Annotated in this window: 57 protein-coding genes, 1 tRNA gene and 1 pseudogene (2 of these 59 only partly in view); 30 read left to right on the top strand and 29 right to left on the bottom strand. The window is 65.4% G+C overall.

The genetic code is table 11. The features are described from left to right. The 6 genes from bamA to ACOYW5_RS03695 form a co-directional block, all read left to right on the top strand. On the top strand, window positions 1-524 hold the 3' portion of the coding sequence (bamA, locus tag ACOYW5_RS03720; protein ID WP_423067914.1) for an outer membrane protein assembly factor BamA. The gene continues 1639 nt to the left of window position 1, outside the view; 524 of the gene's 2163 nt are visible here — the last part of the coding sequence; its start codon lies beyond the left edge, outside the window; the stop codon is at window positions 522-524. Window positions 525-611: 87 nt separating this feature from the next. After that, complete coding sequence (gene lpxD, locus ACOYW5_RS03715; RefSeq protein ID WP_423067913.1) at window positions 612-1652, top strand: UDP-3-O-(3-hydroxymyristoyl)glucosamine N-acyltransferase; 1041 nt, start codon at window positions 612-614, stop codon at window positions 1650-1652. A gap of 34 nt (window positions 1653-1686) precedes the next feature. Then, window positions 1687-2124: a 3-hydroxyacyl-ACP dehydratase FabZ gene (fabZ, locus tag ACOYW5_RS03710; RefSeq protein WP_423069399.1), complete on the top strand. Its 438-nt coding sequence runs from the start codon at window positions 1687-1689 to the stop codon at window positions 2122-2124. Continuing rightward, complete coding sequence (gene lpxA / locus ACOYW5_RS03705) at window positions 2121-2918, top strand: acyl-ACP--UDP-N-acetylglucosamine O-acyltransferase (RefSeq protein ID WP_423067912.1); 798 nt, start codon at window positions 2121-2123, stop codon at window positions 2916-2918. The genes fabZ and lpxA overlap by 4 nt, the downstream gene beginning before the upstream one ends. Next, window positions 2918-3730 (top strand): UDP-2,3-diacylglucosamine diphosphatase LpxI domain-containing protein, encoded by an 813-nt coding sequence (gene lpxI, locus ACOYW5_RS03700; protein WP_423067911.1) that lies wholly within the window; start codon window positions 2918-2920, stop codon window positions 3728-3730. The genes lpxA and lpxI overlap by 1 nt, the downstream gene beginning before the upstream one ends. Then, window positions 3723-4868, top strand: a complete 1146-nt coding sequence (locus ACOYW5_RS03695; RefSeq protein ID WP_423067910.1) for a lipid-A-disaccharide synthase — start codon at window positions 3723-3725, stop codon at window positions 4866-4868. Before lpxI ends, ACOYW5_RS03695 begins: the two co-directional genes overlap by 8 nt. Here ACOYW5_RS03695 and ACOYW5_RS03690 read toward each other — a convergent pair. Continuing rightward, entirely contained in the window at window positions 4844-6136 is a 1293-nt protein-coding gene (locus ACOYW5_RS03690) for a citrate synthase (RefSeq protein WP_423067909.1), read from the bottom strand. The genes ACOYW5_RS03695 and ACOYW5_RS03690 overlap by 25 nt on opposite strands. 162 nt (window positions 6137-6298) lie before the next feature. After that, window positions 6299-7714, bottom strand: coding sequence for a glutamate--tRNA ligase (gene gltX, locus ACOYW5_RS03685; protein ID WP_423067908.1), 1416 nt, complete (start codon window positions 7712-7714; stop codon window positions 6299-6301). Window positions 7715-7878: 164 nt separating this feature from the next. Here gltX and ACOYW5_RS03680 point away from each other — a divergent pair, with 164 nt between their 5' ends. Both ACOYW5_RS03680 and ACOYW5_RS03675 read left to right on the top strand, forming a co-directional pair. Continuing rightward, window positions 7879-8562: a hypothetical protein gene (locus tag ACOYW5_RS03680; protein WP_423067907.1), complete on the top strand. Its 684-nt coding sequence runs from the start codon at window positions 7879-7881 to the stop codon at window positions 8560-8562. A gap of 46 nt (window positions 8563-8608) precedes the next feature. Next, window positions 8609-10734, top strand: a pseudogene (locus tag ACOYW5_RS03675) (ComEC/Rec2 family competence protein). Here ACOYW5_RS03675 and ACOYW5_RS03670 read toward each other — a convergent pair. From ACOYW5_RS03670 to ACOYW5_RS03615, 12 genes are all read right to left on the bottom strand, one after another. Then, complete coding sequence (locus ACOYW5_RS03670; protein WP_423067906.1) at window positions 10703-12661, bottom strand: beta-galactosidase; 1959 nt, start codon at window positions 12659-12661, stop codon at window positions 10703-10705. The pseudogene ACOYW5_RS03675 and the gene ACOYW5_RS03670 sit on opposite strands and share 32 nt — an antisense overlap. Window positions 12662-12671: 10 nt before the next feature. Continuing rightward, window positions 12672-13544 carry an SMP-30/gluconolactonase/LRE family protein gene (locus ACOYW5_RS03665; protein WP_423067905.1) on the bottom strand — a complete coding sequence of 291 codons (873 nt, stop codon included), beginning with the start codon at window positions 13542-13544 and terminating at the stop codon, window positions 12672-12674. Beyond that, entirely contained in the window at window positions 13541-14152 is a 612-nt protein-coding gene (locus ACOYW5_RS03660; protein ID WP_423067904.1) for a 2-dehydro-3-deoxy-6-phosphogalactonate aldolase, read from the bottom strand. The genes ACOYW5_RS03665 and ACOYW5_RS03660 overlap by 4 nt, the downstream gene beginning before the upstream one ends. Before the next feature lie 4 nt (window positions 14153-14156). Continuing rightward, window positions 14157-15062 carry a 2-dehydro-3-deoxygalactonokinase gene (locus ACOYW5_RS03655; protein WP_423067903.1) on the bottom strand — a complete coding sequence of 302 codons (906 nt, stop codon included), beginning with the start codon at window positions 15060-15062 and terminating at the stop codon, window positions 14157-14159. 292 nt (window positions 15063-15354) lie between these two features. Next, entirely contained in the window at window positions 15355-16074 is a 720-nt protein-coding gene (gene lexA / locus ACOYW5_RS03650) for a transcriptional repressor LexA (protein WP_423067902.1), read from the bottom strand. Window positions 16075-16177: 103 nt separating this feature from the next. Continuing rightward, window positions 16178-17383, bottom strand: a complete 1206-nt coding sequence (glp, locus tag ACOYW5_RS03645) for a gephyrin-like molybdotransferase Glp (protein WP_423067901.1) — start codon at window positions 17381-17383, stop codon at window positions 16178-16180. Next, window positions 17380-17844: a cyclic pyranopterin monophosphate synthase MoaC gene (gene moaC / locus ACOYW5_RS03640; RefSeq protein ID WP_423067900.1), complete on the bottom strand. Its 465-nt coding sequence runs from the start codon at window positions 17842-17844 to the stop codon at window positions 17380-17382. Before moaC ends, glp begins: the two co-directional genes overlap by 4 nt. 1 nt (window position 17845) lies before the next feature. Then, window positions 17846-18637: an indole-3-glycerol phosphate synthase TrpC gene (trpC, locus tag ACOYW5_RS03635; RefSeq protein ID WP_423067899.1), complete on the bottom strand. Its 792-nt coding sequence runs from the start codon at window positions 18635-18637 to the stop codon at window positions 17846-17848. Beyond that, entirely contained in the window at window positions 18637-19656 is a 1020-nt protein-coding gene (trpD, locus tag ACOYW5_RS03630) for an anthranilate phosphoribosyltransferase (protein ID WP_423067898.1), read from the bottom strand. The genes trpC and trpD overlap by 1 nt, the downstream gene beginning before the upstream one ends. After that, window positions 19653-20249 carry an anthranilate synthase component II gene (locus ACOYW5_RS03625; RefSeq protein ID WP_423067897.1) on the bottom strand — a complete coding sequence of 199 codons (597 nt, stop codon included), beginning with the start codon at window positions 20247-20249 and terminating at the stop codon, window positions 19653-19655. The genes trpD and ACOYW5_RS03625 overlap by 4 nt, the downstream gene beginning before the upstream one ends. A 123-nt stretch (window positions 20250-20372) precedes the next feature. Further along, complete coding sequence (gene trpE / locus ACOYW5_RS03620) at window positions 20373-21884, bottom strand: anthranilate synthase component I (RefSeq protein ID WP_423067896.1); 1512 nt, start codon at window positions 21882-21884, stop codon at window positions 20373-20375. Further along, a complete protein-coding gene (locus tag ACOYW5_RS03615; RefSeq protein WP_423067895.1) occupies window positions 21881-23755 on the bottom strand; it encodes a SurA N-terminal domain-containing protein in 1875 nt (624 codons plus the stop codon). Before ACOYW5_RS03615 ends, trpE begins: the two co-directional genes overlap by 4 nt. Window positions 23756-23888: 133 nt before the next feature. Here ACOYW5_RS03615 and tpiA point away from each other — a divergent pair, with 133 nt between their 5' ends. The 6 genes from tpiA (at window position 23889) to ACOYW5_RS03585 (ending at window position 28184) form a co-directional block, all read left to right on the top strand. Further along, window positions 23889-24638, top strand: a complete 750-nt coding sequence (gene tpiA / locus ACOYW5_RS03610) for a triose-phosphate isomerase (RefSeq protein ID WP_423067894.1) — start codon at window positions 23889-23891, stop codon at window positions 24636-24638. A gap of 102 nt (window positions 24639-24740) precedes the next feature. Beyond that, the gene (gene secG / locus ACOYW5_RS03605) at window positions 24741-25229 is read left to right on the top strand and encodes a preprotein translocase subunit SecG (RefSeq protein WP_423067893.1); all 489 of its coding nucleotides are present in this window, start codon (window positions 24741-24743) and stop codon (window positions 25227-25229) included. Window positions 25230-25354: 125 nt separating this feature from the next. Continuing rightward, window positions 25355-26983 (top strand): CTP synthase, encoded by a 1629-nt coding sequence (locus ACOYW5_RS03600; protein ID WP_423067892.1) that lies wholly within the window; start codon window positions 25355-25357, stop codon window positions 26981-26983. Beyond that, entirely contained in the window at window positions 26983-27480 is a 498-nt protein-coding gene (locus ACOYW5_RS03595; RefSeq protein WP_423067891.1) for a GNAT family N-acetyltransferase, read from the top strand. Before ACOYW5_RS03600 ends, ACOYW5_RS03595 begins: the two co-directional genes overlap by 1 nt. A 14-nt stretch (window positions 27481-27494) precedes the next feature. Continuing rightward, window positions 27495-27671: a DUF4169 family protein gene (locus ACOYW5_RS03590; protein ID WP_423067890.1), complete on the top strand. Its 177-nt coding sequence runs from the start codon at window positions 27495-27497 to the stop codon at window positions 27669-27671. A 33-nt stretch (window positions 27672-27704) separates the two neighbouring features. Next, a complete protein-coding gene (locus tag ACOYW5_RS03585) occupies window positions 27705-28184 on the top strand; it encodes a glutathione peroxidase (RefSeq protein ID WP_423067889.1) in 480 nt (159 codons plus the stop codon). A 12-nt stretch (window positions 28185-28196) separates the two neighbouring features. On the opposite strand, the gene ACOYW5_RS03580 is transcribed toward ACOYW5_RS03585, so the two are convergent. The 3 genes from ACOYW5_RS03580 to ACOYW5_RS03570 all read right to left on the bottom strand — a co-directional run bounded on the left by ACOYW5_RS03580 (window position 28197) and on the right by ACOYW5_RS03570 (window position 30581). Then, window positions 28197-28361 (bottom strand): hypothetical protein, encoded by a 165-nt coding sequence (locus ACOYW5_RS03580; RefSeq protein WP_423067888.1) that lies wholly within the window; start codon window positions 28359-28361, stop codon window positions 28197-28199. A 71-nt stretch (window positions 28362-28432) separates the two neighbouring features. Beyond that, the gene (locus ACOYW5_RS03575) at window positions 28433-29236 is read right to left on the bottom strand and encodes a hypothetical protein (protein ID WP_423067887.1); all 804 of its coding nucleotides are present in this window, start codon (window positions 29234-29236) and stop codon (window positions 28433-28435) included. Window positions 29237-29402: 166 nt separating this feature from the next. After that, on the bottom strand, window positions 29403-30581 hold the full coding sequence (locus ACOYW5_RS03570; protein WP_423067886.1) for a hypothetical protein: 1179 nt from the start codon (window positions 30579-30581) through the stop codon (window positions 29403-29405). 198 nt (window positions 30582-30779) lie between these two features. Between ACOYW5_RS03570 and ACOYW5_RS03565 the strand changes: the two genes are divergently transcribed. The 9 genes from ACOYW5_RS03565 (at window position 30780) to ACOYW5_RS03525 (ending at window position 39811) form a co-directional block, all read left to right on the top strand. Further along, window positions 30780-32279: a DegQ family serine endoprotease gene (locus ACOYW5_RS03565; protein WP_423067885.1), complete on the top strand. Its 1500-nt coding sequence runs from the start codon at window positions 30780-30782 to the stop codon at window positions 32277-32279. Beyond that, a complete protein-coding gene (locus ACOYW5_RS03560) occupies window positions 32280-33596 on the top strand; it encodes a replication-associated recombination protein A (RefSeq protein WP_423067884.1) in 1317 nt (438 codons plus the stop codon). 261 nt (window positions 33597-33857) lie between these two features. Further along, window positions 33858-34481: an OB-fold-containig protein gene (locus tag ACOYW5_RS03555; protein ID WP_423067883.1), complete on the top strand. Its 624-nt coding sequence runs from the start codon at window positions 33858-33860 to the stop codon at window positions 34479-34481. A gap of 6 nt (window positions 34482-34487) precedes the next feature. Further along, window positions 34488-36125 (top strand): flotillin family protein, encoded by a 1638-nt coding sequence (locus ACOYW5_RS03550; protein ID WP_423067882.1) that lies wholly within the window; start codon window positions 34488-34490, stop codon window positions 36123-36125. Window positions 36126-36226: 101 nt separating this feature from the next. Continuing rightward, window positions 36227-36604, top strand: a complete 378-nt coding sequence (crcB, locus tag ACOYW5_RS03545) for a fluoride efflux transporter CrcB (protein ID WP_423067881.1) — start codon at window positions 36227-36229, stop codon at window positions 36602-36604. Next, complete coding sequence (locus tag ACOYW5_RS03540) at window positions 36601-37587, top strand: RluA family pseudouridine synthase (RefSeq protein ID WP_423067880.1); 987 nt, start codon at window positions 36601-36603, stop codon at window positions 37585-37587. The genes crcB and ACOYW5_RS03540 overlap by 4 nt, the downstream gene beginning before the upstream one ends. Window positions 37588-37671: 84 nt before the next feature. Further along, window positions 37672-38304 (top strand): hypothetical protein, encoded by a 633-nt coding sequence (locus tag ACOYW5_RS03535; protein WP_423067879.1) that lies wholly within the window; start codon window positions 37672-37674, stop codon window positions 38302-38304. A 71-nt stretch (window positions 38305-38375) separates the two neighbouring features. After that, window positions 38376-39035 carry an HAD family hydrolase gene (locus ACOYW5_RS03530; RefSeq protein WP_423067878.1) on the top strand — a complete coding sequence of 220 codons (660 nt, stop codon included), beginning with the start codon at window positions 38376-38378 and terminating at the stop codon, window positions 39033-39035. Further along, entirely contained in the window at window positions 39035-39811 is a 777-nt protein-coding gene (locus ACOYW5_RS03525) for an ATP12 family chaperone protein (protein ID WP_423067877.1), read from the top strand. The genes ACOYW5_RS03530 and ACOYW5_RS03525 overlap by 1 nt, the downstream gene beginning before the upstream one ends. Window positions 39812-39958: 147 nt before the next feature. Here ACOYW5_RS03525 and rimO read toward each other — a convergent pair whose 3' ends face one another. Further along, on the bottom strand, window positions 39959-41320 hold the full coding sequence (rimO, locus tag ACOYW5_RS03520; protein ID WP_423067876.1) for a 30S ribosomal protein S12 methylthiotransferase RimO: 1362 nt from the start codon (window positions 41318-41320) through the stop codon (window positions 39959-39961). 193 nt (window positions 41321-41513) lie between these two features. Here rimO and ACOYW5_RS03515 point away from each other — a divergent pair, with 193 nt between their 5' ends. Beyond that, on the top strand, window positions 41514-41948 hold the full coding sequence (locus ACOYW5_RS03515; protein ID WP_423067875.1) for a DoxX family protein: 435 nt from the start codon (window positions 41514-41516) through the stop codon (window positions 41946-41948). A 197-nt stretch (window positions 41949-42145) separates the two neighbouring features. Here the strand turns inward: ACOYW5_RS03515 and ACOYW5_RS03510 are convergent, their stop codons facing one another. Next, window positions 42146-42613: a DUF4282 domain-containing protein gene (locus ACOYW5_RS03510; protein ID WP_423067874.1), complete on the bottom strand. Its 468-nt coding sequence runs from the start codon at window positions 42611-42613 to the stop codon at window positions 42146-42148. A gap of 45 nt (window positions 42614-42658) precedes the next feature. Further along, entirely contained in the window at window positions 42659-43351 is a 693-nt protein-coding gene (gene lipB / locus ACOYW5_RS03505) for a lipoyl(octanoyl) transferase LipB (protein WP_423069398.1), read from the bottom strand. 116 nt (window positions 43352-43467) lie between these two features. On the opposite strand from lipB, the gene ACOYW5_RS03500 reads away from it, so the two are divergent. The 3 genes from ACOYW5_RS03500 to ACOYW5_RS03490 all read left to right on the top strand — a co-directional run bounded on the left by ACOYW5_RS03500 (window position 43468) and on the right by ACOYW5_RS03490 (window position 45231). Then, window positions 43468-43701 (top strand): FliM/FliN family flagellar motor switch protein, encoded by a 234-nt coding sequence (locus ACOYW5_RS03500; protein ID WP_423067873.1) that lies wholly within the window; start codon window positions 43468-43470, stop codon window positions 43699-43701. A gap of 125 nt (window positions 43702-43826) precedes the next feature. Continuing rightward, window positions 43827-43911: transfer RNA gene (locus ACOYW5_RS03495), tRNA-Leu, on the top strand. 150 nt (window positions 43912-44061) lie between these two features. Then, the gene (locus ACOYW5_RS03490) at window positions 44062-45231 is read left to right on the top strand and encodes a M20 aminoacylase family protein (RefSeq protein WP_423067872.1); all 1170 of its coding nucleotides are present in this window, start codon (window positions 44062-44064) and stop codon (window positions 45229-45231) included. Here the strand turns inward: ACOYW5_RS03490 and ACOYW5_RS03485 are convergent. The 7 genes from ACOYW5_RS03485 to ACOYW5_RS03455 form a co-directional block, all read right to left on the bottom strand. After that, window positions 45228-46139: a nucleoside hydrolase gene (locus ACOYW5_RS03485; protein ID WP_423067871.1), complete on the bottom strand. Its 912-nt coding sequence runs from the start codon at window positions 46137-46139 to the stop codon at window positions 45228-45230. The genes ACOYW5_RS03490 and ACOYW5_RS03485 overlap by 4 nt on opposite strands. Continuing rightward, on the bottom strand, window positions 46136-47521 hold the full coding sequence (locus ACOYW5_RS03480) for a M20/M25/M40 family metallo-hydrolase (protein ID WP_423067870.1): 1386 nt from the start codon (window positions 47519-47521) through the stop codon (window positions 46136-46138). The genes ACOYW5_RS03485 and ACOYW5_RS03480 overlap by 4 nt, the downstream gene beginning before the upstream one ends. Next, complete coding sequence (locus ACOYW5_RS03475; protein ID WP_423067869.1) at window positions 47518-48846, bottom strand: amidohydrolase family protein; 1329 nt, start codon at window positions 48844-48846, stop codon at window positions 47518-47520. Before ACOYW5_RS03475 ends, ACOYW5_RS03480 begins: the two co-directional genes overlap by 4 nt. After that, window positions 48843-49904, bottom strand: coding sequence for an ABC transporter ATP-binding protein (locus ACOYW5_RS03470; protein WP_423067868.1), 1062 nt, complete (start codon window positions 49902-49904; stop codon window positions 48843-48845). The genes ACOYW5_RS03475 and ACOYW5_RS03470 overlap by 4 nt, the downstream gene beginning before the upstream one ends. Before the next feature lie 9 nt (window positions 49905-49913). Then, a complete protein-coding gene (locus tag ACOYW5_RS03465) occupies window positions 49914-50705 on the bottom strand; it encodes an ABC transporter permease (RefSeq protein WP_423067867.1) in 792 nt (263 codons plus the stop codon). Then, entirely contained in the window at window positions 50702-51526 is an 825-nt protein-coding gene (locus tag ACOYW5_RS03460) for an ABC transporter permease (protein ID WP_423067866.1), read from the bottom strand. Before ACOYW5_RS03460 ends, ACOYW5_RS03465 begins: the two co-directional genes overlap by 4 nt. A gap of 98 nt (window positions 51527-51624) precedes the next feature. Beyond that, the gene (locus tag ACOYW5_RS03455; protein WP_423067865.1) at window positions 51625-52668 is read right to left on the bottom strand and encodes an ABC transporter substrate-binding protein; all 1044 of its coding nucleotides are present in this window, start codon (window positions 52666-52668) and stop codon (window positions 51625-51627) included. Between the two features lie 267 nt (window positions 52669-52935). On the opposite strand from ACOYW5_RS03455, the gene ACOYW5_RS03450 reads away from it, so the two are divergent. The 3 genes from ACOYW5_RS03450 to ACOYW5_RS03440 are packed head-to-tail and all read left to right on the top strand — an operon-like array spanning window position 52936 to window position 55242. Continuing rightward, window positions 52936-53802 carry an alpha/beta fold hydrolase gene (locus ACOYW5_RS03450; protein ID WP_423067864.1) on the top strand — a complete coding sequence of 289 codons (867 nt, stop codon included), beginning with the start codon at window positions 52936-52938 and terminating at the stop codon, window positions 53800-53802. 12 nt (window positions 53803-53814) lie between these two features. Further along, a complete protein-coding gene (locus ACOYW5_RS03445) occupies window positions 53815-54609 on the top strand; it encodes a hypothetical protein (protein WP_423067863.1) in 795 nt (264 codons plus the stop codon). A 3-nt stretch (window positions 54610-54612) separates the two neighbouring features. Next, on the top strand, window positions 54613-55242 hold the full coding sequence (locus ACOYW5_RS03440; RefSeq protein WP_423067862.1) for a TetR/AcrR family transcriptional regulator: 630 nt from the start codon (window positions 54613-54615) through the stop codon (window positions 55240-55242). A gap of 15 nt (window positions 55243-55257) precedes the next feature. On the opposite strand, the gene ACOYW5_RS03435 is transcribed toward ACOYW5_RS03440, so the two are convergent. Together ACOYW5_RS03435 and ACOYW5_RS03430 are read right to left on the bottom strand one after the other, a co-directional pair. Then, entirely contained in the window at window positions 55258-56334 is a 1077-nt protein-coding gene (locus ACOYW5_RS03435; protein WP_423067861.1) for an ABC transporter ATP-binding protein, read from the bottom strand. A gap of 5 nt (window positions 56335-56339) precedes the next feature. Beyond that, window positions 56340-56411 carry the end of a hypothetical protein gene (locus tag ACOYW5_RS03430; protein ID WP_423067860.1) on the bottom strand. The gene runs 921 nt beyond the window's last position, so the window shows 72 of its 993 coding nt (coding positions 922-993); its start codon lies beyond the right edge, outside the window — the gene reads right to left on this strand; it ends in the stop codon at window positions 56340-56342.

Below are 56411 nucleotides of genomic sequence, written 5' to 3'. Positions count from 1 at the left end.
ACTACAACCTGCTGAAGACCGAGGCCAAGGCCCGCTACTTCATGCCACTGATGTCGGACTGGAACGTGATCGGTAGCGTCAAGGCCCAGGCCGGGTACATCATGGCGCTAGATGGTGGCGACGTCTTCCCGCTGGAGTCGTTCCGCAGCTCGTCGATCGTCCGTGGTTTCATGGGCAGCAGCTTCGGGCCGAAGACGACCGACTCGGGTGAGCGGCTTGGCTACACGGCGTACATCGCCGGCTCGGCCGAGATCGAGTTCCCGATCCCGATCCTGCCGGAGACCTATGGTGTCCGTGGCTCGATCTGGGCTGATGCTGCCCTGATCGATGGCAACGGTGCCGCAGCTGGCATGAGCCCCGTGGACCCCAACAGCATCGACGACAACTTCAAGTCGTCGGTGGGTGCCTCGGTCATCTGGGACAGCCCGTTCGGTCCGCTCCGTGGCGATATCGCCTATGTGCTGAACAAGGCGACGGACGACAAGACTCAGGTCTTCACGCTGACGATGCAGCAGCTGCTCTAATCGGATGGCCGGCGGAAACGCCGGCCTCCCTGTCTTCGAGGCCGCGGCGCGGTTGCCCCGCGGCCTCTTTGTTGTGTAATGACGGTCATGGTCGATACGCGTTTCCATTCTTCTGCAGGGCCTCTGGCGCTCGGCGCCGTCCTCTCGGCGATTGGGCGCGAAGTCGTTGTCGACGACCCCCGCGGCGCCGCGCTGATGATCGAGGGCGCCGACGAGCTTGGCCTCGCGGGGCCCCGCCACCTGGCGCTCGCCGCACAGGCCGAGTACGTACCGGCCCTCGTCGAGACCAAGGCGGGTGCGGTCATCGTGCACCCGAAGTTCCGTGCCGAAGTGCCGGCCAGCGCCGTCGCCATTGTTTGCGAGCGCCCCCACGATCTATTCGCCGACCTTCTGGATCGGTTGTATCCCTCGGGCACGCGCGGCATGGCCAAGGCGCTGTTCGAGGCGTCTGGTACTGCCCCGCATCTCGAAGAGGGCGTGCGGCTCGGCGCCAATGTCGTCCTCGGTGCCGGCGTCGAGATCGGACGCAACACCGTGATCGGACCGAACACCGTCATCGGTCGCGGCGTCACTATCGGCCGCAACGCGGTGATCGGGCCGAACGTCTCCGTCGAATGCGCCTATCTCGGCAACAACGTCGTCGTCCACGCCGGCGCACGCATCGGCACCGAAGGATTCGGCTGGCTGGGCCTCGCGCAGACCAACCGCAAGATCCCGCAGCTCGGCCGCGTGATCATCCAGGACTCAGTCGAGATCGGTGCGAACACCACCGTCGATCGCGGAGCGCTCGGCGACACGGTCATCGGCGAAGGCACCAAAATCGACAATCTCGTGCAGATCGGCCACAATTGCCGCATCGGTCGGTACTGCCTGATCGCGGCGCATTGCGGTCTATCCGGTTCGACTGTACTTGAAGATTCGGTTCTGCTGGGCGGTGGGGCCTCGACTGCAGGGCATTTGACGATCGGCCGCGGCACCGTGGTCATGGGTTGGGGCGGCGTCACCAAGTCTATTGCGCCGGGTTCGAAGGTTGGAGGATTCCCAGCCCAGGACACGCGCAAATGGTGGCAGGAACTGGCCACGCTGCGGCGGCTTAGCAAAGGGGTCAAGAGTGGACGTGAAGAGTGATGCGCCAGCGGAGTCGGCTCGCGAGCTGACGACGATGGATATCCAGGAAATCCTGCGGCATCTGCCGCATCGCTACCCGTTCCTGATGATCGACCGGATCATCGAGGTGAACGGCAACGAGTCCGCGATTGGCATCAAGAACGTCACGTTCAACGAGCCGATTTTCCAGGGGCACTTTCCGGGTGAGCCGGTGTTTCCCGGCGTCCTCATTATCGAAGGCATGGCGCAGACCGCCGGCGCGATCGCGATCGCCGCCGGGACTGGCGCCGGCCAGGATCACATCGTCTACCTGCTGACGGTCGACAAATGCAAATTCCGCAAGCCGGCACGCCCCGGCGACCGGATCGAGTACCACATCAGGAAGATCCGTCACCGCATGACCATGGGCTGGTTCGAAGCCAAGGCGATCGTCGATGGTGTCGTCATCGCCGAGGCCGAGGTCGGCGCAATGGTCAGCGTCACCGGGAAATGACCATCCATCCCACGGCCATAGTCGAGGACGGCGCTCGCCTGGGCGCCGGCGTCAAGATCGGTCCCTATAGCCTTGTCGGCAAGGATGTCGTCCTTGGTGACGGGGTCGAGATCATCTCGCACGCCGTCGTGACTGGCCGCACCACCATCGGCCCGCGCACGCGCATCTATCCCTTCGCCTCGATCGGCCACCAGCCGCAGGACCTCAAATACGCCGGTGAGCTGTCGACCCTGCGCATCGGCGCCGACTGCAACATCCGCGAGCACGCGACGATCAATCCGGGCACTGCCGGCGGCGGCATGGAAACCGTGGTGGGCGACCGCTGCCTGATCATGATCGGCTCGCATATCGGCCACGATTGCCACGTCGGCGACAACGTCATCCTGTCCAACAATGCCGGCCTCGCCGGCCACTGCCGGGTCGACGACTACGCCATCCTGAGCGGCCACGCCGGCACCGTGCAGTTCGTGCATGTGGGTGCCCACGCCTTTGTCGGCGGCATGACCAAGGTCGAGAAGGACGTCATCCCCTACGGCATGGTCAACGGCAACCCGGGCGTGCTCTCCGGCATCAACCTCGTCGGCCTCAAGCGTCGCGGCTTCGATCGCGAGGCGATCCACCAGCTACGCGCCGCCTACCGTATGATCTTTGCCAGCGAAGGCACCCTGCGCGAGCGCGTCATCGATGCCTCCCAGCTCTTCGCCGACGAGCCGCTCGTCCAGGATCTCGTCCGCTTCATCAGTTCGGCCCAGGGCGGCCTGACCTTGCCGGACAACGTCGGAACCGAAGAGTAATGCCACGGCGCCTGAGCATTCTGGCAGGCTCCGGCACCCTCGTTTCGCACGTCATCGCGGCGGCCCAACGGGCCGGCGACGACATCCAGGTAATCGCACTGACCCCACAACCGGAGCGGGCCGGGATCGCTCTGCTGCAGGGCGACACGCGCGACCCGATGTCCATAATCCGGACCATCAAGGCCTTCCGCAGCACGCACGTGACCCTCGCTGGCGGCGTGACGCTGGGCGACCGGGCCCGTGAGGGCCTCACCCAGTTCGCCACCGGCTCCGCCGCTTCTGCCGGCGATGCCGCGCTCTCCAGGATGTCGGGCGTGGTGCGCGCCATGACCGGCGCCAAGGTTGTCGGCGCCCACGAGATCGCGCGAGACCTGCTGGCACCGAAGGGCATCATCGCCGGCCCGGCGCTCAGCGATGCCCAGAGCCGATCGGCCCGCCTGGCGCTGAAGGCCGCTCGCGAGGTCGGTCGCCTCGACCTTGGGCAGGCCGTCGTCGTCGCAGGCATCCGCGTCGTTGCTGCGGAAGATGTCGGCGGCACCGACGAGCTGCTGCAGCGCGTTGCCGAACACCGCCGGCAGGGCCGCATCGGCGACGGCAGCGGTCCGCTGGTCCTCGCCAAGGCGGCGAAACCGAAGCAGCCGCTGTCCATCGATCTGCCCGCCATTGGCCCGGACACGGTCGCCAAGGCCGCTGGGGCCGGGATCACCGTTATAGTCGTAGAGCCGGGCCGGGCGCTTTTGCTCGAGCGCGCGACGCTGGTTGCTGCCGCGGAGCGGCACGGCATCACCATCATTGGTCTCGCCCGTGTCTGATCCGCTGCGCCTCTTCGTCCTCGCCGGCGAGGCCTCAGGCGATCGCCTCGGCAGCGACATGGTGCGCCGCCTGAAGCAGCGCGTGACGCTCGAGGTCAGCGGCGTCGGCGGCCCGGAGCTGGAGGCGGAGGGCCTGAAGAGCCTGTTCCCGATGTCGGATCTCGCCGTCATGGGCTGGAGCGACGTGCTCCGCCGCCTGCCGCTGCTGCTGTGGCGCGTGCGGCAGGTCGCCAACGCCATCATCCGCTCGCGCCCGGACCTCGTCGTTCTCATCGACTCCCAGGTCTTCAGCAAAGCCGTGGCCCAGCGGGTGCGGAAAGCCGGGCTTACTACCCCGATCCTGCTCTATGTTGCGCCAACCGTCTGGGCCTGGCGCCCAGAGCGCGCCCCGGCGCTGCGCGGCTTGTTCGACGAGGTACTCGCCATCCTGCCGTTCGAGCCGCAGGTCATGACGCAACTCGGCGGCCCCCAGACCCATTTTGTAGGCCATCCGGCTGCAACCCGTTTCCCCGGCCGCTCCGAGATGCCCGATAGCGGTCCGTTGCTGCTACTGCCCGGCAGTCGCCGCGGCGAGCTTCGGCGCCACCTGCCGCTGATGCGTTCAGCCGTCGAGCAGTTCCACAATCACCCACGCGTCACCGGCTTCGCAATTCCCACGCTCGAAAGCCTCGTGCCGGTCCTGCGGAAGGAAGTTGCCGATTGGCCCGCGCCGGTGGCGCTCGTCACCGGCGAGGCGCGTCGCGAGGCGTGGAACGCCGCCATCGCCGCCTTCGCGGTCAGCGGCACCGTCACGCTGGAACTGGCGATGAGCCGCATCCAGATGGTCGTAACCTACGTCGCCGATTCCCACCAAGCCCGGAACTACGACAAGCTCGGTCACACCGTGACGCTGGCGCTCCCTAGCATCATCCTCGGCCGCGATGCAGTGCCGGAGCTCCAACTCCGCAGCAGCGAACCACCGCACGATCTGTCGGCCCTGCGTGCCTTGCTGGATGATCCGGCGATCGCCGCCGCCCAGCTCGCCGCCTTTGAGGAAGTCCGTACCCTGATGCAAAAAGGGGCGCCCGAGGCGCCCCTTGCAGATGTTGCCGATCGCGTCCTGGCGCACGCGCCTCAGCGGCTGTTGATCGGCTCGTAGTCGCGCACCGGCGCGCCGTTGTAGAGCTGGCGCGGGCGGCCGATCTTCTTCTGCGGGTCGGCGATCATTTCCTTCCACTGCGCGATCCAGCCCACGGTACGGCTGAGCGCGAAAATGGCCGTGAACATCGAGGTCGGGAAGCCGATCGCGTCGAGAATGATGCCCGAGTAGAAGTCGACGTTCGGATAGAGCTTGCGATCGATGAAATACTGGTCCGAGAGCGCGATGCGCTCGAGTTCCTTGGCCACCTGCAGCGTCGGCGACAGGTTGTCGGCGCCAAGCTGCGCCAGCACCTCGTTGGCCGCCTGCTGCATCACCTTGGCGCGCGGGTCATAGTTCTTGTAGACGCGGTGGCCGAAACCCATCAGGCGGGTGCCGGAGGTCTTGTCTTTGGCCTTGGCGATGAACTCGGGGATCCGGTCGACGGTGCCGATCTCCTTGAGCATGTTCAGCGCCGCCTCGTTGGCGCCGCCGTGGGCGGGGCCCCAGAGGCAGGCAACGCCCGCCGCGATACAGGCGAACGGGTTGGCGTCGGACGAGCCGGCCAGCCGCACCGTCGAGGTCGAGGCGTTCTGTTCGTGGTCGGCATGGAGGGTGAAGATCAGGTCCATGGCGCGCGCCACGACCGGGTTCACCACATAGTCCTCGGCCGGAACCGAGAAGCACATGCGGAGGAAATTCGACGCGTAGTCGAGGTCGTTGCGCGGGTACACGAAGGGCTGGCCCACCGAGTATTTGTAGGCCATCGCGACGATCGTCGGGACCTTGGCGATCATGCGGATCGAGGCGATCTCGCGCTGCTGCGCATCGTTGATGTCGGTGGAGTCGTGATAGAACGCCGCCATGGCGCCGACCACACCGCACACGATCGCCATCGGGTGCGCATCGCGGCGGAAGCCCCGATAGAAATAGTGCATCTGCTCGTGGACCATGGTGTGCTTGGTCACGCGGTCGGTGAAATCAGCAAGTTGCGCCTTGTTCGGCAGCTCGCCGTAGAGCAGCAGGTAGCAGACCTCGAGGTAGTTCGATTTCTCGGCCAGCTGCTCGATCGGGTAACCCCGATACATCAGCTCGCCCTTGTCGCCGTCGATATAGGTGATGGCGCTGTCGGTGGCTGCGGTCGAAGTGAAGCCCGGGTCATAGGTAAACATGCCGGTCTTGGCGTAGAGCGATCGGATGTCGATGACATCGGGGCCGACGGAGCCCGACAGCACCGGGAACTCGAAAGTCTGGTCCCCGATGGTAAGTTTGGCGACGGTATCGCTCATGAATCGCTCTCCATATTGGGCCGTTAGGCGCCCGCCAAAGAGGGTAGGAAGCGGGCCGGCCAAGCGTCGTTAAGAGGCAGGTAAAAGTGGCGTAACCCATATACCCCACCTGCGCAACAGGTGGGTGAACACGGCTGACCTAATCACCTTTCCCAATATGCATCAGGCGGCCTGATCACCAAGCCGGGCCAGTGTTTCCTCGCGCCCAATCAACACCATGACCTCGAAAATGCCCGGCGAAACCGTACGTCCGGTGAGGGCCGCGCGCAGCGGCTGGGCCACTTTGCCGAGCTTCAGCCCCCTGGCTTCGGCGAAGGCACGAGCCGCGCCGTCGATCGCTTCGACCGACCAGTCGTTGAGCCCCTTCAGCACCTCGGCGAAGGCGCCGACATTGGCCCGCGCATCGGTGGTCAGCTGGTCGGAGGCCGCCTGGTCGATGGTCAGCGGGCGCACCGCATAAATGAACTGGGCGAGGTCGATCAGCTCGAGCACGGTCTTGGCGCGCGGCTGCAGCTCCGGCAGCGCGGCGAGCACCGTGTCGGCATTGGCGGCAAGCCCGGCGACGTCAACCTCGCGGCCCACTTCACGCGCCGTCGCCAGCATCACCTCGTAGAGCCGTGCCGGCGCCGCCTCGCGGATGTAGTGGCCGTTGATATTCTCGAGCTTGACGAAATCGAACCGTGCCGCACCCTTGTTGAGCGCATCGAGGCTGAACCACTCGACCATCTGTTCGGTCGAGAAGATCTCGTCGTCGCCGTGGCTCCAACCCAGCCGCGCCAGATAGTTGCGCAGCGCCTCCGGCAGGTAGCCCATCTGCCGGTAAGCCTCGACCCCGAGCGCACCGTGGCGCTTGCTGAGCTTGGCTCCGTCCGGCCCGTGGATCAGCGGGATGTGGCTCATCTCCGGCACATCCCAGCCCATGCCGTTGTAGATGATGATCTGCCGCGCCGCGTTGGTCAGGTGATCGTCGCCGCGGATTATATGGGTCACGCCCATGTCATGGTCATCCACCACCACTGCGAGCATATAGGTCGGCGTGCCGTCCGAGCGCAGGATGATGAAGTCGTCGAGGTTCTCGGCCTTGAACACCACCTCGCCCTGCACATGGTCCTGCACCCGGATCTCGCCCGATGGCGGGGCCTTGATGCGGATCACCGGCGCAACACCGGCCGGCGCCTCGGATGGGTCGCGGTCGCGCCAATAGCCGTTGTAGCGGGGCGGCAGGCCGTTCGCCCGCGCCGTCTCGCGCATCTCGGCCAGTTCCTCCGGCGAGCAGTAGCAGTAATAGGCCTGCCCACGGGCCAGCAGTTCGTTGGCCACTTCGGCGTGCCGAGCGGCGCGCGAAAACTGCATGAACGGCTCGCCGTCCCAGTCGAGGCCGAGCCACTTCAGTCCGTCGAAGATCGCCTGCACCGCCCCTTCGGTCGAGCGTTCCCGGTCGGTGTCCTCGATGCGCAGCAGCATCTTGCCGCCGGTGTGGCGCGAGAAAGCCCAGTTGAACAGGGCCGTGCGCGCACCACCGATATGGAGGTAGCCGGTGGGAGAGGGGGCGAAGCGGGTGACGACGGGGGTGGCCATATCAGGTGTAACATCCCTCAGAACAGGCGTTTGGCGATGTGTCCTCACCCGCCAATTGGCGGTGTGTAAGCACCCGGCGAGGCAAGTGCAAGGGCAGGGTGCGGTTGACACGTCCGCACCGGCCGGGCTTGGCTGCCTCGCCTCTGTCGCCCGCCGGGATCGCAATGCCAAAAGTCGTCATGGATGCGCTCAGCCACCAGGCCATCCGGGCCCTCGGCACCGAGGCGGAACACTACCGCCACCCGCCCGAACGCGTCGGGCTGTGGCGCGGCAAGCGCCTCACCGGCCTCGAGCGCTCCCTCGAGGACGCAGGCCACACGCTGGCCTTCTCCCGGCCCGACGCCATCGCGCTGGCCGATGCTGCCGTCCTCATCGTCGCCAGCCGCTCGCAGACGGTGATATTCAGCGACATCGAACTTGCCGCCATCCGCGATTTCGTCCTCGCCGGGGGTGGGCTGCTGCTGATGGCCAACCACCAGCATTTCATCATGCCGCAGCAGCAGGTGTCTCTCGCACTTGACCTGCCACTGGGCTTTATCGACGGCACCATTGCCGGCTTTCCGCCGATCGAGCTGGCGGCGCACCCGATCACCGCCGGCTGCGAACAGATCGTCGTCCGCAACTCGACCTCCATGGTCGCCCGCGACCCGGCTATCCCCATTGCGCGCTTCAACGCTGACCGTCGCCACCTGTTCGCCGTCGCCACCGAGGCCGGCAAGGGCAGGGTGCTCGCCACCGGCGATTCCGGCTTCATCGCCAGCTCCGACGATACCGGCAAGGACATGTTCGCCTCGGGTGCCAACGCCACCTTCTTTGCCAACGCCATCCGCTGGCTCACGAGGGCCTAGCCGCCTGCGCCGCGCCGTGTAACATGGCCCGAGGGCGGGGCGCCTCATGGCCATCACTGAGACAACTGTCGAGCACAGTCCGGCGCAGTCGCGCCCGCGACCCATGCCGCCGCGCCAGCCGGCACTGGCCGAGCCGAAGCGCCTGCCGCTGGCCGGGCTGGCTGCCAGCGTCGCATCGGCCCTCGAACACCGCCGCCTGTTCCTGCTCTGGCCCTACGCCATCATCGCCGGCCTCATCACCTCTGCGAACCTGCCCGAACTGCCGCCATTTGCGCTTCCGGCGATCGGCGCCGCGCTCGTTCTGGCGCTAATCGTCACCCTCAACCGGCTGAACCTGCTACGCCTCTTCGGCCTCCTCACTGCCTTCTGGCTCGGCTTCTGCCTGCTGCCGCTCCACGGCGCGCTGTTCGGCACCCAGATGCTGTCGCGTCCGGCCTATGGCACCTACGAGATACGGGTCGACGAGATTGTCTCGACCATAGACGGCGATGTCCGGGCCATCGTCTCGCAGATCACGCCCGGACCGGATACGCGCTCGTTACCGATCCGCCGCGCCCGTATCGTCGTTCGCGCCGGCACCAGCCTCGCCCCCGGGGACATCATCCGCGCCCCCGTCCGCTTCTATGCCGTGCCTGGCCCGGTCGTGCCCAACGGCTTCGATACCCAGTTCCACGCCTATTTCGACGGCGTCGGCGCCTACGGCAACACGACCGGCACGGTTGAGACGCTGACCACCGGCGACCTGTCCGCCCCCGAGCGCATCATCGACGGCATCCGCCGCACCATTGCCGAGCGGATCGATGCCGCCCTTCCACAACCTGCCGCCGGCGTGGCCCGCGCCCTGATCAACGGCGACCAGAGCGCTGTCTCCGACGAAGCCCGCGACACCATGGCCACCGCCGGCCTGGCGCATGTCCTCTCCGTCTCGGGCCTGCACCTCACCATCGTCGCCGGCCTTGTGCTGGTTACGCTGCGCATCGGCCTCGCCATGCTCCCGGGCATCCACGGCCGCGTCGCGGTGAAGCGCATTGCCGCCGGCGTCGCCATCCTCGCCGCGCTCGGCTATTTCGCCATCTCCGGCGGCAATGTCGCAGCGCTGCGCTCGACCATCATGCTTGTGCTGGTTCTCGGCGCCATCGTCTTCGGTCGCCGCGCGCTCACCATGCGGAACGTCGCGCTCGCTGCATTGCTGGTGATCCTCACCGATCCGGCCAGCATCTTCCGCCGAGCTTCCAACTCTCCTTCGCCGCCGTCGTCGCCCTGATCGCCACTTGGGAGCTGATGCGACCGCCTGACACCAACGAGCGCTCGATCCCGCGCCGCGTCGCCGGCTACCTCTGGGGCATCGTGCTGACCAGCCTCATCGCTGGCCTCGCGACGCTGCTCTTCTCGGTCTACCACTTCCAGCAGACTTCGCCCCTCGGCGTTCTCGGCAACCTGCTCTCGCTGCCGCTCGTCGGCTTCGTCATGATGCCGGCTGCCGTCATCGCGACGTTGCTGATGCCGCTCGGCTGGGAAGGCCCGGCTCTCGCCGTCATGGGCTGGTCCATCGACGGCATGCTCGCCATCGGCCAGTTCGTCGCCAACCTGAGCGTCGGCTTCAACTACAGCCCGCTGCTCACGCCCCTGGCCCTAGGCATCGGCCTCGCCGCCTTCGCCTGGTTCACGTTCCTGCCGACCTGGCATCGCCTCATTGGCCCGGCCGTCGCGGTCGTGCTGATCTGCCTCTTTGCCTTCGACCGTTCGCCGGATGTGCTGATCGCCGACACCACCCAGGCCACAGCCATGCGCGTCGATGGCGACATGGCGCTGATCGCCGGCAAGGGGAACAGCTTCGCAGTCGATGTCTGGCGCGAGACCTACACCGATCCGATCGAGGCCGCTTCACCGCTGCAATGCGACAACATCGGCTGCATCGGCAAAAGCCCGCGCGGATTCACGCTTGCGCTGATCCGTGACCCCGCCGGCTTCTACGAGGATTGCGGGCTCGCCGACCTCGTCATCACCCGTCGCGAGGCACCGGCCTCTTGCGGCGCTGCCACCGTGATCGACGCCGATGATCTTGCCCGCGGTGGTGTCCACTGGTTCGCCTGGAACGAAGCGAGCCGCACCTTCGAGGTCCGGCCCGCCATCCCCGCTGTCAGCCGGCCGTGGCGAGTGCCGCCACCGTGACGCCGGCCGCCGGAATTTCGGCCCCGCCGAGCACGTAACCGGCCTCATCGGCTGCCGGAACCAGACGTGCCGCAGTGTCGCCGTAGTTAAAGTAAACGCGCCACTTACCACGAACGCGGCACCGCACCCCGGCCGGCAGCGCCAGTGTAGGCACGTCCGCCTCATCCAGCATGCGATCGATGATGCGCTGCATTAGGGCCCGGTCACCGCTCGCGGCGAGATAGTTGAGCCGGCCCTGCGCTACGAGCACGGGGAAATCTTCCTCGTCCTCGATCACCACCTCGGCCCGCGTCTCGAGCCTTTCGCGCCAATGCCCAACGGCACCGCCGCCCTTCACCGACACCGTCTGGCGCGGATCGGTGCTGTCGATGCGCGCCACCTTGGCGTCGAGGAGGTTCTGCGGCAGATCCGGGCCAAGCGCCGCCGGAATGGCGAAGTTCTCGGTCTTCGATCCCGACCGCGGCCCGATCAGCAGATGCCCGTCGAACCCGGCAATCGCCGTGCGCAACGCATCGTTCCAGGCGAACAGCGCCGGAATGATCACGAGATCATAGCCTGAGAAGTCGCTCGTCGACGGCGACAGGATATCCACATCCACACCGCGCTTCCGCAGCGGCACGTAGCAGTTTCGCACGTGCTGCTGGTGCGAGAACCCCGCTGCCTGCGGCTGGATCTTCCACGCCCACTCGCTCTGGTAGTCAAAGACGATCGCGACGCGGCCCTTGCGCGCCTCACCGCCGAACCCGAGCTGCGCCAGTTCCTCGGCCACCTGGCGGGCCTCGAAATAGCCCGGCGCTTCCTTGCTGTCCGGCCGTAACAGGCCGGCATGCATCTGCTCCTGCGCAAACGGCGCCTGCCGCCAGCGGAAGTAGCTCACCACCTCGGCGCCGTGCGCGAACGCCTCCCAGGCCCAGAGCCGCGCCATGCCCGGCAGCGGGTCGGGGTTGTAGTCGGCCCAGTTCACCGGCCCCGGCTGCTGTTCCATGATCCACCAGCGTCCATGACCGACCGCGCGGTAGAGGTCATGATGCAGGCCTGAATTGTCGGGGTCGCCCTGCCGGAGATAGGGCAGCTTGCTCTCGGCCGGCTCGGGCACGCCCTCCAGATGCCCCAGCGGATAGGAGTCCCAACTCGCGACGTCCAGCGTCTCGGCCAGTTCGTAGTGGTCGAACTCGGTGGAGCGCGACATGAAATTGTGGATCACCGGCAGATCCGGACGAGCCGCCTTCATCAGGTCGAACTGCACCTTGTTGAACGCCGCCACCTGCGCCGAGGAGTAGCGGCGGAAGTCGAGCCAGTGCGCCGGCGCCGCCTCGGTGACGGTGAGGTTGGGCAGCTCGATCTGGTCGAACCGGTTGTAGTCCATCGACCAGAACACGCCGCCCCAGGCCTCGTTGAGCGCCTCGACCGTGCCGTAGCGCGCCGCAAGCCAGGCACGGAACCCCTGCAGCGCCGCGTCGGAGTACGACAGGACCGTGTCGTGGCAGGCGTACTCGTTATCCGTCTGCCACCCGGCAAGGGCAGGGTGCTGCCCCACCTTGTCGATCAAGAGCTGCGTGATCCGGGCGCATTCCTCGCGATAGCCGAGATGTGAGAAATCGTAGTGCCGGCGCGAACCGAAGCCGCGACGCCTCCCTTCCTTGTCTACCGCCAGCATGTCCGGATGTTTGTCGATCATCCACCGCGGCGGCGTCGCCGTCGGCGTGCCAACGATGACCTTGAGTCCGTGCCGGTCCAGCACATCCATGGACTGCACCAGCCAGTCGAAATGCAACTCGCCGGGCGTAGGCTCCAGCTTCGACCAGGCGAACTCGCCGATGCGGACATACTTGATGCCGGCCTCGGCCATGCGGCGGGCATCCTCCTCCCACCATTCGACCGGCCAGTGTTCGGGGTAGTAGCAGACGCCGATAGCGGGAAAGGACACGTGCAATAACTCAGAGCTTGATGAAGGGTTCGGTGAGACCGGGGACGTCGACGTCGATGGCGAACACGCTGCCCGCATGCGGCTGGGCGTCGATTTCCTCGGGCGTCATGTTTTCGCGCGCGGTGGTGAGGTACAGCGTCTTCATGTCCTTGCCGCCGAACGCAGGGCAGCTGACCCGTGTGACGCCGGGAACTTCGACCACCTGGTCGAGCTTGCCATCCGGCGAGATGCGGATCACGGCACCGCCGCCCCAGCGGGCGTTCCAGACAAAGCCCTCGGAATCGACCACCGAGCCATCGGCGCCACCGAGCCCTTCCATGGTGTAGAAGTCTTCCCACGGTCCGATCGGCAGCCCGGTCTCGAGATCGAGCGGGCACCTGACGATCATCTTGCCGGCGTCGGTGAAATACGCCGTCCGCCCGTCCGGCGAAAAGCAGATGGAGTTCGGTATGCGAATCTTGTCGATGACCTTGGTCAGCTTCCCGGCGCGATACTGGTAGACACCGCCGACGCCGGCTTCGCCCTTGCGCCCCATCGTGCCGATCCAGAACCCGCCGGAGCGGTCCATGCGGCTGTCATTGGTGCGGTTGGTCGGAACGTCGCCCTCGACTTCGATAATCGGGGTCGAACTGTCCGAGACGAAATCGTAGCGGAGCAGGGTGCCCGACTGCGCCACGGCCAGCGTGTCGCGATCGATCACCGCCGCCGCGCTCACCGTGTCCTTGAACACGATGCGGTCGACGATGTGCCCGTCGGTGCCGGCGCTCAGCATGGTGTGGTTGAGGATGTCGAACCAGAACAGCCGCTCGAGCAGCGGGTGCCAGAACGGGCCTTCGCCCAGTTCGCAGCGGCTATCGACAAAAAGCTCGGCCTGGCGGTTCATTGCGGCTTTCCCTGATCGTAGGCGGAAACGGCAGCGGCAGCGCGCTGCGCCACCTCGGTTGCGCTCATGCCCGGCTTGTAGATGTAGGTCCCGAGCCCGAAGCCAGCGCAGCCGGCCGCGAAATACTCCCCGAAATTGTCGGGGTTCGCCCCGCCCACCGCATAGAGCGGGATGGTCGGCGGCAGCACGGCCTTCATCGCCTTGATGCCCTTGGGGCCAAGCACCTCGGCCGGGAAGAACTTGAGCCCCGTCGCGCCCGACCGAATGGCGGTGAACGCGTCGCTCGGCGTGAACACGCCCGGATAGGACTCGAGCCCGCGCTCGATCGTCGCCCCGATCACCGCCGGATTTGTGTCGGGCGAGACGATGAACTGGCCGCCCGCATCGGCGACTTCGTCGACTTCGAACCGCGCCAGCACGGTGCCGGCGCCGATCATGGCACGGCCGTCGAAGGCCTTGGCGGCATCGCCGATCGAGCGCAGCGGCTCGGGCGAGTTGAGCGGCACTTCGATCATGGTGATGCCGGCTTCGGCCAGGGCGGAGCAGACGGGCACGGTCTCTTCGGGCATGATACCGCGGAGGATCGCGATGATGTGGCGATGCTTCATTTCTCTATCCTTGTCTTGCGGCCTTGAGGCCGGCGAGCGTTGCGTCGGTCGCGTCGACGACCCGGGTCTTCGCACCCAGCCGGTCGAAGCCGATCTGATAGAGGCCGCAGAGCCCCACGCTGCCGATCAAGGGGATCTCAGCGTTGCCGATCCAGTCGCGTTGTCCGCCAATCTCAGCGCCGATCAGCAGCCCGGAGAGGAAGCCGGCGCACCAGGCCGCGTTGCGTCCCGAAAGGAGCGAGCCGGCGCGAACCTTGAACAGCGTCGCCGTCAGTCGCTCGGGGTGTTCCAGCCCCTGGTCGAGGCCGGCCGAAAAGCCGAGATCGCGATCCTCGCCCTCGAGCTCGCCGTTGAGCGAGTGCCGCAGCACCGAATGGGTTCGCAACAGCTCGAACACTTCCCCGGTCATGGCGCTCGAAAAGCGCGTCAGCCGCGTCCCGTCGAGCAGCGCCCACTTGCTGTGCGTGCCCGGCATGACCACAAGGCCGGAGAAGCCGGGAACGAGCGCCGAGAGCCCGAGCAACTGGGTCTCTTCGCCGCGCATCACATCTTCCGCGCCGACATCCCTGAGGCACACGCCCGGCAGGATGCGCGGATCGAGTTCGCCCGGCATGTCCGGCGACACGGCACCGGCAGCGAGATTGCCGAGCTCGGCCGGTGCGTCGAGATACGGCGCCTCCATCCAGCCCTGCCGCGCCCCGGCCATGCCACAGATCAACACTTCGCTGACCTCGTCGGCGACGCCCTGAAGCAGGCCCGTCAGCACATCGGGATACTGCTCCCGGCTCAGCCGTCCCATGCCATCCGGCGACGAGCGCGCGAAAGCGATCTCACCGTCGGAATCAATTCCCCAGGCGCGCAGATTGGATGTCCCCCAATCGACCGCGACCCACTCGACTTGACCAGACAATACCCTCTCCCTTGCAGGCGATATTTCGCCGGCGCGCCCTCATGGCGCACAATCGGGAAGCTCATCCACTCGCTTAGTATGGTACCGAGAAAAATGTGCCCCAGGCGGCGGCGCGGACCCTAAAGCGTTTTCAGGAAAAGTTGCAGACTTTTCCGGTTCGAAAGCGCGACAAAGTGCTCCTACGTCTTTGTCGCGCCCGCCAAAGGCAAAATGTCCCACAACCTGCCCACACTCAAAGAAAAAGGGCCGGCGTCAGCCGGCCCAGTGACCCGATTGGCGGTGGGGTCGAAACTCAGTACTTGCGCAGCAGGCCGACGAGGCGGCCCTGCACCTTCACCCGGTCGGGCGGGAAGATGCGCGTCTCGTAAGCCGGGTTGGCGGCCTCGAGAGCCACCGAATTGCCGCGCCGGCGCAGCCGCTTCAGCGTTGCTTCCTCGTCATCGACAAGCGCCACGACGATCTCGCCCGTCGAGGCCGCGTCCTGCTTCTTGATCAGCACCGTGTCGCCGTCAAAAATTCCGGCATCGATCATTGAGTCGCCGCGCACTTCGAGCGCGAAATGTTCGCCTGGCCCAAGCATCTCTGGCGGTACCATGATGGTGTGGCTGTGTGTCTGAATAGCCTCGATCGGCGTACCGGCTGCGATCCGGCCCATCACCGGGATGGTCACCGCGCGATAGTCGCTGACCGATGTCACCGCGGCCGAGCGGGAAGGGGGCGTCGATACCTTGCCGAGATTGCCCTCGATGACCGACGGCTCGAACCGCGCCTTGCGGCCGCCGAGCGAGGGGTTCATCGAGTCCGGCAGCTTGATTACTTCCAGCGCCCGCGCCCGGTTGGGCAACCGGCGGATGAAGCCGCGCTCCTCGAGCGCCGTGATCAGGCGGTGAATGCCCGATTTACTGCGCAGGTCGAGCGCATCCTTCATCTCATCGAAGGATGGCGGAATACCGGACTCTTTCATCCGCTCGTGAATGAACATCAGAAGTTCGTGTTGCTTGCGCGTCAGCATGGCGGCCCCGTGAGCAGAATCGGAACAAAGACTGAACGTAGTTGTATCCGTTCCAGTTATGTTCTGCAACATCGCGGTAAAGATCGCGTTAGCGCGAAGGCGATCAGCCCCAGTTCAGCGGGATCACGTCGACGATCTCGCCCGGCGGCACGCCCGGCGAATCCTCGGGCACGACGATCAGCGCGTCGGCCAGCGCCAGCGAGGTCGAATGGCTGGAATCGGTCTCGAAGATTGGCGTCACCTGCATGTAGCCGATGTCGTTGCGGCTGAGATTGGCACGCATGAAATGCCGGCGCGGGCCGTTAGCGGGCAGTCCGAGCAGGGTCGGCACACCGATCCGCGGCCAGAACGGGTCGATGTGCCCCGTCAGTGCCCGCAGCATCGGCTTGAGGATGATCGTCGCGGTCACGAGCGCCGAAACCGGGTTGCCCGGCAGCCCGAACACCAGCGTTCGCCCGCGCGTCCCGAACATCAGGGGCTTGCCCGGCCGCATCCTGAGCTTCCAGAAATCCAGCTCGACGCCCAGGTCGCGCAGCACGTCCTGCACATAGTCGCGGTCACCGACGCTCGCCCCGCCGGTGGTCACCAGCACGTCGACGCCGCTGTCGAATGCGCCGAGCAGGGCCGCGTCGATCTTGTCCTTCCCGTCCGGCACGATGCCGAGGTCCACGATCTCCTCGGCATAGGGCGAGAACATGGGCACCAGCCCGTACGAGTTCGAGGCGATGATCTGGTCCGGCCCGAGCATGCCGCCCGGGGCCACGAGCTCATCGCCCGTCGCTACCACGGCGATCCGCGGCCGCTTCGTCACCACCAGTTCCGGCCGGTTAGCGGAGGCGGCGAGATTGAGCATCGCCGGCGTCAGTCCGACGCCGGCCGGCAGCAGTTCGGCCCCGCGCATGAAGTCAAAACCCTGCTTCCGCACGCTTTGGCCCGGCGTCGGCACCTTCTCGAAGCTGATCTGGTTGCCCTTGGCGGTCGCTTCCTCCTGCATGATCACGGCGTCGGCCCCGATCGGCATCGGTGCGCCCGTGAAGATGCGAACGCACTGGCCATGCTCCATCATGCCGACGAACCGCGCCCCGGCCTGCGACGTACCCGCCATCTTCAGCGGCCGGCCCGGCGACACCTCGGCGGCACGTACGGCATAGCCGTCCATGGCACTGGCGTCGAACGGTGGCTGGCTATGCGTCGCCACCAGTGGCTTTGCCAGCACGCGCCCATGCGCCTTGGTCAGGTGCACCGGCTCGCTGCCCAGTTTCGGCAGCTTGCGGAAGATCCGCTGGATCGCTTCATCCACCGGCATCATCGGTGGAAATCACCCGATTTGCCGCCCGACTTCTCCTCGAGCTGGACCGATGTGATCCGCATCGCCCGGTCATGCGATTTCGCCATGTCGTAGAGCGTCAGCGCCGCGACGGAGGCCGCCGTCATCGCTTCCATCTCGACGCCGGTCTGCGCAGTAGTCTCGGCGGTGGCCGTCACGAGCAGGGCAGGGCCGTCTTCGGTGATCTCGACGGACACCTTGGTCAGCGGAATGGGATGGCAGAGCGGGATCAGCTCGGACGTCTTCTTGGCCGCCATAATCCCGGCAATCCGCGCGACCGTCAGCGCGTCACCCTTCTTGAGCTCACCGCCCATGATCAGACGAATCGTCTCAGGCTGCGCCTCGAGCCGCGCCGTCGCCACGGCGCGCCGATGCGTGATCGCCTTGTCGCCGATATCGACGATATGCGCCTGCCCACGCTGATCGAGGTGGGTGAGCGCCATCTCAGCCGCGCAGCAGCTTGAGGGTCGCAGCGGTAACGTCGTCCTGCCGCATCAGGCTCTCGCCGACGAGGAACGTGCCGATGCCCGCCTTTTCGAGCCGTACCAGATCGTCATGGGTGTTGACCCCCGATTCCGAGACGAGGTGCACGCCCTCCGGCACGCCGCCCGCCAGCGTGATCGACGTATTGAGCGTCGTCTCGAACGTGCGGAGGTTCCGGTTGTTGATGCCGATGAACTCGGCATTGAGCCCGAGCGCCCGGTCCAGCTCGATCTGGTCGTGCACCTCGACGAGCGCATCCATCCGCCATTCCTCGGCGGCATCGAGCAGGTAGCGCGCTGTATCGTCGGTGACCGCGGCGAGGATCACCAGGATACAGTCTGCCCCCCAGGCGCGGCTCTCGGCCACCTGATAGGTCTCGAACAGGAAGTCCTTGCGGAGCACCGGGAGTTTCGTGGCATTGCGCGCCTCGATCAGGTACCCCGGCGCGCCCTGGAAGCTCGGTCGATCGGTCAGCACCGAGAGGCACGCCGCCCCGCCCAGCTCATACGAGCGCGCGATCTCCGCCGGGTTGAAATCCGGCCGGATCAGCCCCTTCGACGGGCTCGCCTTCTTCACCTCGGCGATCAGCGCGAACTGGTGTTCCTCGCGCTTCATCTTCAGTGCCGAGAGGAACCGGCGCACCGGCGGCGCATCATGGGCCTCGGCCACCACGTCGGCCCAAGGGCGCAGTGTCTTCGCCGCCGCGATTTCCTCGCGTTTGTAGACTTCGATCTGGGAGAGGATGTCGGACATCAGCTGTTGGAAACCGCTATGAGTTTATCGAGGGTCGCTTTGGCACGGCCGGAATCGATCTCGCGCGCCGCGAGATCCGCGCCGAGCTTGAGCGTGTCAGCCCGTCCGGCGACGATGAAGGCAGCAGCAGCATTGAGCAGCACCACGTCACGATAGGGGTCCTTGACCCCATCGAGCAGGGCGCGCAGCCGCGATGCGTTGTAGGCGGGATCGGCGCCCTTGAGGTCGGCCAGCGTCGCACGCGGCAGGCCCGCATCCTCCGGCGTGATCTCGAAGCTACGAAGATCACCGCCCTTGATTGAAGCCACGAAGCTCGGCCCGGTGGTCGAGAGCTCGTCGATGCCATCGGCACCGTGCACGACCCAGGCCGAAACCGCCCGATTGGCGAGCAGGGCTGCGGCCACAGGCTCTACCCACTTCTTATCGTAGACGCCCAGCAGGTAGCGCCGCGCGCCGGCCGGGTTCGACTGCGGTCCCAGCAGGTTGAACATGGTGCGTGTGCCGATCTCCATGCGGCTGGGACCCACATGCTTCATGGCCGGATGATGCGCTACTGCGAACATGAAGCCGATGCCGGCCTCCTGGATGCACTGGCTGATCTTTTCAGGCCCGATATCGATCTTGATCCCGAGCGCCTGCAGCACATCCGAAGCACCGGATTTCGAGCTCAGGGCCCGGTTGCCGTGCTTCGCCACCGGCACACCGGCGCCGGCCACGACGATTGCCGTCGCGGTCGAGATGTTGAGCGTCTCGGCCCCGTCGCCGCCCGTGCCGACAATGTCGATCACGCTGTCCGGCGCATCGACCGACACCGGCACCATCTTTTCGCGGAGGATCGATACCGCCGCAGCGATCTCGCCTACGGTCTCGCCCTTCACCCGCATCCCCATCAGGAACGCGCCGATCTGGCTCGGCGTCGCGCCGCCATCCATGATCGTCGTCATCACCGAGCGCATCTCCTCGCCGGTGAGGTCCTGGCGCGATGCGATCTTGTTGAGAGCCCCCTTGATATCCATCACGCCGCCACCTTCCGGTTGAAGTCGCGGGCAAGGTTCAGGAAATTCTGCAGGATCGCGTGCCCGTTCTCGCTGGCGATGCTCTCGGGATGGAACTGCACCCCGTGGCTCGGATAGCGCCTGTGCTGCATGCCCATGATCAGCCCGTCATCGGTCTTCGCCGTCACTTCCAGCGCATCCGGCAGCGTTTCCGGTTTCACGATCAGCGAGTGGTAGCGGGTCGCCTCGAAGCCCGAATTGAGCCCGCGGAACAACCCCTTGCCGGTATGGCTGATCTTGGATGTCTTACCGTGCATCAGCTCCGGCGCGCGGATCACGTCGCCGCCAAACGCCTGTCCCAGGGCCTGATGCCCAAGGCACACCCCGAGGATCGGCGTCGTCGGCGCGTAGGCGTCGATCAGCCTGAGGCAGATGCCAGCCGTATCGGGCGTCGCCGGCCCGGGCGACAGCACGATCGCCTCCGGCGCCATCTCGGCGATCTCTTCGATTGTGATCTTGTCGTTCCGCTTCACCTCGGATTCCGCGCCCAGTTCCCCAAGGAAGTGGACGAGGTTGTAGGTGAAGCTGTCGTAGTTATCGATGACGAGGAGGCGCATGTCTGAGGTTCCAGCTCGAGAAGCTTTGTAAACACCGGGTCATTCCCGGTCTACCCACCGGAGTCATTCCCGCGGAAGCGGGAAGCCCTGTCTCAAGTCAGCTCCGCCATCGCCTCGTCATGCTCATTGCCCGATCCTCGCCTCGCCGGCATACCGCAGCGCTTCCTCGGCCGCGCTGAACAGGGCACGCGCCTTGTTCTCGCACTCGAGCTGCTCGAGCTCGGCCTTGCTGTCGGCGACGATGCCGGCGCCCGCCTGCACGTAGATCTTGCCCTTCGACACGATCGCCGTGCGCAATACGATACAGGTATCCATCGTCCCGTCGGCGCCGAAATAACCCACGCACCCGCCATAGATGCCGCGCCGCGATTTCTCGAGCTCGTCGATGATCTCCATCGCCCGCACCTTCGGCGCACCCGATACGGTGCCCGCCGGGAAGCCCGCGGCCAGCGCATCGACGAAATCGTACTTCGGATCGAGGTCGCCCACCACGTTCGAAACGATGTGCATGACGTGCGAGTAGTATTCGAGGAAGAACTTGTCCGTAACCTTGACGCTACCGATCTTGGCCACCCGGCCGACATCGTTACGCCCCAGGTCGAGCAGCATCAGGTGCTCGGCGAGTTCCTTGGGATCGCTGAGTAGCTCGTCCGCCAGTTCCTTGTCGCGCGTCGGTGTCGCGCCGCGCTTGCGGGTGCCGGCGATGGGGCGGATGTTGACCTTGCTGTGCTCTACCTTCACCAGGATTTCCGGGCTCGACCCCGCCACTGCGAAATCGCCGAAATCCAGCATGTACATGTAGGGCGACGGATTGGTTCTGCGAAGCGCGCGATAGAGCGCCGTCGGGGGCAGGGTGAACTCCGCCTCGAACCGCTGGCTCAGCACCACCTGGAAGATGTCGCCCGCCCGGATGTATTCCTTGGCATCCTCGACCATCCGCGCGTACTCGGCGACGCTGGTGTTGGATTTGACCTCGATCTTGTCGAGTTCCGGCGGCGTCGACGTATAGGGCAGGGTCCGCGCCAGCCGCGCCACGGCATCGTCGATGCGCGACTGCGCCGCTTCCCATGACTGCCGAGCGGTCACGCCCGACCGCACATAGACCGGCGCGGTCAAGTACAGCTCGTCCTTCAGCGTATCGAACACCGCCAGCACCGACGGCCGCATCAGGATCGATTCCGGGAACCCCAGCGGGTCCACGTGCCGATCGGGCAGAACTTCCATCTGCCGGACCATATCGTAGCCGAGATAGCCGTAAATGCCCGCTGCGGTCGACGGCAGCCCGGGCGGCACGTCGGCCTGGCTTTCGGCGACGAGCGCGCGCAGCACATCGAGCGGCGCCTCGCTCACCGGCTCGAACGCCTCGGGCGTCAGGCCGGCGTTGCGATTGATGCTCGCCTGGCCTTTTTCGACCTTCAGGATGATGTCGGGATCGAACCCGATCATAGAGTAGCGGCCGACCGTCGCCCCGTCCTGCACGCTTTCGAGAAGGAACGTATTCTTCCGACCTTCGGCGAGCTTCAGATACGCCCCGATCGGCGTCTCGAGATCCGCTACGACGCGGCGGAATACGATCTGGGCGCGGCCGGAATCGTATCCGGCCGCAAAGCTGCTGAACGGGTCGTCGCTACTCATTGGATTGCGCCGGTATCCAGGAGCTGATTCATGACCTGGTTGTTGATGCGCAGCTGGCCGTCCGCCTTGAGACCCGCGAGCAGGTCCGAATAGAGGCTCTCGCGCATCCCGTCCTCGACATACTGCGACACCTGCGGCGTGGCATCGGGCGCCGCCTCGGTGACTTCCGCCACCTTGAACAGCACATGGTCGCCGTCGCCGTTCACCGCGCTGCCGAAATGCTCCGGACCGCCGTTGAAGATCTCATTGGCGACTGTCTGGTTCAGCACCGTCGTGCCATCGCCCGAACGCTTCAGCGGCTGGCTGAGGACAGGGAATTGCCCCGCCGCGACGGCAACATCGGCAAAGGCCTGTCCCGCCTTCAACTGCTCGAGGATGCTCGCCACCTGGGCGTTGAGCGCCTCGTCCGTCTTGGCGTTGGTCCAGGCCGTCACGACGGCGTCGCGCACCTCGGCGAGCGTCTGGTCGCGCGCTTCCTCGACGCTCTTCAGATCAAAGAACATCGCCCGGTTTGAGCTCAGCGTGATGGTCGGAGCGAGTTCGCCCTGCGTCGCGCCGAAAATAGTTGTCGCGATCTTGGCGATGTCGTCGGCGGAAAGGTCCGGTGACACGGGCAGCTCCGGCCCACCCGGCGTCAGGGCCACGGTGAACGTGTTGAGCTTGAAGCGCTCCGCAATTTCGCTCAGCGGCCGGAAGGCAGCCCGCAGTTCCTCGATCTGGTCGAGGATATCGCCGAAATCGTTGCGCGCTTCGGCCAAAGCCAGCTGCTTGCGGATCGCTTCCTTCGAGTCCTCGAGCGAAATCTGCCCGCCGGCTTCGATCGCGGTCACGATCACGGCACGCTTCGACCCGATGCCCTCGATGACAGCGTAGCCGTTGGCGGGCAGCCCGAACGCGGCCTCGGCCAGCGAGCTGTCGGTGACCTCGGCGCGGCCGAGCGTTCCGAGATCCTGCGGCGTCGCCGCGGTCGCGGCCAGCACGTCGGCGAGCGGCGTGCCGGCAGCCTGGCCGTCGGTGAAAGCCTTCTCGAGCTCCGGCGTCGTCAGCGCTATCTGCTGGATGGTGCGCTTCTCGATCTTCACGCGACTATCCTTGGTCCGCTCGTACTCGGCGGCGACCTGCTCGTCGGTGATGGTCTTGGTGCTGGCAATCACATCCGGCGACAGTGCCAGCAATTCGACGTTGCGCGTCGGCTTGGTGCGGAAGTTCGCCTGGTTGGCCGTGAGATAGGCCGCGAGATCTTCCTCGGTCGGCTCAGCCACCGGCGGCATCATCTGCGCGTTCAGCACGAAATAGTCGACCGTGCGGGTATCGGCCGCATATCGGTTGATGATGTCCTTGGCCGTGCTCGACACCGGCACGCCACCCAAAAGGCCGGCGATCACCTGCTGCCGCCGCGCCGCCTTGGTCTGCAGCTCGAAGTACTCAGCCTCGGTCAGCCCGCTCTGCTGCAGCACGCGCGTAAAGGTGCCGCGATCGAAGGCGCCCAGCGCGCTCGAGAATGTCGGATCCTCGCGCAGCATCTTGCTCAGGCGCTCTTCCGAAACGCCCAGCCCCAGGTCCATGCCGAACTTGTTCACCGCCGCTTCGCCCGCCAGCCGGTCGATCACCGCGCCCGGCACGCCCAGCGCAATCGCTTCCTCGAGCGTCGGCACGCGGCCGAACTGCTGGGAGATGGCGTTGATCTGGGTGTCATAGGCCCGCTGGTAGTCTCGGACCGAAATATCCTGCCCTGCCACCGTACCCACGGTGCTGGAGCCGAACTGCGTGATGACGTTCGAGATACCGAAACCGGCCAGGCCGATCAGCAGAAAGACCCCCAGGATCTTGCCGAACCAGGTAGTCGTAAGATGGCGCAAACCGTCGAGCATCGAGACAATTCCAACAATTTCCGCCTACCCGGCGGGCGGCGGATACTAGACAGGGTCAAGTTTGTGCCGCAAGGCACATCGAAGGCGGGTTATGGGAAACTCCCGCAATAGGCAAGCAGAAGGAGTCTTGGGCATGGCATCGATCACCCCGCTGATCGCCGGCAACTGGAAAATGAACGGCACCAGCCTGGCGCTGGGCGAGGTCCGCAACCTCGCGGCGAAACTCGCCGAAAGTGCCCCGCGCTGTACCGTCGTCATCTGCCCGCCGGCCACCTTGCTCGAGCGTCTCAGCGAGATCGCGGCCCCCGCCGGCATCGTCACCGGCGGCCAGGACTGCCACTCCGCAGCTTCTGGCGCTCACACCGGCGACGTCAGCGCCCAGATGCTCGTCGATGCCGGTGCCCAGTATGTGATCGTCGGCCACTCCGAGCGCCGCACCAACCACGGCGAGACCGACGAAACCGTCCGCGCCAAGTCCGTGGCCGCCCTCTCGGCTGGCCTCATCCCCATCATCTGCGTCGGCGAAACCGAATCCGAGCGCGATGCCGGCAAGGCAGAGGCCGTGGTCCTGACACAGCTTCAGGGCTCGATTCCTGCGGAGTGGCCGGGGCACGGGATTGTCATTGCCTACGAGCCGGTGTGGGCCATCGGCACCGGCCGCACCCCCACCTCCGCCGACATCGCCCAGATGCACGATACCATCCGCCGCGACCTCGAATCCCGCTTCGGCGAACGGGGCGCAGCGACGGCCATTCTCTACGGCGGCTCGATGAAACCCTCCAACGCCGCCGAGATTCTCCGCATCTCCAATGTGAATGGCGGGCTGGTCGGCGGCGCAAGCCTCTTGGCAAACGACTTCCACGCCATTATCTCCGCGGTCTGATAGACACGTCCGCCGCCACACGGTTTGGCAGCGGATGATGCTGGCATTTGTGTTTGCGCGCGTGTAGAAGCCCGCCAAACCGAAATCGAAAGCCTGGGTTCAATGGCCAACGTATTGATCGTCGCCTATCTCCTGATCGTGCTCGCGCTAATCGCAGTCATCCTGCTGCAGCGTTCCGAGGGCGGCGGGCTCGGCATGGGCACGAGCAGCTCCAACGGCCTCATCTCCGTTCGCGGCTCGGCAAACCTCTTGACCCGCACCACGGCCATCCTCGCGGCGCTGTTCTTCGCGGCGGCCATCGGCCTCACCATCCTCACCGAACTCGATCGCGGCACGAGCACCATCCTCGAGCGTGCCAGCCAGGGCGGGGAGACTCCGGCCACGGTCCTCGACGCGCTCGAGCAGATGCAGCAGCAGACCTCGGGCGACCTGCCGGTCCCCGCCGACACCACGACTACGGCACCGACTCCGGTCGAAGGGACGACGACCACCGCCGCCCCCGCCGCCGGCTCCGATCTGCCGGTGCCCACGGCGCCAGCCGCTGAAACGACTCCGACGACGACAGAACAACCAGCGGCGCCCGCCAACTGAGGCCGCCGCGACAGCGAACCAGGGAAGGGGATGGCAACATCCCCTTCTTCTTTTTGTGTGGGGTGTGGATCGTGATCGGCAGCGCCCTTGAGAATCAGAACTTCCACCGAATAGGATAAAGGCCCATGGCTCGGTACGTTTTCATCACCGGTGGCGTGGTTTCCTCTTTGGGCAAAGGCCTTGCATCCGCGGCGCTCGGCGCGGTGCTGCAGGCGCGTGGCTACAAGGTCCGTCTCAGGAAGCTAGACCCCTATCTCAACGTCGATCCCGGCACGATGTCGCCCACCCAGCACGGCGAGGTATTCGTCACCGACGACGGCGCCGAGACCGACCTCGATCTCGGCCACTACGAGCGCTTCACCGGCCGCCACGCCAACAAGCGCGACAACATCACCACCGGCCGAATCTATTCCGACCTGATCGCCAAGGAGCGTAAGGGCGAGTTCCTCGGCGCCACCGTGCAGGTCATCCCGCACGTCACCGATGCCATCAAGGACTTCATCCGCGACGGCAACGAGGACTTCGATTTCGTCCTCGTCGAAGTCGGCGGCACCGTCGGCGATATCGAGGGCCTGCCGTTCTTCGAGGCCATCCGCCAGTTCGGCAACGACCTGCCGCGCGGCCACGCCGTCTACATGCACCTGACGCTGATGCCGTTCATTCCTTCGGCCGGCGAGCTCAAGACCAAGCCGACCCAGCACTCGGTGGCAACGCTCCGCTCCATCGGCATCTCGCCCGACCTGCTGCTCGTCCGCTGCGATCGCCCGATCCCGCATTCCGAACGCAAGAAGCTCGCGCTGTTCTGCAACGTGCGTGAAAGCGCCGTCATCCAGGGCCTTGACGTCGCCTCGATCTACGACGTGCCGCTCGCCTACCACAAAGAGGGCCTCGACGCCGAAGTCCTCGCCGCCTTCGGCATCACCGACGCGCCGGCGCCCGATCTCAGCCAGTGGGAAGAGGTCTCGACCCGCCTCCACAACCCCGAGGGCGAGGTCAACATCGCCATCGTCGGCAAGTACACCGGCCTCAAGGACGCCTACAAGTCGCTCTCCGAAGCGCTGGTCCACGGCGGCATCGCCAACCGGGTGAAGGTCAACCTCAACTGGATCGACAGCGAGATCTTCGAGCGCGAGGACCCCGCGCCCTATCTCGAGCACATTCACGGCATCCTTGTCCCCGGCGGCTTCGGCGAGCGCGGCTCAGCCGGCAAGATCCAGGCTGCACGCTTCGCTCGTTTGAAGGACGTGCCGTATTTCGGCATCTGCTTCGGCATGCAGATGGCCTGCATCGAGGCCGCCCGGAACACCGCCGGCATCAAGAACGCCAATTCCTCCGAGTTCGGCCCCACCAAGGAGCCTGTCGTCGGCATCATGACCGAGTGGACCAAGGGCAACGAGAAGGAAAGCCGATCGGCCGAAGGCGACCTAGGCGGCACCATGCGCCTCGGCTCGTACCCTGCCCAGCTCGCCAAGGGCTCGCGCGTCGCCGACATCTACGGCTCGACCCGCATCAACGAGCGGCACCGCCACCGCTACGAAGTGAACATGAACTACCGCAAGGTGCTCGAGGCGAACGGCCTCCTCTTCTCCGGCGTCTCGCCCGACGGCAAGCTGCCCGAGATCGTCGAGCGCACCGACCACCCGTGGTTCATCGGCGTCCAGTTCCACCCCGAACTGAAATCCAAGCCCTTCGAGCCCCACCCGCTCTTCGCCAGCTTCGTCGAAGCCGCGAAAGCCCAGAGCCGGTTGGTCTGATGGAAATCCGCACGGCGCGGCTCCTCCTGCGCCGCGCGGTCCCCACGGACGTCCGCGCCTTCCACACGATCATGTCGTCGCCTGCCGCCATGCGCTACTGGGCTACGCTGCCGCACGAGTCGATGGCGGTCACCGAGACCTGGTTCGAGCAGCAGTTCTTCAGCGGCGACCCCGTCCGCGACGAATGGGTCATCGAGCATGATGGCCGCGTCGTCGGCAATATCGGCATCTGGAACATGCCCGAATTCGGTTTCATCCTGCACCCGGATGTGTGGGGGCGGGGCATCGGCAGCGAGGCCGCAAGGGCTTTCATCGACTACGCCTTTGCAACCTACGCCATCGATGCCATCACGGCCGACGTCGACCCGCGCAACGAGGCCTCGCTGAACCTGCTCACCAAGCTCGGCTTCACCGAAACCAGCCGCGCCGAGAAGACGTTCCTCATCGGCGGCATCTGGTACGACAGCATCTATCTCAGCCTGCCACGCCCAGCCTGATCCGGAAGAGCACCATGGCCGAAATCCTCTCCCTCTCCAAAGCCCGCAAGGCCAAGGCCCGCGCCGCCAAGGAGCAGGCTGCCGCCGAGAACCGGACGAAGTTCGGCCGCACCAAGGCCGAACGGCAACATGTGGAAGCCGTAAGAAATCTCTCCGAAAAGCGACTGGACGATTTGAAGCGTGAGGAATAGGGCAGGGGTATTGCCTGTTCCGGAGCCTTTGTCTTGACCACGTTTTATGACTTCTCGGCCCCGCTCCTCGACGGGGCGCCGCAGCCGCTTTCCGACTATCGGGACAAGGTCGTCCTCGTCGTCAACGTCGCCAGCAAATGCGGCTTCACCCCGCAATATGCCGGGCTCGAGAAGCTCTACGAGACCTACAAAGACCGCGGCCTTGTCGTCCTCGGCTTCCCCTGCAACCAGTTCGGCGAGCAGGAGCCGGGCACGGAGGCGGAAATCGCCGCCTTCTGCGACCTCAACTACAACGTCACCTTCCCGATCTTCGCCAAGGTGCGTGTCAACGGCCGCCAGTCACTGCCGCTCTACACCTGGCTGAAACGCAAGGCACCGGGCCTGCTCGGCGTGCAGCTGGTCCCGTGGAACTTCACCAAGTTCCTCGTCGATCGCAGCGGCACCAAAGTACAACGCTTCGCCTCGGCGGTGGAGCCGGCCGACATCGCAGAGGCAATCGAGAAACTGCTTTAGGACTGCGAACGCCTACTGGTGCGGCGCGGAACTCTTGATCTTGTGGTGCAGCCGCCGCTTCTCCGCGCGCGTCTCATGCCGATCCTCGCGATCAACGATCCGCCCACGCCAGAACAGCGTCGCACCCCATAGCGCAAAGCCGACAAGCACGATCGCGCCCAACCAGAACCCTGACATCTGACCCTCCTCCAAGGCAGATGCAAATCAGTCTAGACCTCTCCGACCCCTGTAGCCAGCCCGGCGCTCGATCAGTCCAACAACCGCCTCAGCGAGTATTCCTTGGGGCGATCGGTCTCGACATCCAGGTCGGGGAAGTGAGCTTCCATGGCCGTTTCGAGAAGCGTCAGCAGCGTCAGGTATCGCCGGTCGAATAGCGGCAGCAGCGAACGCCATGTGGGGTTCTTGCGCAGTTTGAGATACCCTTGGGCCAACGGCAGGCTTACGCCCCAATCCGTACGCCCCTGCCGCTTCACCGGCCGGTTCAAACTGAAGTGGATGCCGTGCGCCGGCCTGAAACGCTCCGCCGGATCCGGCAGGGGCAGGCCCTTGGCCTCGACCTGCAGGTAGAGCAGGTGCTCGTCGATCCGCAGCGCTGTGCTGTCCGTGATCACCGGCAGGGGGTAGTGAACATCCGAGCGGGTGAAATGCAGCCCGGATAGCCGTGCCGGCGGCGTCGGTCGCACGACGTTGCTGTACGGCAGCCCGGTCTTGGCCATCTGCGCCAGGTGCGGCCGAGCCGTCGGCTCCAGCAACAGTATGTCGATGTCACCAATGTAGGTGAACTCGGTGAGCGTTGTCGGCGTCTCAAGGAACCGGACGCTGTTGGCCGGCCATCCCTCGAAGTTTCCTCGCTTGAACCGAACCCGGTGCGGTCCGAATTTGTCGCTCAGAAGACCAATCGCATCAGCATTCGCAAGTTCGAACTGTCGCGGTCGCTCGAGGCAGAACTCGACAACAGTATCATCGGGGTTCGCAATAAGTGCGCTCGCGGCGTAAGGCAGAACAAATGGCTCATAGGCCCGATCAGCACAGGTGAAAAACGTAACTGCCATTATACCCCGCCTTCGACAAATCGCAGTCGGGCACGCCGCTCCGCACGCCTCGAATCGCTCAAAGTATGGGTAATAGTTGCAAGGTCGGCCCGTCACCTGTCCACTCGGAAAACTGATGGCCCGGCAGTACTACCGGGCCATCAGGCTATCCTGAGCAGACTCGGCCTTACTCCGCCGGTGCCATATCCTTGCCGGTGTAAACCTCTTCCACCGAATACTGGTCGCGCCGCCAGAAGCCGTTGAACGGGGTCAGCGAGGCCTGGGTATAGGCGCCCATCAGGCCGAACTCGATCCAGTCGTCCTCGTCCACGTCCGAGGGCAGGGTGAAGATCTGCGGCAGCACGTCGTAGCTGTCGCAGGTCGGGCCCCATACGGTGAAGTCCGAGAAATCGCCGTCATTGTCGTGCAGGCGCGGTCCGCGCCAGACGCGGGTCGGCGGGGTGAAGTGCATGAACTTCACTTCCATCAGCGAGCCGTAGGCGCCGTCGTTGAGATAAACCGACTGTCCGCCGCGCTGGTGCTTCACCCGCAGCAGCAGCGAGGTCGACGAAGTCACGAGCGCGCGGCCCGGCTCGATGATCAGCTCCGGTTTGTGACCCCCGAAGTTGTCCTTCACCGCCTGCGAGATGGTCTCGAAATAGTAGTCCATCGGCGGCGCTTCGCTGGTCGGGTAGGGCGCCGGATAGCCGCCACCGATATTGAGCCGCTTGAGTGTAATCCCCGATTCCTCGGCAATCTTCGCCGCCGCCGCGATATGCCGCTCGTAGGCGTAGACGTCCTCGCACTGCGAGCCGACATGGAAACAGAGCGAGGGCGTATAGCCCATCTGCTCCACCAGCTTCACGATCTCGGCCGCGCCGTCCTGCATCACGCCGAACTTGATGCCGAAGTCATAGCTCTTCAGCGCCTTGCCCGCCTTGAAGCGCGTCGTCACCTCGATGTCCTTGCTCGGCGACACCACGGCGGCGAGCTGGTCGAGCTGCTGCGGATGGTCGATGGTGAACGAGCGGACCCCGAATTCCTCGTAGGCACGCTCGATCTCGCGCTTGTTCTTGATCGGGTTGTTGTAGTGCATCGCCGCGCCGGGCGCGTAGTCGCGTACCAGCTCCATCTCCATGTTGGAGGCGACGTCGAAAGCCTTGAGGCCCTCCTCGTGCAGCTGCTTGATGATGTGCGGCGACGGATTGCACTTCACCGCATAGGTCAGCAGCCCGTCGAACCCCTTCTTGAACACCTTGACCGATTTGTGCAGCTCCCTGGAGCTGAACAGGAAGCTCGGGAAATCCGGCTCTTCCGTTGCAATCAGTGCGGAGGTGTTGGCGAAGACCGTGGTCGGCTCAGTCATTGGCGGCTAACCTTTCAGGGGTCCGGGGGAAAAACCTCGGGTTGCGGGTAAAAACGAGCGCTGCATATAGGGCCAATACCCCCCCGTCGCAACGTCATATTTCGAGGATTGCCAACGTGTAATCCTGAGGCCAAAAAGGCGCCGGATTCAGGGCGTTTGTCCAACGTCTCCATCAATGGATTCGTCCTGGGATTAGTGATGTCGAACAAGGGTTGGTTCATGGCGCTCGCCGGCGCCATCGTCGGTGCGGCAATTGTCGTCGGCTATGCCGAAATATCGAGTCGAACGCCGGATACCGCCCCGCCGATCGCCGCAGCCACATCGGTCGTATCATCGGCGGTCGCGCAGGACGCCGCGCCAGCCAAGGCCGTGCCCAGTTCCCGCACCGAAATGCAGATGAGCTTCGCTCCCGTGGTGAAGGCCGTCACCCCCTCGGTGGTCAACGTCTACGCCACCACCATCCAGCAGGGCACCAATTCGCCCTTCATGTCCGATCCGTTCTTCCAGCGCTTCTTCGGCGGCGACGGCGGCCCCTTCATGCAGAGCCGCCCGCGAAAGTCGCAGTCGCTCGGTTCGGGCGTCATCGTCGACGGCGCCGGCGTCATCCTCACCAATCACCACGTCATCGAGGGCGCCACCGACATCCGCATCGCCACCACGGCCGGCGACGAGTACCCCGTCGATCTCGTCCTCGATGACCCCAAGACCGATCTCGCCGTCCTCCGCGTCAAGGACGCCAAGGGCGCCACCTTCCCGGCCCTCAGCTTCGCCGATTCCGACCAGCTCGAAGTCGGCGACCTCGTCCTCGCCATCGGCAACCCGTTCGGCGTCGGCCAGACTGTCACCTCCGGCATCGTCTCGGCGCTCGCCCGCACCGGTGTCGAGAGCGACAACTACGAGTTCTTCATCCAGACCGACGCCGCCATCAATCCGGGCAATTCCGGCGGCGCGTTGGTCGATCTCAACGGCCACCTCGTTGGCGTCAACACCGCTATCGTCTCGCGTTCGGGCGGCTCGGTCGGCATCGGCTTCGCTATCCCCGCCAACATGGCGAAACTCGTCGCCGAGACCGGCATCGCCGGCGGTGCGCTCATCCGTCCGTGGTTCGGCGCCCGCCTGCAGGCCGTCACCTCCGATCTCGCAGACAGCCTCGGTCTCGGTCACGCCCGCGGCGCGCTGATCAGCGAACTTGCTCCCGATGGTCCGGCCCAGAAGGCGGGCTTCGAGGATGGTGACGTGATCCTCACCGTCGACGGCTTCGCCATCGAGCAGCCCAGCGCCTTCGATTTCCGCCTCGCCACCAAGCCGGTCGGCGCCACCGCCGACATCCAGTACTTCCGCAACGGCAAGTCCGAGGACAAGACCATCACGCTCGAGGCGCCACCCTCCGCCGACAATCCGGTCACCGTCTCCGGCAACACCCGCTTCGCCGGCACCTCGGTTGAAACCGTCACAGCCGCCGTCGCGCAGGAGCTTGGACTGCCCTACGACGTCCGCGCCGTCGTCGTCCGCAACATCGAACCCAACTCGCCCGCCGATGATATGGGCTTGCGCGCCGGCGACCTCATCCTATCGCTGAACGGACAGGCCATTTCCGACGCGGAAACCTTTGGCAAACTCGCCAATGACCGTCCGCGCAGCTGGCGTGTCGTGCTACAGCGGGGCGGTCGCACCATCCGCGCCGAGGTCAGTGGCTGAATGCAATCCCTGTTCGACGAAGCAGCACCGCGCCCGCTCGCTGAGGCGCTGCGGCCGACCCGCCTCGCCGACGTCATCGGGCAGGATCACCTGCTCGGCCCGAACGGTCCGATCGGCCGCATGGTCGCCGCCGGCCGTGTCTCGTCCTTCATCCTCTGGGGCCCTCCCGGCGTCGGCAAGACCACCATTGCGCGGCTGGTCGCCAAGGAAGTCGGCCTCGATTTCGTCCAGCTGAGCGCGGTCCTCTCCGGTGTTGCCGACCTCCGCAAAGTGATTGCCGATGCAAAGGCCCTGCGTGCCGGGGCAGGGCGCCAGACGGTGATGTTCGTCGACGAGCTCCACCGCTTCAACCGCAATGTGCAGGACGCGCTGCTGCCCCATGTCGAGGACGGCACGGTCATTCTCATCGGCGCCACCACCGAAAACCCCAGTTTCTCGATGGTCGCGGCGCTCCTCTCGCGGGCCAAGGTCTACACCCTCCGACGCTTTGAAAAGCCCGACCTCGCCATCCTCGCGGAACGCGCTGAGGAGTTCGTCGGCAAGAAGTTGCCGGTAACCGACGAAGCACGCGACGCCATGCTCGAAATGGCCGACGGCGATGGCCGCTACCTGATCGGCCTCTGCGAGGAGCTGTTCGCGCTACCCGAGGGCACGACGCTCGACATCGCCGGCCTCGCCGAAACCGTCCAGAAGCGCGCGCCGGTCTACGACAAGGGTCAGGAGGAGCACTACAACCTCCTCAGCTGCTTCCATAAATCGCTGCGCGGCTCGGACGTCCAGGCCGCCATGTACTGGGCCCAGCGCATGCTGGTCGGTGGCGAACACCCCGACACCATCTTCCGACGCCTCGCCTGCGCCGCCTCCGAGGATGTCGGCATGGCCGACCCGCAGGCCATGGTCCAGGTCATCACCGCCTGGAACGCCTTCGAGCGCACTGGCCTGCCCGAGGGCGAACTGTTCATGGCGCAAGCCATCGCCTACGTCGCCACGGCCCCAAAATCCAACGCCGCGATGGTCGGCTTCGCCGCCGCCAAGCAGCTGGCGATGCAGACTGGCTCGCTCGCCCCGCCCAAGCACATCCTCAACGCGCCCACCAAGCTGATGAAAGAGCTCGGCTACAACAAGGGCTACCGCTACGACCACGACTGGCCCGACGCCTTCTCCGGCCAGGAGTTCTTCCCCGACGAAATGGCCGGCGACCACCGCCCCGAATTCTACAAGCCCAACGAACGCGGCTTCGAACGTGAAGTCCTCAAACGCCTCGACTTCTGGGCCACCCGCCGCGAACAGCGCCGCGAAGAAGAGGGCGACAACTAGGCGCCGGCCTTCCAATATCCTCCCCCTGGGGGACCAGCGAAGCTGGTGGAGGGGGCCGCGTTCTACGAGGCGCGCCGACATGAGTCCGCGCATGCGGCCCGTTACAGCCGCACTCCAATGACGCCAAGATTAGCCATATCCAGTTTCATCCCCCGAAGTCCTTGCGCCCCATGGAAAACTGTCACAACAGTCCCATACGAAAACTGGGACAAGGGGAGGGGCCAGATAGAACTGTTCGCGCCAGAGTTCGCACCGTTCACCGTGGCATTGATCGTAATGCTGGCGATCGGCGTGATCGAGTTGCTATCGCTCCTCATCGGCTTCTCACCCTCCGCCTCGATCGAGGCGGCGCTCCCCGGCATGGAAGTGCCCGACCTCGAAGCGCCCGAACTCAGTGGCGCCGAAGTCGGCCCGCTCTCCCACGTACTGAGCTGGTTCTCCGTCGGCCGGCTGCCGTTCCTTGCGCTGCTGGTCATCTTCCTCACCGGCTTCGCGCTCTCCGGCTACATCGTCCAGTGGGCCGCCATCGCCGCCATCGGCACCGCGCTCAGCCCCTGGCTCGCCTCGGTTCCCGCCCTCATCGGTGCCAGCTTCGCCACTCGCCATCTCGGCCGCTGGCTCGGCGATATCTTCCCGCGCGATCAGTCCGAGGCCGCCAGCCGCTCCGATCTCATCGGTAGCTACGCCACCATCATCCGCGGCGAAGCCCGCCAGGGCCAGCCCGCCGAAGCCAAGACCACCGATCTCCGCGGCCGCACCCACTACATCCTGCTCGAGCCGGGCGACCCCGGCACGACCTATGCCGCCGGCGACCGCGTCTTCCTCACCGGCCGCGACAAGAACATCTACCGCGCCATCACCCGCCTCACACCGCCACAGGAATAGCCCCGCATGTTCGACCAGCTCATTTCGACACTGATCATTGCCGGCATTATTCTCATCGCCATCTTTGTGATCGGCATGATCATCGCGCGGCTCTACCGCCGGGCCAGCAAGGAAGTCTCCTTCGTCCGCACCGGTTTTGGCGGCCAAAAGGTGATCATGAACGGCGGCGCCCTGGTGCTGCCGGTCCTGCACGAGACCATCCCGGTCAACATGAATACCCTCCGGCTCGAGGTGGTCCGCACCGCCGAGCAGGCCCTCATCACCAAGGACCGCATGCGCGTCGACGTGCAGGCCGAGTTCTACGTGCGTGTTCAGCCCACTGCCGAAGCCATCGCCGACGCCGCCCAGACTCTCGGTCGCCGCACCATGGAGCCGCAGGCGCTGAAGGAACTGGTCGAAGGCAAGTTCGTCGATGCCCTCCGCGCCGTCGCCGCCGAAATGGCCATGGAGGAACTGCACGAACAGCGCGTCAGCTTCGTCCAGAAGGTGCAGGCCGCCGTCTCCGAGGACATCCTCAAGAACGGCCTCGAGCTCGAATCCGTGTCGCTGACCGGCCTCGACCAGACCAATCGCGAGTTCTTCAACCCCAACAACGTCTTCGACGCCGAGGGTCTCACCAAGATGACCCAGTCGATCGAGGACCGTCGCAAGACCCGCAACGACATCGAACAGAACACCCAGGTCGCCATCGCGAGGAAGAACCTCGAAGCGCAGCAGGAACAGTTCCAGATCAGCCGCGACACCGAATACGCCCGTCTCAACAACGAGCGCGAAATCGCCATCCGCGTCGACCAGCAGAACGCCGAGATCGAGAGCCTCCGCGCCGAGCGCGCCACCGAATCCGAGGCCGCCCGCACCGTCAGCAGGCAGCAGATCCGCGAGGCAGCGATCAAGGCCGACCAGTCGATCGCCATCTCCGAGCAGACGAGCGCCATCGCCGTCGCCGCCAAGTCCGAGGAGCAGTCGAAGGCCGATGCCAAGGCAAACGTCGCCCGTGCCCTCGCCGCGAAGGCCGCCGAAGAGGTCGAGACCGCGCGCCTCACCGAAATCGCCGAGCGCACCAAGCGCATCCAGCTGATCGAAGCCCAGCAGGAAGCCGAGAAGGCCTCGATCAACATCGTCGTCGCTGCCGACGCCGAGAAGCAGGCTGCCAAGAACCGCGCCGAGGCGGCCCGCGTGCTCGCCGAGGGCGAGGCGGCAGCCGAGAAGATCCGTGCCGAGGCGACCGACGTCAGCTACAAGGTCGAGGCCGCCGGCAAGCAGGCGCTCAACGAAGCCGCCAACCAGCTCTCGCCCGAGCAGATCGCCATGAATGTCCGCATGGCCCTGATCCAGGCGCTGCCGCAGATCATCGCCGAATCCGTCAAGCCGATGGAAAACATCGAGGGCATCAAGATCCTCCATGTCGACGGCCTGTCCGGCGGCGGCCGCAACGGTGGCGGTTACGCCAACGGCCACGCCGGCGGCATCGCCGACCAGGCCGTCGACTCCGCCCTCCGCTACCGCAGCCAGGCCCCGTTGATCGATGCACTCCTCGCCGAACTCGGCCTCAAGGGCGGCTCCCTCAATGGCCTCGTCGCCTCGGCGGTTGCTCCGGCTCTCGAGATCGACGAGACCGAGGAAGAAGACGTCGAACAGAAGTAGCGCTCGATCTCTCCGTTATCCTCCCCCGCGGGGCGGGGGAGGGGGCGGCCACACGCACCAGCCCCCTTTCCAACGGCCGTATCCCTCCGTATTACACGCCCATGACCCCTTATCTCCTCGTCGGCATAGGCGGCGCGCTTGGCGCGATGCTCCGTTACGGTGCGCAGGTTGCCATCGGCAATCTGCCGAACGGCTTTCCCGTCTCGACCTTCCTCATCAACATCGTCGGTTCTGTCGCCATGGGCGTGCTCATCGGCCTGCTGGCGAAGTTCACGCCGCAGTACCAGAACGAGATCCGCCTCTTCGTCGCGGTCGGCATTTTCGGCGGCTTCACCACCTTCTCGAGCTTCTCGCTCGACGCCATCGTCTTGATCGAGCGCGGCGACATCCTGCAGGCCGGCGTCTACATTGTCGGCTCGGTCCTGCTCTCGGTCGCGGGTCTCTGGATGGGTCTCACGGCCATGCGGGTGATCGCATGAGCGGCGTTCGCCAACAGGTCGTCGCGCGCGACGAAGACGGCATGCGGCTCGACCGCTGGTTCCAGACCCATTTCCCGCACGTCACCTTCGGTCACCTGCAGAAGCTGCTGCGCTCGGGCCAGGTGCGCGTCGATTCCGGTCGCGTGAAGACCAATGCCCGCCTCACCGCCGGCCAGGTCGTCCGCGTCCCGCCCATCGAAGCCGCACCGGATAAGCCCGGAGGTGCCGTCAATTCCAAGGATGCCGAGTTCCTGCGCTCGATCATCCTCTACGAGGACGACGACCTCTACGTCTTCAACAAGCCGCATGGCCTCGCGTCGCAGGGCGGTTCCGGCACCAAGCGCCACATGGATGGCCTGCTGAAGAGCCTGCCCAACAAGAAGGGCGAAGCCCCGCGCCTCGTCCACCGCCTCGATCGCGACACCTCCGGCTGCCTGGTCGTCGCCAAGACCAAGGCCGCCGCCACCTATTTCGGCACGGTGTTCAGCTCCCGCCAGGCGCGAAAGATCTACTGGGCCGTCGTCTGGGGCAATCCACACCCCAAGCAGGGCTCGATCTCCTGCTTCCTCGCCAAGCAGGCGACCACGGACGGCGAGCAGATGGTCGTCGTCCCGCAGGGCACGCCCGGCTCGCAGCATTCGATGAGCTACTACTCGACCACCGATACGGCCGCCCGCCGCTTCGCCTGGGTCACGCTCAAGCCCGTCACCGGCCGCACACACCAGCTGCGCGTCCACATGGCCCAGCTCGGCAACCCGATCATGGGCGATCCGCGCTACTTCAACATCCAGAACTGGGAAGCTCCCGAGCAGATTTCGAAGGGCCTCCACCTCCACGCCCGCCGCATTCGCCTGCCGCTGCGCGATGGCGGCTATCTCGATGTCTCCGCTCCGCTGCCCCCGCACATGCTCGCCACCTTCGACGCGCTTGGCTTCGATGCCGATCGCTACGACGTGCAGGACATCGACCCCGAGGACGCGTGATCAAAACCACGCGAGCGGTGGATGCAATGCCGCTCTCGCGTGTTTTCCTCCCGGCGCCCGTTGTGGGCCCATAGGGAGATAACAATGAAAACGATCGTACTTGCCGCCATCACCGCGGCCGGCCTCGCCATTGCTGCCGCCCCTGCCATCGCGCAGGACGCCTCCACTATGACGTTCTTCGTCACTTCGGTCGGCCTCGGCGATGGAGCCAATCTCGGCGGCCTTGCCGGCGCCGATGCGCACTGCCAGAAGCTCGCCGAAGCCGCCGGCTCGACCGGCAAGACCTGGGCCGCCTACCTCAGCGCCGAAGGCGTCAACGCCAAGGATCGCATCGGCGCCGGCCCGTGGCAGAACTTCAAGGGCGAGGTCATCGCCACCGATGTCGCCAACCTCCACTCCGACGCCAACAACATCACCAAACAGACTGCGCTCACCGAGAAGGGCGCTGTGGTCAACGGCCGCGGCGACGATCCGAACCAGCACGACATCCTCACCGGCACGAACGCCGACGGCACGCTCGCAGCCGGCCAGACCTGTGGGGACTGGACCCTCAACGGCGAAGGCACCGCCATGCTCGGCCACAACGACCGCATGGGCCCCGACACGCTCGCCACAGCGACCTCGTGGAACGCCGCCCACCCCTCACGCGGCTGCAGCCAGGAAAACCTCGTCGGCACCGGCGGCGCCGGGTTCCTGTACTGCTTCGCGGCGAAATGACCTATGCCTTCGCGGGGCGTGACACGCCCCGCGATTTATGGTTCTGAGCGGGCCTAACAGGAGTTCTCCCTATGCGGCTCGTCGTCTTCGATCTAGATGGCACTCTCATCAACTCCGAAGCGCTGATCATCGAGACCGTCCGCGAGTCCTTCGGCGCCGTCGGGCAGGCGATCCCGAGCGACGCCGCGATCCGCTCTATCTCCGGCATCACCGCCCGCGAGGCCATGGGCATCCTCGCGCCGGGTGTCGACGAGGACCGCATCGACGTGATCCTCAACTCCTACCGCGCCCACTACCAGCAGCGCGCCGGCCTCGCCCGCGAACCGCTGTTCGATGGCGCGCTCGCCGCGCTTGATCGCCTGCAGGCGCAACCCGAAACCATCCTCGCCGTCGCCACCGGCAAGGGTCACGCCGGGGCCATCACGCTGCTCGAGCGCCACGACATCATCGGCCGCTTTCACTCCATCCAGACCCCGGCCCACAATCGCGGCAAGCCCGATCCGCAGATGATCGAGACTGCGATGGATCGCGCAGGCATCGGCCGCGAGGCCACCGTAATGATCGGCGATACGTCGCACGACATGAAGATGGCCCGCGCCGCCGGCGTAAAGGCGCTGGGCGTCGCCTGGGGCTACCACACCGTCCCGGAACTCGAGGCGGCGGGCGCCCACATCGTCATCGACCGGATGGACGACCTGGTCGACACCATCGACAAACTGCTGGAGACCTGATGCGCGAATTCCTCGAAGACGCCGAAGCCCACCGCGACGACGGGTACGGCCGCGCCCAGCACCTCAACAAGGTCGAGCTGCCCAAGCGCTTCTACAAGGACGTCGGCGTCGGCTCCGCTGCCGGAGGCTTTGCCGTCACCCTAGACGGCAAGAGCCCGCGCACGCCCGGCCAGAAGCCGGTCGTCGTGCCACAGCAGGCCCTGGCTGAGCTCATGGCGGCCGAATGGGCTGCACAGGCCGAGTTCATCGATCCCAAGACCATGCCGGCCGTCCGGCTGGTCAACTCCGCCATCGAAGCCGGTGAGGAGCGCCACGACGCCCTCCGCGCCGAGATCGTCAAATACGCCGGCAACGACCTGCTGCTCTATCGCGCCGACACCCCGCGCGAGCTGGTCGCCGAGCAGGAGCGCGTTTGGGACGCGGTGCTCGTCAAGCTCGCCCGCCACTTCGACATCGCCTTTCAGCCCACCATCGGCATCGTCCACCAGCCGCAGCCTCAGACCACACTGGACCGTCTCGCCACCTCGCTTGCCGACACCAGCCTCATCGAGGCCGTCACGCTAAACTCCCTGACGGGCCTCTCCGGCTCAGGCCTCCTCAGCATCGCCCTGCGCGAAAAGCTCATGGACGCCGAAGAAATCTGGACCGCCGCTCACGTCGACGAAGACTACAACATCCGCCTCTGGGGCGAAGTCCACGAAGCCACCGAACGGCGAGAGAAGCGCCGGCTGGAGTTCGATGCGGGGGTGAAGGTCTTGGGGATCGTGCGCCAATAAGCTGGCAGACGGCCCCCTCCCATCCTCCCCCCATAAAGGGGGAGGTGCCCTCCGGTGCGTCAGGCTCGATAGCGGAACAAAGCTCGACTCTTCACCTCCCCCTTTATGGGGGGGTCGGGAGGGGCCGTCTCTATCAGTCAGGTATTGCTAAGCCGAAACTTTCACCGCCGGCGCATCCATTGCGGCAAGCGCTGCCGGCACGCCAAACAGGTCATACTCGTCCGAATCCGTCACCGTCACCGACACCATGTCGCCCGGCTTGATGCCATCGGCTTCGTGGATGATCACGGTGCCGTCGATCTCCGGCGCATCCCACTGGCTGCGGCCGATAGCGCGGCCCATCTCGGGCTGCACGTCGTCGACGATCACGTCGATGGTCCGGCCGACCTTCTTCGACAACACATGTGCCGAAATGTCCTGCGCCACTTCCATCAGTCGCTCGTAGCGCTCGCGCTTCACTTCATCGGGGACGATACCCTCGATGTCGTTGGCGGGCGCACCGGTCACGGGCTCATACTCGAAGCAGCCGATCCGGTCGATCTCGGCCTCTTCCAGCCAGTCGAGCAGGAACTCGAAGTCCTCCTCGGTCTCGCCCGGAAAGCCGACGATGAAGTTGGAGCGAATAGCGAGGTCCGGCGCCACGGCGCGCCAGCTCTTGATCCGGTCGAGCGTCTTCACCTGGTTGGCGGGACGCCGCATCAGCTTCAGCACCGACGGCGAAGCATGCTGGAACGGAATATCGAGGTAGGGGAGGATCTTGCCCTCCGCCATCAGCGGAATGACGCCGTCGACATGCGGGTAGGGGTAAACGTAGTGGAGCCGCGTCCACACGTCCATCTTGCCGAGCTCCTCGGCGAGCGTCTGGAAGCGCGCTTCGATATCGCGGCCGCGGAACTTGCTCGACGCGTACTTCACGTCAACGCCATAGGCCGAGGTGTCCTGCGAGATCACCATGATCTCCTTGACGCCCGTCGCCACCAGCCGCTCCGCTTCGTACAGCACCGAAGCGATCGGGCGCGAGACCAGGTCACCCCGGATCTGCGGGATGATGCAGAAGGTGCAGCGGTTGTTGCAGCCCTCGGAAATCTTCATGTAGGCGTAGTGCCGCGGCGTCAGCTTCAGCCCAGCTTCCGGCACGAGGTCGACGAACTTGTTCGGCACCGGCGGCAGATGCAGGTTCACCGCGTTGACCACATCCTCGTACTGGTGCGGGCCGGTCACCGCGAGCACGCTCGGATGGGTCGCGCGGATCAGGTCTTCCTCGACGCCGAGGCACCCGGTGACGATCACCCGCCCATTGGCGCCAACCGCCTCGCCGATCGCCTCGAGGCTTTCCTTCTTGGCGCTGTCGAGAAACCCGCAGGTATTCACCAGCACCACGTCCGCGCCCGCGTAGTCGCGCGAGAACGAGTAACCCTGCGAGCGCAGGGTCGTCATGATGCGTTCGGAATCGACGAGAGCCTTGGGGCAGCCGAGGCTGACGAGGCCGATTTTGGGAGCTTGTGTCATTGGGCGGTGGCCATACGCCAATCACCCCGAAAAGGCAATGATCGGCAACCTGCGATGGAAGCAACCCAGCCCTGATCACGGCCGATCACGAGCGCGTCAGGTTACCAACCTGTAAGTTGACCCGAATCCTGAGCCTGGGGCTCTTCTTTCCCTATGCGCCTACCTCCCGGGCGTGCAGCAGGAAAGAACACTGATGAATCTCGAGATCCTCAACAAGTACCAGCCGCAGGCCCTGGCCGTGCTGCGTATCGTCACCGCGCTCGCCTTTATGGCCCACGGCACACAGAAGATGTTCGGCTTCCCGGCCTCGCAGATGGGCGGTGGCGGCTTCGAGCTCTTCTCGTTGATGGGACTTGCCGGCATCCTCGAAGTCTTCGGCGGCCTCGCCATCCTGCTCGGCGTCTTCACCCGCCCGGTCGCCTTCATCCTCGCTGGGCAGATGGCCTACGCGTTCTGGTTCGTCCATGTCCCGATGATGGGCCAGGGCAACATCATCCCGGTCGCCAACGGTGGCGACGGCGCCGTGCTCTTCTGCTTCATCTTCCTCTACCTGGTCTTCGCCGGCCCCGGCGCCTGGAGCCTCGACGAAGCCCTCAAGACTCGCAGCGGCAACGTAGCGACGGCCTAGCATCCTAGCTCGCCGCCTTATCCTCCCCCGCGGGGCTTCGAGCCGTCCCGCAGGGCAAATCGCTCCAGTGGAGCGATTTGAAATGAGAAGGCCTTGAGAGCTATGCTCGAAAGGCCGGCGAAGCCGGTGGAGGGGGCGACCCCAAGCTCTGCGCTTCCCCCAAGCAAAAAGGCCGCCCACCGGGCGGCCTTCGCACATCAGATATCCGGCTTGCTCGCCGGCGGCGGAGACCGCCTTGCGGTCCGCCTTGGCGCCGGCGTTGTCGTCGTCACATCGGTCGACGTCTCACCGTCCTCGTAGTGCCCGTCATCCTCGGCGATGTCGTGGATCGCATCACGCACCTCGTCGATCAGCGAGGCCGGCACCCGGCTGAGGCTCACCGCCCGTGTCGTCGCTTCGTTGGCCTTGAAGAATACCAACAGCACTTCGCACACCACGCGCAGCACGATCAGGAACAGCGCGCCAAACACCGCGATCTCGAGCAGGCCCCAGAGCCCATCGCCGAAATTGCGGCCGAAGCTCGCGAACAGGTGCCCCACCGACCACAGCAGTAGCGCTGCGAGCCCGGTGCCATAGAGCACCGGCACCAGCCGCGGCGACAGGATGGTCTCCAGCCGGAACAGCGTCGGCGAAAGGAAGATTTTCTTGAGATCGTCCAGCGTCATGGCCTTACCCCCAGAATGGAATCGGTCACCCAGAAAATGCGTGCGTCACGCGGCGCTTACAAGGGCTTCCGGCGCAAGACTGATAGTCGCGCCGAACCGCCGCTCGAATGCTGCCCGCAGCGCCGAGTCGACTTCACCCATCGATGCCAGTTGCCCCAGGTCCTCGAAACTCGTCACGCCCTGGTCGGAAATGCCGCACGGCACGATGCCGTCGAAATGGCTCAGCGTCGGCGACACATTGATGGCGATGCCGTGGAACGTCACCCAGCGGCTCACTCGCACCCCGATCGCCGCGATCTTGTCCTCGCGCCCCGGCCCCTTGTCGGGCCGCTGCACCCAAACCCCGATCCGACCCTCGCGCCGCTCACCCCGAATGTTGAACGCCGCCAGCGTATCGATGATCAGCCCCTCGAGTCCCTGCACGAGGCAACGCACATCGCGCCCGCGCTGGCGCAGATCGAGCATGAAGTACACCACCCGCTGTCCCGGCCCGTGGTAGGTATACTGCCCGCCGCGCCCGGCGTCGTAGACCGGGAACCGGTTCGGCGCGAGCAGGTCGCCCGGCGAGGCCGAGGTCCCGGCCGTATAGAGCGGCGGATGCTCTAGCAGCCACACCTGCTCGGCCGCCATTCCGTCGGCAACCGCTGCAGCCCGCGCACGCATCATCTCGAGCGCCTCGGGGTAGGGCACCAGCCCATCGGCAATTTTCCACTCGACCGGCACCCCATCCGCACGCATCAGCTTGGTGCCGGTGTCGCAGATTGGTTCACTCGTTAACGCTTCGGTAAGCAACGCCATCCAATGCTCATTCCGCAGGGCCCGGCGATTCAGCCTGGGCGGTCGTCGTGGTATGTATGAACACCCTAGACACTATTGAAGTGGATATCACGGTCGAACTGGGCGCGGCTATCATGCCGGTGCACCACCTGCTGCGCATGGGCCGTGGCGCCGTGATCGAACTCGACACCACCGAAAACGACCCGCTCCGCGTCTACGCCAACAACACCCTCATCGCCCGCGGCGAAGTGAAAGTGGAAGACGGCCGGCTGAGCGTCGAGCTCACCGAAAAGGTCCGCCGCCCCGCCTAATCCGGGCCGTTCGTGTCAACGCGTTCCCACCTGTGGCAAAAGCGGAATTAATCGCTTGCGCCATGCGGCGGGCGTTGCTACACGCTGCCTCGCTTCGCCGAAAGGCGTCGCTTCTACCTCGGCGTGCGGTCGTGGCGGAATTGGTAGACGCGCAGCGTTGAGGTCGCTGTGCCGCAAGGCGTGGAAGTTCGAGTCTTCTCGACCGCACCAGGGTTTCTCATTGACCCTGCAAGGCCAAATAGCTCAGCCCCTTCGGTGGGGTGCGGTTGCCCATCGCTGCAAAGGGGCACCACAGATGACCGGTCCGATGCCAAACTGCCCGATGTTGGGCAGCGTGCCCTCCATCCAAGGCAGCACGTGATGCACGTAGGCGACAACGACCCCTTCGAGATCGAGAAAATGGTTGCGCTGCGGCGCGATCTGCATGCGCACCCGGAGCTGGGCTTCGAAGAGGTTCGCACCAGCGGCATCGTTGCCCGGATGCTCGAAGAGGCAGGGATCACCGTCCATCGCGGCCTGGGGCAGACCGGCGTCGTCGGTACCCTCAAGGTCGGCGAGGGCACACGCGCGATCGCGTTGCGCGCCGATATGGATGCCCTCGCGATGCCCGAGCTCGCGGAGCGGCCGTACAAATCGACCACGGCCAACGCCATGCACGCCTGCGGGCACGACGGGCACACCGTGATGCTGCTGGCTGCCGCGCGGCATCTGGCGCGCAATCCCGGCTTTTCAGGCACCGTACACTTCGTCTTCCAGCCGGCGGAGGAGGGGCGCGGCGGGGCCCGGGCGATGATTGAGGACGGGTTCTTTGCCCGCTTTCCGGTCGACGCCGTGTATGGGCTCCACAACATGCCCGGCCTCGCCACCGACGAGATGGCGGTGGTCGCCGGGCCGCAGCTGGCCTCTTCGGACAGTTGGGAGGTGCTGTTCCGCGGCGTCGGCACGCATGGCGCCAAGCCGCATCTGGGCCGTGATGCGATGACCGCGGCGGCGCATTTCCTGGCCATGATCCACACCATCGTTGCCCGGCGGATCGATCCGCTGCAGCCCGCCGTGGTCAGCGCCTGCGCGATCGCCGGCGGCGACTTCCGGGCGCTCAACGTCATTCCAGACGAGGTACGGATCGGCGGCACGGCACGCGCCTATTCTACAGCGGTCCGAGACCAGCTCGAGGCGGAAATCGGTACGCTGGCGCGAGGCGTCGCCACGACCTTCGGCATCGACGCCGAGTACCGCTTCACCCGCCGCATCCCGCCGGTCGTCAACGATGCCGACGCAACCCGGCGGGCTTTTGCCGCTGCGCAGGCTGCGACAGGATCGCGTTCGGTGGTCACGGACTTCCCGCCATCGACGGCGGGCGACGACTTCGCGTTCTTCAGCGCCGAGGTTCCGGGGGCTTACGTATGGCTGGGCAACGGTCCGGCCGTAGAGGGCGCTCTGCATCACAACTCGCGCTACGACTTCAACGACGAAGCGATCCTCACCGGCGCCCGATTCTGGACCAGCCTGGTCGAGCAGGAACTGCGCTAACGCAGCCCATCGGCGAGCAGCCTGAGGGCGCCAGCCGCATCGACCCGCAAGGCAACCCTCAGGGCTACTCCATCCTGCCGGCCGGTGAGCAATGCTCCGGCGTCTGCGCCAGCACCGAGCTCGACCGAGACATCCCGGGTGTCGATCGCAAACAGCGCCGGCTGCAGCGCGAAAAGCATCACGCAGGGGTCATGCAGCGGCCGGCTTTCGCGCCCGCCGCTGCTCGCGAAGTAGGCTTCGATCAGATCCGCGCAGGTGCCGGCCGCCCGACCGCCGGAGGCGCGCAGCGCGGACAGCCAGTCGCGGCCGGCCCGCACCTTCCGGGTTACATCGAGGGGGATCAGCGTGGTGTCGAGGCCGGCGCGCAGCACGATGTCGGCGGCCTCCGGATCGCAGGCGAGGTTGAACTCCGAACGCGGGCCGACATTACCGGGCTCATCGATCGCGCCGCCCATGACGATCAGCCGGCCGATCCGGCCCGCGGCCTCCGGGTGATCGAGCACCAGCCGCGCAATATTGGTCAGCGGCCCCAGCGCCAGCACGTCGATCGAGTGAGCGGCACCCTCAGTCAGTACCTTCGCCATCCAGGCCGCGGCGCCCTCCAGCGGGCTCGCCTGAGGCGCCGGGAGCATGACGCCGCCGAGGCCGTCGTCACCGTGGATGGCGCGTTCCTCGATACCGCCACGCCGCAATGGCGCCGACGCTCCGGCAACTACGGGAACATCGGCGCGTCCCATCAGCGCAAGCAGCCGCCCGGCGTTTCGGGTCGTTGTTTCGATACCGATATTGCCGGCGACCGTGGTCAGCCCGACGATCTCAAACCGTCCGCAACTGAGCGCAAAGAGGATCGCGACCGCGTCATCGAGCCCCGGGTCGGTGTCGATGATGACGCGCCGCGCGCGCCTCATTGCGCGAAGGCAGCGAGGATGCGCACCCAGGAGCGGATGCCCTTATGGAAGCTCGTGAGGTCGTACTTCTCATTGGGGCTGTGGATGCGGTTGTCGAAGCGGGCAAAGCCGATGAGCAGCGAATCCATGCCCAGCCGCCGTTTGAATTCCCCTAGAATGGGGATCGAGCCGCCGGTGCCGGCGAGCGCCGCCTCCCGGTTCCATTCCTCACCGAGCGCCAGCCGCGCCTGGTTGAGCAGCACACCATCGAGCGGCATCATTTCGGCCGGGGCCGTGCCATGCGCGGTTAAGCGCACCGAGCAATCGGCGGGCACCAACGAACTGACGAAGGCGCGAAAACTCTCGCGGATCCTTGCCGGATCCTGGCCAGCCACCAGCCGGAACGAGATCTTGGCGCTCGCCTTGGCCGGGATCACCGTCTTGAAACCCTCGCCCGTGTAGCCGCCGATCATGCCGTTGATCTCGCAGGTTGGTCGGGCCCAGATCTGTTCGAGGACGCTTCGCCCGCTTTCCCCGGCGGGGATCGAGAGCCCGATATCGGCAAGGAATTTCTCGGCATCGAACGGCAGCCGCTGCCACTGCGCCTTGATAGCATCGGGGAGTTCGGTGACGCCGTCGTAAAAGCCGGGGATAGCGACGCTCCCGTCGTCGTTGCGGAGGCGGCCGACAATCGTCCCCAGCACCTGCAACGCGTTGCGCGCGGCATTGCCGAACATGCCCGAATGGAGGTCGCGGTCGGCGGCGGTGATCTCGATTTCCTCGCCCACGAGGCCGCGCCACATGGTGGTGATGGCGGGCGTGTCGCGGTCCCACATGTCGGTATCGCACACGAGGATGGTGTCGGCTCTCAATTCCTCCGCCGTTGCCTCGAGGAAGGGCCCGAGGCTCGGACTGCCCGCTTCCTCCTCGCCCTCGAACAGCATCGAAATCCGGATCGGCAACTTGCCGGTCACCGCCTTGAACGCCCGGCAAGCCTCGATAAAGGTCAGCAACTGGCCTTTGTCGTCGGAGGCGCCGCGGCCGAGGATGTGGGTCTCGCCGTCCGGTTGGGGGGAGAGCGATGGCTCGAACGGTGGCGTGGCCCAGAGTGCCAGCGGATCAACCGGCTGGACGTCGTAGTGGCCGTAGAACAGCACATGCGGGCCGGCAACAGCCTCGCCATGGGCAACGACCATCGGGTGGCCGGTGGTATCGCGCACCGATGCATCGAAGCCCAAGTCCCCTAGCTGCGACGAAAGCCATTGCGCGGCGCGGCGGCAATCGTCGGCGTAGGCCGGATCGGTCGAGATCGATGGGATGCGGATGAACTCGAACAGGCGTGCGAGGCTCGCGTCGAGCTGGGCATCGACATAGTCAAGAACGGCGTCAATATCGGTCGTCATTGGCTGTCCTGGTCTATGCGCGCCATCTCTGCCTTGAACGCGGTGGCGATCTGTAGCGCGTCGCGCAGTGTCTTTTTCGGGTCGAGCGTCTGCACCTGCCGATCGCGCAGCAGCCAGCGGCCGGCCACCATGACGTCGCGCACATCGGTGGGCAGAGCGGCAAACACCAGCATCGAATAGGCGTCGTAGATCGGGTGGAGGCGCGCAGCGCTCAGCTCGATGCGGATCAGGTCGGCCTGTTTGCCGGCCTCGAGCGAACCGATCTTTCTGTCCATGCCAAGCACACGTGCACCCTCGATGGTCGCCATGCGCACCACCTCGACCGCCGGCAGCGGCCTCCGCGATTTGCCGAGGAGTTTGGCGAACATCGAAACCGGCGCGAACTGTGAGAACAGGTCGAGCGTATTGCCGCTCATCGGCCCATCGCTACCGATCCCCACCGGGATGCCGGCCTGGCGCAGTTTCTCCACCGGCGCGATGCCACGGCCTGCCTTGCCGTTGGAGCGCGGATTGGTGGCGACGCAAACCTGGGCTTCGGCCATGTGCGCGATGTCGACGTCATCGAGATGCAGGCAGTGGGCGCAGATCAGTCCGGGCTTGAGCAGTCCGGCGCGCCTGACCACCTCCACCGTGCTGGTGCCGTGATTGTCGCGCGCCCAGGCGACCTCGAGATCGCTCTCCGCCAGATGCATCTGCACCGGCACGTCTGGATGGTCGGCCGACCAGGCGGCGACACGCTCCATTGCAGCAAGGCCAGTGGAGTAGGGGGCGTGGGGCGCGATGGAGGGGGTGACGAGCGGATGGCCCGCGAACTCGGCGACGAGAGCCTCGACCAGCGCGAACCCTTCGTCGAAATCCCTGTGGTCGGGCGGGGCGAAATCGGCGAGCGTCTGCCCCACGACACCTCGCATGCCTGCTTCGGCGACGACCCGGCCGACCTCGGTCTCGAAGTAATACATGTCGGCGACGGTGGTCACTCCGCCCGCGATCATCTCCAGCGCCGAGAGAGCTGAGCCCGCGCGCACCATTTCGGCGGTGACGAACTTGCGCTCGAGCGGCAGGATGTAGCGGTAGAGCCGGTCGTCCACGTCCTCGCCGAGCCCGCGGAATACAGACATGCCCATGTGGCAGTGGGTGTTGACCATGCCGGGCATGACGATGTCGCCGCCACAATCGACAATTTCGGCCTTCGCGATCACCGGCGGAACACCCGCACCCAGGGCGGTGATGAGGTCGCCATCGATCTGCACCCAGCCGGTTTCGTGCTGGGTCAGCGCGCCGTCGAGTGTCAGCACCCACGCGTTGGTGAGAAGGATCGTGCTCATTCGGGCTTGAGGATCGCGCACTGCTCGGCCACCGGCACGAGCTTCGCCTGGTCTCCCGGCGCCAGTGGCTGGGTCAGTGGTCCGTTGGCGGTCAGGTGTCCGATGGATGTCTCGCACTGGTATTGATATGCCCGGCCCAGATACGTCCGCAGTCCCAGCGTCGCGGGGATGCCCTCGGCCATCGGATCGCTGCTGACCGCCAGCCCGTCGGCGCGGCAAGCGAGAATGAACCGGTCCGGGATGTTCCCGAACCGCCCAGCAGATAACGCCAGCCGAACGCCACCCTCCGCCTCCGCCGTCACCGTCGCGCCGCCACGCGCCACGACCCGCATCGGGATAAGGTTTTCGAAGCCGACGAAGCGGGCGACGAAGGCGTTGGCCGGCCGCTGGTACAGCACCTCCGGCGTATCGAGCTGCATGATGCGGCCCTGGTGCATGATGGCGACGCGATCCGAGATCGAGAACGCCTCCTCCTGGTCGTGCGTGACATAGACCGAGGTGGTGCCATTGGCGCGCTGCAGCTGGCGGATCTCGACCCGCATGTCGACACGCAGCTTCGCGTCGAGATTGGACAGCGGCTCGTCGAACATCAGCAGCGGCGGTTCGATAACGAGGGCGCGCGCCAGTGCGACACGTTGTTTCTGGCCGCCCGACAGCGCCCCCGGCAGGCGATCGGCGAGCGGCGCGAGGCCGACGCGTTCCAGCATGGCGGCGACACGCTTCGATTTGGCGTCACCGGAGATGCCGCGCTGCTTCAAGCCGAAGCCGACATTGTCGGCGACCGACAGATGCGGGAACAGCGCATAGTTCTGGAACACGAGGCCGATATTGCGCTGGTGGGCCTGGAGCCGGGTCAGGTCCTTGCCGCCGAGAGAGATGGTGCCGGACGTCGGCTCGAGAAAGCCGGCGACGAGGCGGAGCGTCGTGGTCTTGCCGCAGCCGCTGGCGCCGAGCAGCGACACCAGCTCGCCCTCGGCAATCTCCAGCGACAGGTCCTCGAGCACTTTGGTGGCGCCGTAATGCGCGGTGATCGACTGGATCGAGAGGGATTGGGTCACGGCGCTACTCTATTTGGCAAAGAAGGTCAGCCCGAGCGTCCGCTCCACCACGGCCATGACCGCGACGGTGAGCGCCATAAGCAGCACCGATACCGACGCAACGGTCGGATCGAAGAACTGCTCCATATGGGCGAGTATCTGGATCGGCAGCGTCGACATGCCGGGCCCGGTCAGGAAGATCGAGATCGACACGTCGTTGATCGAGGTGATGAAGGCGAGGATGAACGCGGCGATGACGCCGGAGCGGACATTGGGCAGAAGGATGGTGAAGAAGGTCTTGAGCCGCGGCGAGCCGAGGCTGATCGCCGCTTCCTCGATCGAGAAGTCGAACGAGGCCAGCGACGCGCTGATGACGCGCACCACGTAAGGCAGCACCAGCAGCGAATGGCCAACCACCAGCGAGACGAAGATCGGCGCGTGAAACTGCGTCGCGACGTTCTTCAGCAGCGAGAAGCCGAGCACCAGCTCGGGTACCAGCACCGGCAGGATGAACAGTGTCGACAGCCAGCCCGGCAACTGGACGCGGTACCGGTTCAGCGCATAGGCGGCGGGAATACCGATGACGAGGGCGATGCCGGTCGACAGGAACGCGATCTGAAGGCTGGTGACGATAGTGCGGCGGAACGCGTCGATCTCGAAGATGTTCTGGAACCAGCGCAGCGACAGGCCCTGCGGCGGGAAGGTCAGGTAGGTGGTGTCGCTGAGTGCGGCGCCGAGCACGATGACCAGCGGGCCGACAAGGAAGATGAACACCAGAACGGTCAGTGCAATCAGCAGTGGGTGGATGCTGCGGGTCATCACACGGCCATCGGGTTGAGGCGGCGGGCGAGGTGGGTCATCAGCAGCACTATGGCGATGGTGATCACCACCATGATCGCCGCGATCGTCGAAGCACTGACCCAGTCGAAAGTGACCATGGCCTGCTGATACATCAGCGTGCCCATCACCATCTGGCTTTCACCGCCGAGGAGTTGCGGAGTGGCATAGGCGGTGAAGCTGCCGGTGAACACCAGCACCGCGCCGACGATCAGGCCGGGAAACGCCAGGGGCAGGATAACCTGCATGAAGGTAGCGGACGGCGTGGCGCCCAGCGAGGCCGACGCCTGCAGCAGGTCGTCCGGGATGGATTCGAGCACGCCCACGAGCGTGAGCACCATCAGCGGCACGAACAGATAGACCATGGCGGTGATCACCGCGCCCTGGGTGTAGAGCATGGTCAGCGGCTCGGAAATCAGTCCGGTGGAGATGAGCGCCGAGTTGAGGATGCCGTTCTTGCCGAGGATGATCAGCCACGCGAACGAGCGCACCACGACACCGGTCAGGAGTGGAAACACCGCGGCGATGATCAGGATGGACTTGAGCCAGCCGGGCGAGCGCGACACGACGTAGGCAGTGAGAAACCCGATCACCAAGGCAATGGCGGTGGTGGCCAGCGATACCTGGATAGTCCTCCACAGCACGGTGCGCCGAAAGCCGCTGCTCAGGAACCCGATATAGGGCGCGAGCGGGCCGGCCGGCGTCGCGAACGTCGTGAGGATCGTGGCGAGGACGGGCAGGACGAGGAAGACGACGACCAACAGGGTTGCGGGCGACGTCAGGATCCAGCCGGCGAAGCGTTTCATCAGGCGGCCTTCATACGCGGAAGCCGGGCCAGCCGGTTTCCAGGAGCGGAGTGGGTCTCCCCCGCTGAGCGGGAGGAGACCGATCGCGTGCGGGGCGATTAGCCGCCGAACAACTCATTCCACTTTTCGATCCAGCCCGGCTTCGCTGCATTCATCTTGACGTAGTCGACGCGCTTCAGGCCGGCGATCATGTCGGCGCCATAGGTCCAGAGCGCCGCTTGCTCGGGGGTCAACGTGACCGACTTGACGGCCGGCGCATCGACACCTTCCTCGGCCAGCTTCTGCTGGATTTCGGGAGTGAGGAGGAAGTTGATGAACTGATACGCCAGCTCCGGCTCGGGCGCGCCGACCGGGATATTGACCGTGTTGACCGTGGCGATCGCGCCTTCCGAAAGGTCGGCCCACACGGCGGTCGGCACCGCTGCCTTGATCTGGGCCAGCGTGAAATCCTGTGCGATGGCGGTGGTGATCTCGCCGGTCGAGAACAGGTTGATCATCTCGGAGCCGGTATTGTAGTTCTTGACCACGTTGGGCTTCAGTTCCGCGAGCGCGGCGAAAGCCCCGTCGGTGTCGGCATAGGCATCGACGCCGGCATGATCGCCGGCCTTGAGCACCACCATCGGCCCGGCGGTGGTGGTGATGCCCGGCAGCGATAGTGAGCCGGCGAGATCGGCCCGCCAGAGATCATTCCACGAGGCGATCGGCGTCGTCACCTTCGCGCTGTCATAGACAATACCGACGCGGCCCAGTGTGTAGGCCGGGCCGTAGCCGCCCTGCGGATCCTTGGCGAGGTCGTAGAGGCCAGCGAGGTTCGGAATCTTTGTGGCGTCGATCTTCTGGAACAGGCCCGCCTCAATGCCGGTCTGGCTGAAGCTGTCCGACAGATAGATCACGTCGACGCCTTCGCCATTGCGAATCTGTAGCTTGTTAAGCCGCTCTCCGGCATTGCCGGTTTCGAACGCAACTTCGCATCCGCACACTGCCTTGAACGGCTGGATCAGCAGCGCATCGAGCTTCTCGCCGTTGAAGCCCCACCATGAGATGGTGAGCGTCTTGGTCTGCGCCATGGCGGGTGCGGCCATCATCATCGCCGCGGTGGAAACTGCTAGCGCCACGGAGCGGGCGAGAGTCTTTCGCATCACTGAAAATTCCTTTGTGTCTCGGCCATTTGCCGAGTGATTCCAACTGTCGAGCGCCTCCACCCCGTGCTGAGCCTATTTTTTTGGCTCCCCCCTCGCAAGGTCAAACAATGTGCAAGCTCGCGGTGATCTCGGCAGGGTGATGCGTCTCCCTTGACAACAAACCTGAGCACGCTCATATTTGAGTATGTTCAGCCTTAGGTGATCCACAGGAGTTCACCACTGCCGTGCGGACCTTTTCCGCACCGCCATCAAAGGAGCAACAACGCCATGAACGCGCACTTCGCCTCGAACGAAACCATCATCACCTCCTACAAGGACGCCCCGGCGCGCACGATCACCGCCGGCGGTGTCACCTACGCCTATCGCGAACTAGGGCCGAGAGGCGGAATCCCCGTCGTCTTCTTCGTCCACCTCGCCGCGAACCTCGACAACTGGGACCCGCGCATCGTCGACCCGATCGCCAAGGGCCACCACGTCATCACCTTCGACAACCGCGGCCTCGGCGCCTCCAGCGGCCAGGTCCCCGACAGTGTCGAGGCGATGGCAGACGATGCCGCCACCTTCATCAAGGCGCTCGGCTTCGAACAGATCGACATCTTTTCCTTTTCCCTCGGCGGCATGGTCGCCCAGGCACTTGTGGCCAAGTACCCCGGCCTCGTCCGCAAGCTCATCCTCACCGGCACCGGCCCTGCCGGCGGCAAGGACATCGATAAGGTCGCGGGCGTCACCTATTTCGACATCCTCCGCGCTACCCTGACGCGGTCAGACCCGAAGGAGTTCCTGTTCTTCAACCGCAACGCCAGCGGCAGACCCGCAGCCCGGGCCTTCGTCAACCGGCTGAAGGAACGTACGAGGGACCGCGATGTACCTGTGACGCTCAAGGCGTTCGGTACACAGCTCAAGGCAATTGCGAAGTGGGGACGCTCGGCTCCACAGGACCTGTCGAAGATCACCCAGCCAACCCTGATCGCCAACGGCGACAACGACCGGATGGTGCCCTCGGTGCTCTCAACGGACCTGCACCGCCGGATAAAGGGATCCGAGCTGATCATCTATCCCGACTCCGGCCATGGCGGCATCTTCCAGTTCCACCAGAAGTTCGCGCCTGTCGCCGTCGCGTTCCTCGATCGTTGAGGGTAAGAGAAGATGGGCACGACATCGCCGAAGTTCAGAAAACGCTTCTCGTCATCGATCCTCTTGTGGATGCGCACCGACAAGCCCCGGGAAGCCGGAATGAACTACTGGAAGGGGCCGCATTCCAAGATCATCTCGGCCAGCCCAGGCCTCTATGAATACCGGCAGACTCACCTTGCCGAGACAAACTCCGGGCTGTGGCCGGCGACCCCTGGTGTCGAAACGGAGATCCCCGCCGGGCGCAAGATCGACGGCGTCGCCCAGGTCGCGTTCCAGTCGGTGTTCTCGGTGCTGGCCGGGCGCGAGCAGAACAAGCTGGCGTTCAAGGACGAGATCAACGTGTTCAGGCGCACGCTACTCTATCTGGGCCTGCCAGACTGGTCCCGCTGGTACGACGTCGCGCGACCCGGCGAGAGGGTCGGCACCCGGGTGCTCGTCTATCTCAGGCGACGGGATGGGGTGAGCGGGGGCACGTTTCGCAAGTTCATCAACGATGATCTGGCCCCCGCCCTTGCTGGCGCCGGTGTCTTGAAGGAACTGCGAACTCAGGCATTCTTGCCCTGGAGCAAGGGGCTGTGGGATACGCCGAATGTCGCGCACGACAATCCGGCCGATCAGCGGTTCCACGCCTCGGTGATGCTTGGTTTCACCGACGCGGCGGCGCAGGCCGAGTTCTTCGAGAGCCGTGCGATCGGCGGCCTGTCGGCTGAGTTGGGCCGGTTCGCCTCCGCCGTCCATGCTTACGACGTCTCGGCGGCGCTGACCTATGTGAAGGACGGCACCATCCTGCCGCACTATGAGGAGTAGCGGGTGAAGACCCCACAAGCACAGCCTGCCATGCCTCTCGCCGCCCAGCCACTCGGACGTCGCGAGCGCAACAAGCAGGTCAAGCTGGAGCGCATCATTGCCGCCGCAGGTGAACTCTTCGACACCTACGGCGTCGATGCGGTCACCACGCAGCAGATCGCCGACAAGGCCGACATCGGCACCGGAACCCTGTTCCTCTACGCCAAGAGCAAGAGCGAGTTGTTCCTGCTCGTCCAGAACTCCGGCTATGTTGCCGCCCTGGAGCAGGGCATGGCGGCGGCCGAGAACATCCCCGGGGTGATTGAAGCCCTGATGGCGATCATCCGCCCGGTCGTCGAATGCAACCGCAGCCACGTGGAGAACGGACGGACCTACCTGCGCGAACTCGTCTTCGGTGATCCCGAGGAACCACACCACCGTGACGCTCTGGCCCTCACCATCGAGACCGAGGCGGCGTTGACCGCCGTGCTGTGTCGCGACGAGCGCATCAAGCCCGACGAGGCCGGTACGCTAGCGCAGATCGCCTCTGCAATCATGTTCATCAGCATGGCCGCTACGATCAACGCCACGCGCACGGTCGACGACGTCATCGAGGAAATCGCAGGCCGGCTGCGAGTCATGCTGCCGCACTGAGCGGCACGATCGCCGCTACTGCACCGCCGCTCCCGAGGCGAGGAACAGGCTGGCTCGCTCCGGTTGCGGCGCTAGGCTCAGGTCCTCGCCGACTGCGACCTCCACATCGCCCGGAAGCGCCACGACGATCTGCTGGCCGGATGCCAGCGTCATGGCTGCCAGCGTTTCGTTGCCGAGCCGCTCGACGAGCTTCACCTTGCCGCCAAATCGCTGGTCGCCCGTGGTGCCCAGGTGATGTGGCCTCAGACCGATGGTGACCTCGTCGCCGCTGCTGACAGCGGCGTTCGCGCGCGGAAGAACCAACGTGCCGATGTCGCCCGACGACAGCTTGACGCTAGTTGAATCGACACCTTCGACCCGTGCCTTGAGCAGGTTCATCTTCGGCGACCCGATGAAGCCGGCAACGAAGAGGTTCGCCGGCCGGTGATAGAGTTCGAGCGGCGAGCCGATCTGCTGCACCACGCCGGCGTTGAGCACGACGATCTTGTCGGCGAGCGTCATGGCTTCGACCTGGTCGTGCGTGACGTAGATCATCGTCGCCCCGAGGTCGTCATGGAGCTTTGCCAGCTCCATGCGCATGTCGACGCGCAGCGCCGCATCGAGGTTCGAAAGCGGCTCGTCGAAGAGGAACACGCCAGGATGCCTGACAATAGCGCGGCCGATGGCGACGCGCTGCCGTTGCCCGCCCGAAAGCTGGCTCGGGCGGCGGTCGAGCAGGTGCTCCATCTGCAGGATCCGTGCGGCCTCGGCCACCTTGGCATCCTTCTCCGCCTTGGGTGCCCTGGCGATGGTGAGGCCAAAGGCGAGGTTCTCGCGCACCGTCATGTGCGGGAAGATCGCGTAGCTCTGGAACACCATGGCGATCGACCGGTCCTTGGGCGGCAGGTCATTGACCACCCGGTCGCCGATGGTCAGCGTGCCGCCGGAAATGTCCTCGAGCCCGGCAATCATCCGCAGCAGCGTAGACTTGCCGCAGCCTGAGGGGCCGACAAACACGCAGAACTCACCGTCCGCGATGTCGATGTCGACACCCTTGATGACCTCGGTCGAGCCGTAGACCTTCTCGATACCTTTGAGCGACACGCGTGCCATTGTTGCTACTCCGCTGCGTCTCTGATGGGGACCACCGAAAGCAGGCCGTCGGTGCCGACGACCACCGGCTCCGGGTC

The organism is Devosia sp. CN2-171 (assembly GCF_049354815.1).
GTDB lineage: Bacteria > Pseudomonadota > Alphaproteobacteria > Rhizobiales > Devosiaceae > Devosia_A.
This window is presented reverse-complemented; position numbering and strand designations above follow the sequence as displayed.

Coding starts and splice junctions, on each gene's coding strand:
- lipB (WP_423069398.1), bottom strand. CDS start 43,351: ATGCGTGCGGATGGGGTGCCGGTCGAGTGGAAAATTGCCGATGGGCTG.
- secG (WP_423067893.1), top strand. CDS start 24,741: ATGGCCAACGTATTGATCGTCGCCTATCTCCTGATCGTGCTCGCGCTA.
- ACOYW5_RS03535 (WP_423067879.1), top strand. CDS start 37,672: ATGAAAACGATCGTACTTGCCGCCATCACCGCGGCCGGCCTCGCCATT.
- ACOYW5_RS03570 (WP_423067886.1), bottom strand. CDS start 30,581: ATGACTGAGCCGACCACGGTCTTCGCCAACACCTCCGCACTGATTGCA.
- ACOYW5_RS03660 (WP_423067904.1), bottom strand. CDS start 14,152: ATGAAGCATCGCCACATCATCGCGATCCTCCGCGGTATCATGCCCGAA.
- lpxD (WP_423067913.1), top strand. CDS start 612: ATGGTCGATACGCGTTTCCATTCTTCTGCAGGGCCTCTGGCGCTCGGC.
- ACOYW5_RS03625 (WP_423067897.1), bottom strand. CDS start 20,249: ATGCGCCTCCTCGTCATCGATAACTACGACAGCTTCACCTACAACCTC.
- ACOYW5_RS03435 (WP_423067861.1), bottom strand. CDS start 56,334: ATGGCACGCGTGTCGCTCAAAGGTATCGAGAAGGTCTACGGCTCGACC.
- rimO (WP_423067876.1), bottom strand. CDS start 41,320: ATGACACAAGCTCCCAAAATCGGCCTCGTCAGCCTCGGCTGCCCCAAG.
- ACOYW5_RS03595 (WP_423067891.1), top strand. CDS start 26,983: ATGGAAATCCGCACGGCGCGGCTCCTCCTGCGCCGCGCGGTCCCCACG.
- ACOYW5_RS03515 (WP_423067875.1), top strand. CDS start 41,514: ATGAATCTCGAGATCCTCAACAAGTACCAGCCGCAGGCCCTGGCCGTG.
- ACOYW5_RS03680 (WP_423067907.1), top strand. CDS start 7,879: ATGCCAAAAGTCGTCATGGATGCGCTCAGCCACCAGGCCATCCGGGCC.
- lpxI (WP_423067911.1), top strand. CDS start 2,918: ATGCCACGGCGCCTGAGCATTCTGGCAGGCTCCGGCACCCTCGTTTCG.
- ACOYW5_RS03580 (WP_423067888.1), bottom strand. CDS start 28,361: ATGTCAGGGTTCTGGTTGGGCGCGATCGTGCTTGTCGGCTTTGCGCTA.
- ACOYW5_RS03445 (WP_423067863.1), top strand. CDS start 53,815: ATGGGCACGACATCGCCGAAGTTCAGAAAACGCTTCTCGTCATCGATC.
- ACOYW5_RS03690 (WP_423067909.1), bottom strand. CDS start 6,136: ATGAGCGATACCGTCGCCAAACTTACCATCGGGGACCAGACTTTCGAG.
- ACOYW5_RS03485 (WP_423067871.1), bottom strand. CDS start 46,139: ATGAGGCGCGCGCGGCGCGTCATCATCGACACCGACCCGGGGCTCGAT.
- ACOYW5_RS03560 (WP_423067884.1), top strand. CDS start 32,280: ATGCAATCCCTGTTCGACGAAGCAGCACCGCGCCCGCTCGCTGAGGCG.
- gltX (WP_423067908.1), bottom strand. CDS start 7,714: ATGGCCACCCCCGTCGTCACCCGCTTCGCCCCCTCTCCCACCGGCTAC.
- ACOYW5_RS03475 (WP_423067869.1), bottom strand. CDS start 48,846: ATGAGCACGATCCTTCTCACCAACGCGTGGGTGCTGACACTCGACGGC.
- lexA (WP_423067902.1), bottom strand. CDS start 16,074: ATGCTGACGCGCAAGCAACACGAACTTCTGATGTTCATTCACGAGCGG.
- ACOYW5_RS03565 (WP_423067885.1), top strand. CDS start 30,780: ATGTCGAACAAGGGTTGGTTCATGGCGCTCGCCGGCGCCATCGTCGGT.
- ACOYW5_RS03590 (WP_423067890.1), top strand. CDS start 27,495: ATGGCCGAAATCCTCTCCCTCTCCAAAGCCCGCAAGGCCAAGGCCCGC.
- ACOYW5_RS03600 (WP_423067892.1), top strand. CDS start 25,355: ATGGCTCGGTACGTTTTCATCACCGGTGGCGTGGTTTCCTCTTTGGGC.
- ACOYW5_RS03500 (WP_423067873.1), top strand. CDS start 43,468: ATGAACACCCTAGACACTATTGAAGTGGATATCACGGTCGAACTGGGC.
- crcB (WP_423067881.1), top strand. CDS start 36,227: ATGACCCCTTATCTCCTCGTCGGCATAGGCGGCGCGCTTGGCGCGATG.
- ACOYW5_RS03550 (WP_423067882.1), top strand. CDS start 34,488: ATGTTCGACCAGCTCATTTCGACACTGATCATTGCCGGCATTATTCTC.
- ACOYW5_RS03615 (WP_423067895.1), bottom strand. CDS start 23,755: ATGCTCGACGGTTTGCGCCATCTTACGACTACCTGGTTCGGCAAGATC.
- ACOYW5_RS03575 (WP_423067887.1), bottom strand. CDS start 29,236: ATGGCAGTTACGTTTTTCACCTGTGCTGATCGGGCCTATGAGCCATTT.
- ACOYW5_RS03665 (WP_423067905.1), bottom strand. CDS start 13,544: ATGAACCGCCAGGCCGAGCTTTTTGTCGATAGCCGCTGCGAACTGGGC.
- trpE (WP_423067896.1), bottom strand. CDS start 21,884: ATGAGTAGCGACGACCCGTTCAGCAGCTTTGCGGCCGGATACGATTCC.
- ACOYW5_RS03540 (WP_423067880.1), top strand. CDS start 36,601: ATGAGCGGCGTTCGCCAACAGGTCGTCGCGCGCGACGAAGACGGCATG.
- ACOYW5_RS03490 (WP_423067872.1), top strand. CDS start 44,062: ATGCACGTAGGCGACAACGACCCCTTCGAGATCGAGAAAATGGTTGCG.
- ACOYW5_RS03460 (WP_423067866.1), bottom strand. CDS start 51,526: ATGAAACGCTTCGCCGGCTGGATCCTGACGTCGCCCGCAACCCTGTTG.
- tpiA (WP_423067894.1), top strand. CDS start 23,889: ATGGCATCGATCACCCCGCTGATCGCCGGCAACTGGAAAATGAACGGC.
- fabZ (WP_423069399.1), top strand. CDS start 1,687: ATGGATATCCAGGAAATCCTGCGGCATCTGCCGCATCGCTACCCGTTC.
- lpxA (WP_423067912.1), top strand. CDS start 2,121: ATGACCATCCATCCCACGGCCATAGTCGAGGACGGCGCTCGCCTGGGC.
- trpC (WP_423067899.1), bottom strand. CDS start 18,637: ATGTCCGACATCCTCTCCCAGATCGAAGTCTACAAACGCGAGGAAATC.
- ACOYW5_RS03510 (WP_423067874.1), bottom strand. CDS start 42,613: ATGACGCTGGACGATCTCAAGAAAATCTTCCTTTCGCCGACGCTGTTC.
- ACOYW5_RS03525 (WP_423067877.1), top strand. CDS start 39,035: ATGCGCGAATTCCTCGAAGACGCCGAAGCCCACCGCGACGACGGGTAC.
- moaC (WP_423067900.1), bottom strand. CDS start 17,844: ATGGCGCTCACCCACCTCGATCAGCGTGGGCAGGCGCATATCGTCGAT.
- ACOYW5_RS03450 (WP_423067864.1), top strand. CDS start 52,936: ATGAACGCGCACTTCGCCTCGAACGAAACCATCATCACCTCCTACAAG.
- glp (WP_423067901.1), bottom strand. CDS start 17,383: ATGATGCCGGTGGATGAAGCGATCCAGCGGATCTTCCGCAAGCTGCCG.
- ACOYW5_RS03530 (WP_423067878.1), top strand. CDS start 38,376: ATGCGGCTCGTCGTCTTCGATCTAGATGGCACTCTCATCAACTCCGAA.
- ACOYW5_RS03480 (WP_423067870.1), bottom strand. CDS start 47,521: ATGACGACCGATATTGACGCCGTTCTTGACTATGTCGATGCCCAGCTC.